Here is a 55,822-nt window from a genome sequence, read left to right on the forward strand (position 1 = left end):
ATGTACACCCACGAAGATCTCGCCGCTCTTCAGGCCCAGTCCCTGAAAATGCAGGGCTTCATCCGACGCCAGACCTTCTCGCCCGAGCATGAAAAGACCCTGCGCCGTTTCTCCTCCTGGGAGGTGTCGGAGCTGATCTTCAAGATCAACCAGTCGACCTTCCGCGGGCGCTTCGCCGCCGATCCTGACCTTCCCGGCGGGGAAGTCGAGGAGGACGGCCGCCAGCGCTGGTTCTCGCTGACCGAGATCAACGAGCTGCGGCGCAAGATGAAGATCAACCGCACCTCGCTCATGCCGAGGCGACCCGCGGGAAAGCGCGCGATCCGTGCGGCGATCTCGAACTTCAAGGGCGGCGCGGGCAAATCCACCGTGGCGCTGCATCTGGCGCATGCGGCGGCGCTGGATGGCTATCGTGTTCTGGTCGTGGATTTCGACCCGCAGGCCACGCTGACCCATTCGATGGGGCTGCATGATGTCAGTGAAGAGCTGACGGTCTGGGGGATCATCGCCCGCGATCTTGTGCATGAGACCGACCGGATGAACGCAGCCCCCCGCGCCGCCGAGAGCGGCACCGCCCTGCCCCAGCGCCGCCTGCCCGCCTCGGTGCGTGACCTGGGTCTGGGCGATCTGCGCGTGACCGACTTCATCAGATCCACCGCCTGGCCCACCATCGATATCGTGCCCAGCTGTGCCAACGCCGCCTTTGTCGAATTCGCCAGCGCGCAGTATCGGCACCTGAACCCGGACTGGTCCTTCTTCGCCGCCGTCTCGCGCTATCTCGATGCGCTGTCGAACGACGCCTATGACATCATCCTGTTCGATTGCCCCCCGGCCATCGGCTATCAGTCGATGAACGCGGTCTTTGCGGCCGATGTGCTCTATATCCCCTCGGGCCCCGGCTATTGGGAATATGACAGCACCACCTCGTTCATCGGCCAGCTGGCCGAGGCGCTCGAGGATCTCTCGCGGGGGTTCGATGGCACCTTCCCCGCGGGGAAGATGCGCCTGCCGAAGGCCTTTCTCGACATGCGCTTCCTGATGACGCGCTATGAACCGGGCAACGAGTTGCACCGCGCGATGTATGAGGCCTTCTGCAAGGTCTTTGGCGATACCGTTTGCAAGGAGCCGATCGAGATGACGCGCGCGGTCGAGCAATCGGGCCGGTTCCTCTCGTCGGTCTATGAGATCGACTATCGCACCATGACCCGTGAAACCTGGCGCCGTGCGCGCGCCTCCTTTGATCGCGCCTATGAGGAATTCAAATCCTGCATGCTGGCGGCCTGGGACAAGATGGAGGATGAGCAATGAAGAAGCGCCGCACCTTCGACATCGATCTGCCCGAGGAGGCAGAGACCTTCCCCGCGGGGAAGGATCAGCCCCCTGCCCCGCGCCGCTCGCCCATGGCGGCCGCCATCTCCGAGAATGCCGAGGCGCTGCGCGACCGGCGCGCGCTTGAAGACCAGATCCGCGCCGAAAACGATGCGCTGGCCGCCGAACATGTGCGGATGAAGCGGCTCGGTCTGATTGTCGACATGGTGGCGCTCGAGGCGATCGACAGCTGGAAGCTGGTGCGCGACCGGGCCCAGGGCGATGATCTCGAACTGGCCGAGCTGGTGGCCTCGATCCGCGATATCGGCCTGTCGAACCCGATCCGCGTCGAGGCGCGCGAGGATGGCCGGTTCGAACTGGTGCAGGGCTTCCGCCGTCTTGCCGCCTACAAGGCGCTTCTGGCCGAGACCGGCGACGCGGAGCGTTGGGGCAGGATTCCGGCGGGCATTCTTCCCCGCGGGGAAGATCTGGAGGGGCTGTATCGGCGCATGGTCGATGAGAACCTTGTGCGCAAGGACATCTCATTCGCCGAAATGGCGATGCTGGCGCTGAACTATGCGCGCGACCCGCAGACCGCCGAGAGCGATGCCGACCGCGCCGTGGCCGAGCTGTTCAAATCCGCGGGCTATCAGAAGCGCAGCTATATCCGGCAGTTCATCCGGGTGATGGACCGGCTGGGCGACGAGCTGCGCTTTGCGCCGCATATTCCGCGCGCGCTTGGGCTGAAACTTGCCGCGGCGATCGAGGAGCGGCCGGAGCTGGTGGCGCAGATCCGCGCGGTGTTGCGCGGTTGGGAGAACCGCTCGGTGGCCGACGAGCTGGAGGTTTTGCGCAAAGCCGTGGGGCATGAGGCCGATGCAGAAGGGCAGGGGGCTTTGCCGCCCGGCACGGGCACCGGCGCCGCCAAGGCCCGGCCCGCGGCGCGCGCCAAGACCACGTTTCAACTGGCCTCGCCGCTCGGGGCCGCCAAATGCACGGCGGCGAACGGGCGGCTTGAAATCAAGCTTGATCGTGATTTCTCGGCGCTCGATCGGCGCAAGCTGGAAGCGGCGCTGATCCGTCTTCTCGGGGACATCGTCTGATCTTCCCCGCGGGGAAGGGCGCAACCGTTTTCGCCCGCGCCGAGGCCGCGTGTCGTGGCCTAAGCGCGGCCGATTTCGTGTCACGGTCCGCTCCGGCCCGGGGAGAGACGCGAGAGACGGGCCGTTCGAGATCCCGGCATAGGGTTCATCTGGCCTTTACCGGCGGTTCATATGGTCTATATTGGGGCCAATGGAGGACACCATGTCCGGCACCGAGAAAACCCTGGATCCCGCACAGATCCCCGCTGTCGCGCTCAAGGCCTATGCCCGCGTGGCCGATGCCTGGGGTCTCAGCCTCAAGGAAGCCGCGGGCCTTGCCGACATGTCGGAGAGCACCTGGAAGCGCGCGAAGAAGCCGGGGTTCGCGGGGGAGCTCACCAAGGATCAGCTGCTGCGGTTGAGCGCCGTCATCGGCATCTACAAATCGCTTGATCTCTATTTCTCTGCGCCGCTCGCGCGCAGCTGGTTCACCCGACCGAATACCGGGCCTTTGTTTGGCGGCGCCCGGCCCGTGGACAGCGCCATCGACGGGGGCTTGCCGCAGATCCTTGCGGTGCGGACCTATCTTGACGCGTTGCGTGGTGGGGCATGAAGCGGACCGAGCTTTGCGATCGTGGTCTCGTGCGTCTCCTGTCCGCCAGCTGCGATGAGCCGCCATCCCTGCGCGGTCTTGTCGATACCGACGACGAAATGGAGATCCTGGCCGAGATCGAGGCGCTGACCTGCGGCCGCCTTCTGGCGGAACGGGGGCGCAATCCGCATCTGGACCCGCGCGAGCTGGCCTGGCAGCGCCGCGGCCGCGATCTGCGCATCTGTGGCGAGAGCCAGGTCAACGCCGCCTTCGCCAATACCCGCGCCGGCGGAAACCGTTTCAACACCGGGGAGCGGGGGGCCTGGTACTGCGCATGGGATGGGAGGGTTGCCGTCCGCGAAGCGGCCTGGCACCGCAGGCGCGAACTTGGGTATACCGGCTGCTTCCATGACCGCGCCCGCTATGTGGAATGCCTTGCCGATGTCATCGGCCTGTTCGACGACATCACCGATGCGCCGGGCCATCCGGCGCTGCATCCCGATCCGGCGGTCGGATATCCCGCAGGGCAAAATCTGGCCCAGGAACTGCGGCAGGCGGGGTCCCCTGGCCTGATCTATCCGTCGGTCCGGGCGCCTGCGCCGGGCGGGACTTGTCTGGTCTGCTTCGACCCGCAGGCCATCCGCAACCTCCGGCCGGGGGCGTGCTGGGACCTGGTTTGGGAGGGGAGGCCGCATTGCGCAGTCATCGCGGTTAGCTGATCCGCCAAGCGCCGCAGCGCGCGGAACGGGGCAGGGCAGGGGGCTTGTGTCCCGGCGCGGAGGCCTGAAGCGAGACCTTTTAACTAATAATTTTGAATCTCTAGAACTTTAACAACTTGTTCAACTATCGCGCGCATCCTCAAACCCTTCATTCAGGAGTGGCAGATGAGGAAATACCCGTCTTTTTCTGGCGACCTGCCCGACCCGTCCGAGGCGAATCCGCTCGCCTTCGCGGTTGCCAGCCGTGATCGGGAAACGCTGGCGATGGTGCGGCGCGCGATCGAGCGGAACGATGTGATGCTTGCGTTCCAGCCGATCATGCAGACCGCCCGACCGGATCATCCGGCCTTTTACGAAGGCCTCATTCGCGTGCTCGACGATTCGGGCAGGCTGATTCCCTCGCATGATTTCATCGCCGCCGCGGAAACCACCGAACTTGGCCGCAAGCTTGATTGCCTGGCGCTGGAGCTGGGGCTGATGGCGCTGGCCGAGAACCCGAAGTTGCGGCTGTCGGTGAACATGTCGGCGCGCTCGATCGGCTGGCCCGAATGGACACGCATCCTGACCCGCGGCCTTGCCCGCGACCACACCGCGGGCGAGCGGCTGATTCTGGAAATCACCGAAGCCTCGGCGATGACGATGCCGGAACTGGTGTCGGTCTTCATGCATGAAATGCACATGAAGGGCATCTGCTTCGCGATCGACGATTTCGGCGCGGGCTACACCTCGTTGCGCTATCTGCGCGAGTTCTATTTCGACATCCTGAAGATTTCCGGTCAGTTCATCTCTGGCATCGCGGACAACCCCGACAGCCAGATTCTCACCAAGGCGCTGTTGTCGATCGCCGGGCATTTCGAGATGTTCACCGTGGCAGAAGGGGTGGAAACCGCCGAAGACGCCGCCTGGCTGGCAGGGCAGGGGGTCGATTGCATGCAGGGGTATTACTTCGGGGCGCCGACCCTGATGCCGCCGTGGAAAGCCGCCGAGATGCAGCGGGCGGCGCGCTGAGCGCCTGCGCGGAGCACAGGCGACGGGGCAGGCGGTCGCCCGCTGACAGCCCGGTGACGGGGGAGGGGAGGGCCGCCCACCTGTCAGCTGCCGGGATCCGTCTTCACGAAATGGGACATGGCACTGCCGATGTCCTCGGACAGGTGCAAGATCGTCTCCAGCCGGGTCTTGATTTCGGCGTGAAACAGATCAAGCTGGTCGATGGTGGAGGCCAGACCCATCCCGTTTTCGCGCAACCGGCCGCATTCGACGCGCCCCATCACGCGGATCGTGTCAAGACCCAGCATCAGCCGCCGGATCTCTGCACTTGATCTGGCCAGCTCCTCGGCATGGCCGACGGCATTCTCCAGCGCGCTGCGGCTGTCGTGCTGGGTGGTGGCGCGCGCCCGGGCCAGCTTCGCGCCTTCGGTCTCCCAATCCAGCCCGGGGACCGGCTCGGCATGGCGGAAGGTGGCGATCATTTCCGCCATCACCCGATTGGCGCCAAGCAGGAACAGCGCCCGGGCAACTTCGCGCGAGACCCGGTCACACAGGTTCTCCCGGCCGCTGACGAAACTGCGCAGCCGGTCCGAGATCACCAGGCTTGACGCGCGATAATTCTCGGAGATCGCCGAGACCGGACCGCCCGCGGGTTCCAGCCGCGAAGCGACAAGGCGCATGTTGTTCGGGATCGATTGCAGCGATTCGAAACTGCGCAGCAGTTTCTTTTGCTCCTGCATCACATGTTCGAGGGCCTCGTTCATCTCGATCAGCCGCCGGGTGCGCGGGTCTTCGGGGCGGCCAAGCCGAAGGTCGCGCGCGGCCAGCTCCTGTCCCAGCGCGCTGGCCATGAAGGTCGTGTAGCTGGTGAAGCCCGCCTCGGTGATGGTCGTCCAGAGCATCCGGGCGCTGTCTTCGGGGTCAAGGCGACCGGTGCGTTCCCGGGCCGCAAGCTCGGCATAGACCGCGCGGATCTGTGCAAAAAGCGGCGTCGAGGGCTTGAGACGGACCGACAGGAATCCGTCTTCGGTCGGCAGGATCACCGCGAAGACCCAGTAATACTCGCCATTGCGGGCGCGATTCTTCACATATCCGCCCATCGGAAGGCCGTTGCCAAGCGCGTCCCAAAGAATGCGGAACACCGCCCGGGGCGTGTCAGGGTGACGGATGATCTTGTGGGGGGCGCCCAGAAGCTCTTCCCAGGCGAAGCCGCAAACCTTCTGGAAAACATCGTTGCCCGCCAGAATCACCCCGCGCGGATCGGTGCGCGAAAAGAACAGCTCGTCGAAACCGAAATTCACCTCGCCTTCGGGCTGGCCGGAAAGATCGCGTTGCTGGGTCATGAAGCTTTCTCGCTGAAATTTCGGAAAGCTTAGCGTTTACCGTCTTAACACCTGATTTACGGCGGCGGAAAAAGGCGCCTTGTCAGAGGGATGATGCGTATTGCGCGGGGCCGGGTCACGCCAGCCCGGCCAGATGTGCCAGAAGCCCAAGCGCCGCTGACCCGGCCAGCACCGCCGCCATGCCCCAGCCGTGTCTGAACAGCGCCCAGATCGCGAGGGCGGCAATCAGCGTCGCGGGCAGATCGAGCGTGGTGATCTGCGGCAGATCAAGGCGGACCGGGCCGAGGCTGACGTGCGTCACCCCGCGCCAAAGCAGATGCAGGGCAAACCACAGCGCAAGATTGGCGATCACCCCCACCACCGCCGCCGTCACCGCCGCAAGCGCCGCGGCCAGCAGGCGATTGGCGCGCAGCCGCTCGAGGAAGGGCGCGCCCAGGAAGATCCAGGCGAAACAGGGGGCAAAGGTCACCCAGCTTGCCAAAAGCCCGCCGAGCGTGCCCGCCAGCAGCGGTGCCTCCCAGCCCGCGGCGCGAAAGGCCGCCATGAAGCCGACGAATTGCAGCACCATGATCAGGGGGCCCGGCGTCGTTTCCGCCATGCCCAGCCCGTCGAGCATCTCGGTCGGGCGCAGCCAGCCGAAATCGGTCACCGCCGCCTGCGCCACCCAGGCCAGAACCGCATAGGCGCCGCCAAAGCTCAGCACCGCCAGTTTCGAAAAGAACAGCGCCATCGCGGTGAAGACGCTTTCGGGCGCGGCCAGCCACAAGGCCGCCACCGGCAGCAGCCAGAGCATCAGCGCCACGGCGCCTGCCCGCAACGCGGCGCGGCGCGCGGATCCGGTCGGGTCGCCGTGCTCTGCGCCCAGAAGCGTTTCGGCATCGGCGATCGCCAGGCCGTCCGCCGCCTCCTGCCGGCCGGGGGAGAAAGCCCCCGGCCGGAAGACCTCGGGGGCGATCAGGCCGCCAAGCGCGCCGATCAGCGCCGCCGCCGCCATGATCAGCGGGAAGGGCAGGGCGAGCGCGAAAAGCCCGAGAAAGGCCGCCCCCGCCAGCCCCCGCTGCGCCGGGGTTTTCAGCATGCGCCCTGCCAGGTGCAGGACCGCCTGCGCGATGATCGCCAGCACCCCGGCTTTCAGCCCGAAGAACAGCCCCGACACCAGCCCGACCTCGCCCCAAAGCGCATAGATCCAGCTGAGCGCCATCAGCGCGGCCACACCGGGCGCGATGAACAGAAGCCCCGCCAGAACCGCGCCGCGCACCCCATGCATCAGCCAGCCGATATAGGTGGCCAGCTGCATCGCCTCGGGGCCGGGCAAGAGCATGCAGAAGTTCAGCGCATGCAGGAAACGGGCGTCGCCCAGCCAGCGCTTTTCCTCGACAAGGATGCGATGCATCACCGCGATCTGCCCCGCCGGTCCGCCAAAGGAAAGCGCCGCGATCCGCGCCCAGACGCGCGCCGCCGCCCAAAGACCCGGCCGCTCGCGACCCGCATTCATGGTTTGGTTCCTTGCCTGATCGTCGAGGGACGGCCCGTGACCCCGACCCGGTTCGGGTCAGACTGTCAGAAGATCGGGCAACGGGTCAAAGCCATAATGCGCTGCCCGGACCCGCAGGCGGCGCGCATCCGGTCGATGCAGACCCGGGGCGCTTTTGCGCATGGGCCGCTTTGGGCCGCTGCCGATCGGGTCCGGCTTTGCCCGGGGCCTCATTGCAGCTTCGCGGATGCACTCAAAAATTGTTGATCGAACGGATCGGTCGCGGCATAGTTTACCAAGGCTTGTGAAAACATCCGAACTTGACATGCGCGTCAGCACGCCGCGCCCGGGCAGGCTCATGCTTGAGCGGACGCGGTGACGGCGAGCAGGTGATCGTGGGGCGGTGGTAGATGCAAAGGTTCTGTCTCCCCGGCGCGGTCGTTCTCCTCACTTTGGCGCTGCCCTCCGTCGTGCAGCCCGCGCTGGCGCAAGAAACGACCCTTTTTGCGCGTGACGGCTTCACCCTGCGCTGGCATCTTCAGGGCGGGCTGAACGCGGTCAGCGAAAGCGCTCTCTTTTGGGATCTGGCGGCGACAACCGCGCCCGCAAGCGGGTTTGATCCCGATACGCAATGGCTCGAAAGCTACCTCAAGCCCGGGCTCAGCTTTGAAGCGCAGCTGGACGGCGGCGCCGTGCTTTATGGCGGGGCCTCGGCGGTTCTGTCCCATACCTTCGGCACCGATGCCTTCGCCGCGCAGGACAGCGGGGCGACGACGCTTGAAGAGGCCTATCTCGCCCTCCGGGGCGGAGAGAGCACGGGCATCTCCTATGATCTGTCGCTGGGGCCGCGCGAGGTGTCTTTCGGAACCGGGATGCTGCTGGCGAATGGCGCGACGAACGGCTTTGAACGCGGCGCGCTCAAGTTCGGGCCGCGCAAGGCCTGGGAGATGGCCGCCCTCGGCAAGCTGTCGCGCGGGCCTGTCACCGGATCGGCTTTCTATCTGGACCCGAACGAATTGCCGGACCAGAATGGCCGGACTGCGCTTGCGGGCCTTGATCTGCGCCGTGACGACCCGAAAGGGGGCTATATCGGTGCGACTTATATCGACGTGATCCGCTCCGGCTCGCCCTATCCCGTCGCCGCGCCGGGGGGCATCGGGGCGCCCTCGATCCTGGCGGGCGGGCGCGCGGCGACAAGGACGCTGAACGTCTACGCGAAAACAAATCCCTTCGACACCGGGCTGGCCAATTGGGTCTTCACCGGCGATCTGGCCTGGCAGTGGAATGACCGCATCGACATGGAAGCCTGGGCCGGTCGCGTGACCATCGGCTACGCGTTTGCGGACAGGCCATGGTCGCCGGTGCTGACGCTCGGCTATCAGACCTTCTCGGGCGATGATCCGGACACCGCGACCCTCGAACGCTTCGATCCGCTTTATTATCAGGGCAGCCCGAGCGCCTGGGCGACGGGGTCGAAATCCGCCGCGACCTTCATCAATTCGAACGTGAACGCCCTGTCCCTTGCGCTGCAGCTCAGCCCCTCGCCCCAGGAGAGCCTGACCCTGCGCTATGCCCATATCCGGGCCAATGAGCTGAGAAGCCCGATCCAGTTCGGACAGGGAACCCGCCTTGATCCCGATTTCGAGGTCGTGGCGGGGGTGACGACGGCCGATCTGGCCGACGATTTTTTCCTTGAATACAGCCGGGTCATCACCCGCAACACGTTTCTGACCGCCGGTGTCTCGGCCTCCTTCCCCGGGGCCGGAATTGACCGAGTCGTCGGCCGGGACGCATCGCTTTGGACAGGAGGATTTGTCAATGTCGTCATCGCCTACTGAGGGGCTCCGTTGGATCGCCGCGCTCGTCCTGATGCTTGCCACCGCGACCTCCGCCAACGCCCAGGCGGCGCCGCTCTCGGCGCGGGAGTCCGACCCGCGGGTGATGGGCTGGATGCAGGGTTTCCCGCCGCCCGCGGACAAGATCATCACCCAGCCGGACAGGGTCTATTTCAGCTTTCCAAAACTGCGCTGGTCGGTCTGCCACCTGCGAGAGTTTCTGCCGACCGAGGCCATCAGCCGCGGATTGGGCGCCCCGGTCCCGCTGAGCTATCCCCCGGCGGCGGATTTCGCCGATCTGCGCGCCCGGATCGATGCGTTGACCTTCCTGCCGATCGGGGCGAGCACACCGATGACCTGGGAAGAATCGCTCGATGCCAATTACACCGACGGCATTCTGATCCTGCACCGGGGGCGGGTCGTCTATGAGCGCTATTTCGGCTGTCTGGACGCGGCCGGGAAACATGCGGCGATGTCGATGACGAAATCGGTGACGGGCCTTCTGGCCGAGATCCTGATCGCGGAGGGGGCGCTCGACGACACGCGCCGGGTCGGCGAGATCATCCCCGAGGTTGCCCAAAGCGCCTTTGGCACCGCGACCGTCCGTCAGGTGATGGATATGACGACGGGGGTCAGATATTCGGAAGATTATGCCGATCCGAAGGCCGATATCTGGGTCTATTCCGCCGCCGCCAGCCCGTTGCCGAAACCTGCCGGTTACAAGGGGCCGGACGGTTATTGGGAGTATCTGGCGCAGGTCCAACCCGAGGGGAACCATGGCGAGGCGTTTCATTACAAGACCATCAATTCCGACATGCTGGGCTGGATTCTCAGCCGCACCACGGGCAAGGCGGTGACGGATCTGGCCTCGGAGCGGCTTTGGCGTCCCATGGGGGCCGAGCAGGACGCCTATCAGACCGTGGACGGCAAGGGCGTACCTTTTGCCGGGGGCGGGATCAGCCTTGGTCTGCGCGATGCGGCACGTCTGGGTTTGCTGATGCTGAACAAGGGCAGGATCAACGGCGAACAGGTGTTTCCGGCGCAAGTCGTCGAAAAGATCGCGAAGGGGGGGGATCGGAGCAGGTTCAGCGGCTATCCGACGCTGCCGGGTGGCAGCTACACCAGCCAGTGGTGGGTCCTTCACAATGCGCATGGCGCCTTTGCCGCGCGCGGGGTGCATGGCCAGACGATCTATGTCGACCCCACCGCCGAGATGGTGCTGGTGCGTTTCGCCTCTCATCCCACCGCGTCCAACAGCCGGATCGACCCGACCTCGCTGCCGGCCTTTCAGGCGGTGGCAGAGTTCCTGATGCGTCAGGACTGACGCGCGGCAAAGGAGCCGCTTCGGGTTTTGGGGAGACCTGACAGGGAATGGCGCAGGGTGGATCGAAAGCTTCGCCCCTGAGGCGATGCGGCGGCAAGAAAGGCGCGCCGCGTCGAACCGTGCGCGTTGGTCGGGTCGCACCTTCGCAGGGGGCGGTTTCCAAACCTGAAACACGTTCTTGGTCAGATCGAGCCCGACCGTGGTAATCTCCGTCATGGGTGGCGCGCTTCATGGGTTCAGTTGACAGCACCCAATGTGGCACATTGCGATGCCGGGAGCGGGAGTCATCCACTCCATCAATGGCGGCACCATGGCTCGATCTTGGTCATCGGGGGCTCCGCAAGGTTCGTGGTTGAAGTCGCCAAACTCCACCTCGATCTTGCACCCCGATGGCCACCCGGGATCACACCGCTGGCGGCGATGAAATTATACCGGCACCGTGGACACTACCCAATGATGCGCGCCCGGGTCTTCTTCGTCAGCGCCGGGGGGGGCGTCAGGCGTCCGCTCGCCAGCAGCACGCCAAAGATCGCCAACGCGACCCCGGCCAGTTGCGAGAGTTCGGGCATCCGGCCGAAAAGCGCGGCGATCGCCAGAGCGGAGACCGGAACCAGGTTGAACAGCACCGAGGTCGCCCCCGGCCCGCGGACCTGAATCCCGACCTGCCAGAACAGATAGGCCAGAACCGAGCCCGCCAGCGCCATCCAGAGCGTCGCGCCCCAGGCGGCCGGCGAGGCCGCCAGCATACTTGCCACCGGCGCCTCAAACGCGAAGGCCGCCCCCAGCAGCACCAGCGCCCCGGCCAGCATCGTCCAGACCGAGGTCTCGAGCGGACTTGCCGCGACCACCCAGCGGCGGCAGCCGACGGTGTAAAGCGCCCAGGCAAGACTGCCAAGCAGGATCAACCCGTCCCCCGGCGCCAGCCGCGCCCCCGAAAACGCGCCCACCGTCAACGCCACGCCCACAAGGCTGATCGCCATCCCGGCAAGCGTCCCCGCCTTTGGCCAGCGGCAGGTCAGCGCCGCCTCGATCAGGGTCGTCGTCAACGGGCTCGTGCCCATGATCAGCGCCGCGGTGACCGGGCTGGAACTGCGCATGCCCAGAAACAGTGCTGCGTTGAACCCCGCCACCCCCACCACGCCAAGCCCGAGGAACACCTTCCAGTTCCGCCGCAGCGCCGGAAGGCCGGATCCCTCGGCGATCCAGAGCCAGCCAAGGATGGCCAGCGCCGCGATCAGGAACCGCCCGGCCGCCGCGGTCCAGGGCGGCATCTCCTGCAACACGACGCGTGTGGCCTCGAAATTCGAGCCCCAGAAGACGGCCGCAAGCGCGCTCAGCGCGAAGGCCACTGTCTCGGCGCGCGGCTGCGGGGCGGAGAAGACATCGGACATGGAACCCTCCTGTTTGACACGAAGGATCTGTCCCACATCCCATCAGTGGAATATATGGCGAAGATAGTGCATCTTCTTTCCAAAAATGGAACGCGCATGGAGCCACAGAACTGGGACGACATCCGGCTGTTTCTGGCGCTGGCGCGCGAGGGCACGCTGCAGGGCGCGGCGCGGCGGCTGGGTCTTGGCGTTGCGACGATCTCGCGGCGCATCGAGCGGATGGAGGCGACGCTCGGCCTGCCGCTGTTCCTGCGCCGCCAGACCGGGCACGAACTGACCGACCAGGGCGCGGCGCTGCTGCCCCGGGCCGAGGCGATGGAACTGGCATTGCAGGAAATGCGGCGCGAGGCCGGGGCGCAGGTCGAGATCCGCGGCCTCGTGCGGCTTGCAAGCATCGAAAGCCTGGTGGCGCCGGTCGTCCTGCCCGCGCTCGGGCCGCTTCTGGCCGCGAATCCCGGGCTGGACGTCGAGGTGCAATGGGGGCCGGCGACGGTGAACCTGCATCGCCATGATGCCGATCTGGCCTTGCGGATGGTGCCACCCGAGCGCGGCAACCTGACGGTGCGGCGGTTGGCGCAGATGGGTTTCGGCCTTTACGGCCCCGCCGAGGGGGGGCCGCCCGCGCGGCATGTGACCTGGCCCGACGCACCGAGCCTTGCGGTGCCGCTTGCCTGGTCGGCCGCCTTTGGCGCGCGCACGGCGCCGCGGCTCACGCTGAACACGCTGACGGCGCAGGTTCAGGCGGTGCGTGATGGGCTGGGCGTCGCGGTGCTGCCGCATTTCCTTGCGCGCGAGGCCGGGCTGCGCCTGCTGGCGGCCCGGCTGCCCGACGGGGCGCCGATGGCGCGGCCGATCCTCCTGGCCACCCACGCCGAACTTGCCGCTTCGCGCCGGGTGCGCGTGGTGGCCGCGGCCCTCGCGGATCGCATCATCGTGCAACGCCACGATCTGGAGGGCGCGTAGCTGCAGATGTTGTGCATTGGACGGGCTCCGTGGGGGGGCAGAGCAAGCGCCCCTGCCGGGCAGGGGGCGATGCAGCACCGGAAACCCCGCGCCATCGCGCAGGATGATCCCCGCCGGGCAGGCGCGGCAGGATCTCGGCGCGGCCGCGCCCGCGCAGCAGCGCCCCGGCGTGAGGATCCTGATTGGCTAGAGAGGGGCGCAGTCCCGACGACATTTCGGCCTCGTTGCTCGTTGCCGTCATCATCACGCGGCGGTGATCATATACCTTGACTTAGGTTAGGCTGGGCCATTTTCGCGCTCCCGCGGCTTTCGCCCGCGCCCCTGGCGTGTCATAACGCCGCCAAGGAGAGTGCCGCCGATGAAACCCGATGCCGACCGGATCGCCCGGAAATCCCTGCTTCTGGGCAATGTGCCAAGACTGGCGCAGGATCTGATCCTGACCACGGCGCGCGAGCGCAGCTTCGATCGCGGCGCGACGATCTTTTTGCAGGGCGAACCGGCCAGCGCCGTCTATGTGGTGATCGAGGGTTGGGTGAAGCTGTATCGCGTTGCGCCGAACGGCTCGGAGGCGGTGGTGGGCGTCTTCACCCGTGGCGATAGTTTCGGCGAGGCGGTGGCCTTCACCGGCGACGCCTATCCGGTTTCGGCAGAGGCCGCGACCGATGTCGTGCTGGTGCGGATCGAGACGGCGGAAATCCTGCGGCTGATCGAACGGCAGCCCGGGCTTGCGGTGTCGCTGCTGGCGGCGACCTTCGCGCATCTGCATCGGCTGGTCGGGCAGATCGAGCAGCTGAAGGCGCGGTCGGGGGCGCAGCGCGTGGCGGAATTCCTGCTGGAACATGTGAGTGAAGAGCGCGGCCCCTGTGCGGTCGTGCTGCCCTATGACAAGGTGCTGATCGCCGGGCGTCTGGGGATGAAGCCTGAAAGCCTTAGCCGCGCCTTTGCCCGGCTGCGCGAAAAGGGCGTGCAGGTGCGCCAGTCGGTGGCGGAAATCGAGGATGTGGCGGTGCTTCGCGACTATGTCGAGGAAGATCCGGGCCAGTCCTGGGCGCGCTAGGCCGCGATCAGCGCCAGGGCAGAGGCCAGAGCCAGGAAGACCGTCAGGCCAAGGCTGAAACCGCGCGCGACCGCGGGCACGCGGACAAGCTGCAGGTAGCGGCGCAGGATCAGCTCGGCCTTGGTCCAGGCCAGCGCCAGCACGGCCAGCGCAAAAGCCCGGCCGGTCAGGCCCGAGGCGGCCAGCGCGGTGGAGGCGAGCGACGCCGCGATCAGCGCGGCCCAGGTGCGGGTCGGGCTCATAGCAGATAGATCACCGAGAAAAGCAGCACCCAGACCAGATCGACCATGTGCCAGAAGGCGACCCCGGTTTCGACCGCGCGGGGGCGGGCGAGGCTGGCCACCAGCGCCAGCACCAGGATGCCCGCCACGACATGGGCGGCGTGAAAGCCCGTGAGCAGCAGATGGAAGGTGAAGAAGGGATGCGTCTCGTCGCCGATGCCCCGGGCGAAAAGATCCCTGTATTCCGAGGCCTTGAGGATCAGGAAAACGACGCCCATGGCCGAGGCCGCGGCAAGGCAGAGCCGCAACCGCAGGACCCGTCCGGCCTCGGCCGCCTGCACCCCAAGCGCCGCCAGCCAGCCCGAGGTGACAAGAACGATCGTGTTCACCCCCGCCCCGGTGCGGTGCAGCTGGTCTTGCGCCAGGCCAAAGCCGGCGGGATCGGTCAGCCGGACCGCCAGAAAGGCCAGCAATCCGGCGCCGAAAACCAGCAGTTCCGAGACGATCAGAACCCAGATCATCAGATCGCCCGGAAGATCGTCGAAAGCGTCGGTATCGCTCATGCGCCCACCAGATGGCGCCAGATTTCCGGCAGGGCGGCGGTCAGATGGTCGGCATGGGGGATCACCGCGAAACCGCCCTGACCGAAGATGCGGGCAAAGGAGGCTTTCGCCTCGCGCTCGACGGTGATGCCGAAGACCGATTGCCCGCTCCTTCGCGCCTCGTGCACGGCCATGCGGCTGTCCTCCAGCCCGTGGCGGCCCTCGTAATGGTCAAGGTCGTTCGGTTTGCCGTCGGTGATCACCAGCAAAAGCCGCCGCTTGCGCCCCTGCGCGGCAAGGCCCGCCGAGGCATGGCGGAGGGCAGCGCCCAGACGGGTGTAGAAACCGGGGCGAAGACCGGCGATCCGGGCCTCGACCGCGGGCCCCATCTTTTCGCCGAAGCCCTTGCAGGACAGCAGAAAAACCCGATCGCGCCGGAGCGAGGAAAAGGCCTGGATCGCAACATCGTCGCCCGTCGCGTCCAGCCCCCAGGCCAGCGCCGCCAGCGCCTCGCGTTCGATGTCGATCACCGCCCGGCCCGAAACCGCGCTTTCGGTCGAGCGCGAAACATCGAGCAGGATCGACACCGCCAGATCGCGACGCTCTGGCCGCGATTGCTTCCACAGCCGGGCGCTGGCCGTGCCGGTCGCACGCAGGTCGGTCGCGGCGCGGACGGTGGCTTCAAGGTCGATCTCCTCGCCGTCGAGATGCCCGGCGGTGAATATCCGCCCGGGCCGCAGCGCCTCGAATTGCGCGCGCACGGCGCGGAGGCGGCGGGCGCTGGCGGGATCGGTGCGGAAGGCGGGCAGACCGGGGCCGGGCGCGGCCTCACTGGCCAGCACGACGCAATGCGCGGGCAGGTAGCGGCCGGACCGCGCCTCCCATTCCGGGTAAAGATGGCGGCCCGACAGCCGTTCCCGGGCGGCATCTTCGGGGGCCAGATCCAGATGCAGCTTCAGCCGGGTGGCGGGGGCTTTCGAGATCTGCCCAAGCCCGAGTTCCTCCTGATCCTCGGCGGCCTTTTTCGCATCGTCATTCTCGTCATCCTCGACGCGGCGGTTGAGGTTGAGAAATTCCGCCCAGGACAGGATCGCTTCGAACTTGTGCAGGATGAAACTGTCGTTCCGTTCCGCCTGATCGGATTTGTGGCGCCGGGCGCGGTGGGTTTTTTCCTCGCCGCTCGTCGCCTCCTCGGCCGGGGCGGCGTCGCGGGTTTCGACGCCCGATCCGTCCGAGAGCATGAGCGGGCGCAGATCGGGCCAAAGCACCACCGGCCGCGCCGGGCGATAGCCGCGCGGGGCCTTCGCAGGCAGATCATCGGCCAAAGCGGGCAGGGGGGAGGTGTCTCCCAATTCCGCCCGGATCAGCGCCTCGAGCGCGGCTTCGACCGGCGGCAGGGCAGGGCGGGGACGGGCGGCAAGGGTGGCGGCGCAGAGATCGGCGTAAAGCGGCGCAAGGCCCGGGGCCTCGGAAAGCGTCGCCGCGACCATCGCCCGGGCGGTCGCAAGCCGCGCCAGATCGGCGGCCAGGGGATCTGTGGGCGGGGCTTGCGGTTCGGGTGCCAGCGCGGCGCAGGCGGCAAGCCAAAGGTAAATGGCGGCGTTCGCCTCCCGCGCCGGAAACAGGGCAAGCGTTGCAGGCAAGCGCAGCGCCTCGCCATCGAAAGAGGCGCGGGGGGTGACTTCGGCTTCGGTCCCCAGACGGCGGCGAAACGAAAGCCGGTGACGGCTGGTTTCCTCGGTCACCGGCTTGATCTCGGTCGCGGAGGGTCCGCCCAGACCGCGATAGAGGATGGCCAGCCGCCCGGAAATCTCGGCCAGATCGACCCGGGCCGCGTTATGCGTCACCGGCGCGTCGAGCCGCGAGGCAAAGCGGTGCCAGAGCTTGCCGACGCTTTCCTCGGGTTCCCAGGGTTCAAACTCGATCTGGCCCATGGCGTTACCCGAAGACCGCGGCGACAAGATCGCGCAAGCCGCGTTTCACATCCGCATCATCCGACAAAGGCTCGATCATCGCCGCCTCGATCGCGCGCGCGACCCCCATGCCCTGAGCGATCAGCGTCGCGGCATAGACGACGAGGCGGGTCGAGACGCCCTCTTCCAGATCCTGCCCCTTGAGGCCGCGCAGCTTGCCTGCCAGCCGCACAAGGCTGGCGCAGCGATCCTCGGGCAGACCGGATTCCCGGGCGACGATCCGGGTTTCCTGCGCGGGGGCGGGAAAGTCGAAATCCAGCGCCACGAACCGTTGCCGCGTCGAGGGTTTCAACGTTTTCAACACGTTCTGATAGCCGGGGTTGTAAGAGGCCACCAGCATGAAACCCGGGGCGGCCTGTAACTCCTCGCCGGTGCGGTCAATGGGCAGGATGCGGCGGTCGTCGGTCAAGGGATGCAGGACCACGGTCACATCCTTGCGGGCCTCGACCACCTCATCCAGATAGCAGATCGCCCCTTCGCGCACCGCCCGCGTCAGCGGGCCATCGACCCAGACGGTCTCGCCGCCCTTGAGGAGATAGCGCCCGATCAGATCGGCCGCCGAGAGGTCATCGTGACAGGCGACGGTGTAAAGCGGACGGCCAAGCCGCGCCGCCATATGGGCGACGAAGCGGGTCTTGCCGACGCCGGTCGGGCCTTTCAGCAGCACCGGCAGATCGGCGGTCGCGGCGGCGGCGAAGACCGTGCATTCATCGCCCTGCGGCAGGTAGAAGGGGGCCGAAGCCGCCCCCTCCAGATCGGTGACAAGAGCGTTCATCGCGCGCCCTCCGCCGAACCCGCCACGATTTCGCGGCGCGGCATCGCCAGCGCGTAGATGAAGAGACCCGCGCCCAGCACCACCGCCACGCCCGAGCCAAAGCGCATGACGTAAAAGAGCCAGAGCTGGTCCTGCACTTCCATGTAGCTCATGCCCATCACGCGCTGCAGATGCGTCTGCACCGTGCCCGCGAAAGTCAGCGTGAAGGTCATGAACACCATGCCGCCCGACATCAGCCAGAACGAGGCCATGTTGAGCACCTGATTATAGGGGTCACGCCCGCGCAGCATCGGGAAAGCATAGGACATGATCGCCAGGTTCAGCGAGACATAGGCGCCGAAGAAGGCCAGATGCCCATGGGCGGCGGTGATCTGCGTGCCGTGGGTGTAGTAGTTCACCCCGTGCAGCGTGTGCAGGAACCCCCAGACCCCGGCGCCGAAAAAGGCGAGCGTGGCGCAGCCAAGGCTCCACAGCAGCGCGGCCTTGTTGGGGTGATCGCGGCGGCCCTTCCAGACCATGACGAAGGCGAAAGCCATCATCGCGAAGAACGGCCCCACTTCCAGCGAGGAGAAGATCGAGCCGATCCACTGCCAATAGCCCGGCGTGCCGATCCAGTAATAATGGTGCCCGGTGCCCAGGATGCCCGAAAACAGCGCAAGGGCGACGATGACATACAGCCATTTCTCCACCACCTCGCGATCGACGCCGGTCAGTTTCAGCATCAGATAGCCCAGGATCGCGGCCATGATCAGTTCCCACACGCCCTCGACCCACAGATGGACGACATACCACCAGTATTGCTTGTCAAGGCTGAGGTTCGACGGGTTGTAAAAGGCGAAGAGGAACAGCAGCGCCAGACCCCAGAGGCCCAGAAGCAGGATGTTGGTGATCGCGGTCTTGCGCCCCTTCAGCACCGTCATCGAGACGTTGAAAAGGAAGATCAGCGCCGCGACCACGATGCCGCCCTTGACCCAAAGCGGCTGTTCCAGGAACTCGCGCCCGTCCTTGCCCAGCAGGATGTTGCCTTCGAACAGGTTGAACGTGTAGGTGATCACCGCGCCCAAAGTGCCGACAACCAGGATGGCGAGCTGCAGATAGGCGAGGAAGGGGGAATGGATTTCCCGTTCCGATTCCTCGGGGATCAGGAAATAGGCGGCGCCGAAGAAGCCAAGGATCAGCCAGACGATCAGCGCATTGGTGTGCAGCATCCGGCCGATGTTGAAGGGCAGAAGCTCCGACAGGAAATTCGGCTGCACATAGATCCAGCCGATGGCGAGCCCCATCAGCACCTGAATGGCGAACAGGCCAAGGGCCGTGCCCATGTAGGCCAGAGCGATCTTTTGTGTTTGATATTTCATGGTCTTTCCTCCTCAGCCCGCGTCATTCGGCGGCCAGCCCTGGGTGTCGACGCTGTCGACCCAAAGCAGGAAATCGGCGAGATTTTGGAATTGTTCGTCGGTCAGCGTAAAATGCGGCATCTGCCGCCGCCCCTCGATGCCCGAGGGCATCGCGCCCATCCAGGCTGCCAGCGCCTCTTTCGCGCCCGCGTGATCGCCCGGTTCGATCCCCCAGCGCGTCATCACATTCGACAGTTCCGGAGCGAAATAGGCGCCTTCTCCCATGATCGTGTGGCAGTTGATGCAGGCCTTGTGTTCCCAGATCCGCTTGCCCGCCGCGACCGAGGGGGTCAGCGTAGCGGCATTCGTCGAGGTGGTGACGATGTAGCGGTGACTCTGGGCCGAGAGGCCCAGAAAGATCGCGATGAAGAACAGTGATCCGCCATAAAATATGTTGCGGGCCATGCTTTTGGTCATGGTTTCGCGCATTGCGCCGTCCCTTCGGAGGTTTCTTGGGTGGCTTCACCAAGCCAGCCGGAGCGCGGGTTCGCCTTAACGAAAGTCAAACACTCAGGAATGCGCGCGCGGACCCAGCAGCAGGGGCGCAAGCGCGATCAGGATCAGCACGAAGGCCAGCGCCCAAAGCGTCGCCGCAAGGATCGTGCCGGGGGTGTAAAGCGCCAGCGGCACGACGGCGGCGGCCCAGCGAAGCAGCGCGGCCAGGGGGATCAGCACATAGGCCAGCACGACGGGGAAGGGGGCGACCAGCGGGCGGCCAGTATGGCCGAGCGTGGCGCGGCTCATCACCGCGCTGACCATCGTGCCGATGCCGCCGATGGCGGAAAAATGCAGCGCGCCGATCTCGGACCCGATGCCGAAGGCGGCCAGCCCCTGCAGCAGCGCGCCCAGCCCCACCAGCGCCATCGCCGCATGCAGGACGGCCAGGATCGGTTCCCCCCGCACCGCCCAGCCCTGCCATCGCGCGATGCGGATCAGCTGGGCCGCGCCAAGGGTCAGTTCCGCGGTGCCGATCACCGGATCCGGCAGGCCCAGGGTGATCGCCAGCGCGGCGGCGATCGCGGCGCCGATTGCCAGCCTGTCGGCCGGCGCGAAGCTGACCGGCAGGCCCGGGGCCCGGGGCTTGCCCAGATCCGGGGCCGCACCCGCCAGCATCGCCCGACGCGCCAGCGCGTTGCGGGTGAAGGCCGGGGTGATCCGCCCGCCGATGATGACGATCAGCGCGATCAGCGTCGCCAGCGCCCCGTGCAGCCCCGCGACGGCATCGCCGAGCGGCCAGCCGAGCAAATCCAGCAGCACCCGCAGCTGCGCCCCCCAGATCAGCGCCACGGCGCCCAGCACCAGCAGATTGGCCGGTTTCGGCGCCGCCCGCAGCATCAGCCAGATCCGCCCGGCAAGCACCGGCAGGAAGGCCAGCGCGAGCCCGGCGGCCAGCGGCGCGGGCAGCGCTCCCCAAAACCACATCCCGACCCGTCCGGCTAGCCACAGCCCCCCGGCCAGGATCAGGAACCGCGGCCCGGCCGGGGCGGCGCCGGTCCAGTTCGGCACCGCCGTCAGCAGGAACCCCGCCGTCGCCGCCGCGCCGAAGCCGAAGATCATCTCGTGACCATGCCACCATTGCGGCACCAGATCGGCGGGCAGCTCCATCATGCCGCCAAGCGCATGCACCGCAAGCCACAGCCCCCAGACCAGCATCGCCACCGTGCCCCAGACGGCGGAGAGCAGGAAAAACAGACGGAAGCCTTCGGAGAAAAGGCGTTTGAGGGCGGTCATGACAGGTCCTTTCGCGATCTGTGCGCAGCTTGGCGCAAAGCGCGTCGGTCCCCTTGATGAAAGTCAAGGAAGGCCCGCGGGCGTCGGGGGATCACGGAAACGGGAAAGGCAATGGAGGCCTTGATGACGACATCTTCCCGCACCACCCCCCCGGCCGCGATCCCCGGGCGCCTGCCGCGCCTGTCCCGCCTCGGGCTGCTGCTTTATCCCTTCGTCACCGCGGCGGTGGCGATCAATCTGTTCATGCTGGGTCTGATGGGGCAGGCGCTCGGCTTTACCGCGCTGTCGCCGACGGCGGCGCTGCTTTGGGCGCTGCCGCTTGGCCTGCATGCCAGCGTGCTGGCCGCGCGCTGGGTCCGAAGCCTGCTTGTCGAGGCCGGCGGGATCTGACGCCGCCCCGGATAACCGGGGCGGCAAGGGGGCTCAGGACAGGGCCCGTTTCAGCGCCGGAACGTGGCGCAGCAGCAGCGCATCGAGCGCCAGTACCGCAAGGATCGCCGCGCCACCCAGCGGAAAGGCCAACCCGACCAGCGCCGCGACGACAAGCCCGCCGATCCAGAGCCGCGCCTGCGGCCCGCGCGGCGGCGCGGCCAGACGCCCGGCCGCAACCGGACGACGCTTCCACCACAGTACCACGCCCGCCACGCAGGATAGCACCAGACCGGCGCAGATCAGCAGGTTCAACGCGACGCTCCACCAGCCCAGCTGCCCCTCGTGCAAGGCGATTCCCACCGCCATCATCTTGCCCATCAGCGGGTAATCGGCAAAGCGCACATCGGCCAGCACCTTGCCGGTATACTGGTCAAGATGCACGGTGCGGTCGCTGGTCGGGTTCGGGCTGTCATAGCTTTGCGAATCGCGCGACAGCGTCCAGACCCCGGTCGCATCGGCGGGCGCCGAAACCTGCACCCGCGCGTCAAAGCCCAGGGCCCGGGCGCCCGCCATCACCGTCTCGAAGGTGACCGGCGTGCCCGGCGGCAGGAGTTGCACCCCCGCCTGCGAGCCCGAAGCGGGCAGCGGCACCAGTTCCAGCACCCAGGGCACCTCTTCCTGCGCGCTGTGGTTCATCGCGGCATGGGTGGCGTCCGAAAGCGGCACCGCATCCCATTTCGCGGCCGGAAAGCTGGACCAGGGCTGCACGATCCTGCCGCCCCAGACGCCGGTCCAGCTCATGCCGGTGAGCAGGAAAAACGCCAAAAACAGCGCGACCCAGACCCCGGTCGTCACATGCAGCGACTTCCAGAAGCTGCGCCCCCGCGCGGCCAGATCGGGCACCAGCACCGCGCGCCAGCCTTGGCCCTGCCGCGGCCAGGCCAGATAGAGCCCGCTGGCCAGCATCATCACCGCAAGGCTGGCGGCGATTTCCACCAGCGCATCCCCCGGCCCGCCGTTGCCGCCCCAGAGCAGCTCGCCATGCAGGTTGGTCAGCCAGTCGTTCCAGGTGCCCGCCTCGGGACGATCCGACAGCACCGCGCCCGAATAGGGATCGACGGCCAGCATCCGCGCCGTCTCGCCGTCCTGCACCCGCACGATCGCCGGGGTCCGGTCGTCGCGCGGGGCGATGTATTTGTCGGCCCGGCTGCCCGGATGCGCGGCCTCGGCGGCGGAGATCTGCGCGCCGACGCCCAAGGCCTGCGCTGCGGGGGCAATGGCGATGCGGTCGCCATATTCCGAATCGATGGCGGTGAACCACACCATCAGCGCCCCGGTGACGGCAAGCATCAGCAGGAAGGGAACGACGTAAAGCCCGGCGTAGAAATGCCAGCGCCAGGCGGTGAAGTAAAAGCTGTTCAGGCGCGGTTGCGCCTCGGGGGGCGTGGCCCCCGGCGGTAGATCGGTCATGATGTCTCCTGTGAAAGTCGTGCGGTCCGGTCAGGTCACGACAGTCACGGGGGGGCCGGTGGCGGGCGGCAGGCCGGTCACATGGCCGTCGCGCAGGATTGTCGGGGGCGGCTCGATCCGGATGGCCCGCGCCGTCCGCACAGGCAGCGGCAAGCCCGAGGGCAGCGCGGCACCCGGCGCCGCCAGATGGCAGCAGGCCCAGTTGCAATGCCGGTCATCGGGCGCGGGCAGCGGCGGAAGCGGCTTTCCGGTGCCAAGATCAAGGATCACCGACACCGGGCCATGGCCCGAGCACAGCACGATCTCGAGCGTGCCCGCGGCCGAGCGCAGCGGCAGCACCGAGGGCGGCAGCAGCGCAGCCAGAACAAGCCCGAGAACGAGCGTCCAGACGGCGAGCCGGTCAAGCCCTTTCGATGCCAGTGCTTTCATATCCTTCGCAGTAGTCATGCCACCGTCATGCGTCAATATGGCGCAGACCGGATCAGGCCAGATGTTCTACACGCGCCCCCGGAAACCGGGTCACGGCCTGCAGGATCGTCTCGGCCTGCGGCATCAGACAGGCCGCGGTCGACAGCGCATCGGCCAGACCGGCCTCGGGCGCGGTGATCGTGACCAGCTTCCAGCCCGCGGCGGCCGGGCGGCCGGTGCCCGGATGCAGGATGTGACCGACCCGCCCGGCACTGTCGAAGGTCGTTCCAAGCGCCGAGGAACTGGCCAGCGCGCGATCCTGCAAGGCGACCTGTCCGCCTGCGGCCAGCGTGACCGGCCAGGGCGTGCCGTCGAGCTGCGGGCCAAGCGCGCGCATCTCGCCGGTGTCGATCAGGATGCGCTCCAGCCCGCGGCCGCGCAAAAGCGCCGCCACCTTGTCGGCGATGAAGCCCTGCGCGATGCCGTTCAGCGTCAGCGCCTGTCCGGGGGCCAGCCGGATCCCGCCGCTGTCGAACCGCACCGAACCCCAGTCAACCCGTTGCAAGGCCGCGGCGATTTCCGCCTCATCCGGGGCAAGACCGGCGCCGAACCGGGTCGCATACAGCGTCCAGAGCGGCTGCACCGTCGGATCGAACAGCCCCGCCGTCGCGGCATGGACCGTTCCCGCCAGCGCCAGACATTCGAGCAGCTCGAAGGGCGGATCCGCCAGCCGGCCGGCCGCATTCAGCCGGCGCAGCGCGCTGTCGGCCCGGGTCAGCGAAAACACCGCCTCCAGCCGGGCGATCTCGGCGGCGGCGGCGGCGGTGATCGCCGCGGCCTCGGGGTGGTCGATCACGATCCGGGCGCGGGCGCCAAGGGCGATCCCCTCCCAGACCCGGCTGGCGGCGGCGAGCGGGCTGGCGGCAAGGGCGGCGATCCCGGCGGAAATGCTCAGAAACCGGCGACGGCTGAAATCGGTCATCACATCCCCCCCTGCATCTTCGCATGGTCGTGTTTCTGCATCCGCGCCCGGTAATCGGCCTCTTCTGCCGCCTGCACCTCGGGCGGGACGGGGGCCAGAACGGTCTCGGGGATCTCGGCCAGCCGCATCAGCTGCCCGCCATATTGGGCGATGAAGGCCCGGGCATCCTCGGTCCGGGCAAAGGGCACGGTTTCGGGCTGATCCATCCCGCCCAGCCGCGTGCTGCCCACCACATAGACGGCCGTGTCGGCAGCGATCCAGGGCAGGCTACCGGGCTTGGCCCAATCGCCCGCGCCCATGTCGGTGACATAGCTGGCCTGCACCACGCCGTCCTTCTCGGGCATCCGCAGATAGGTGACGACATCGCGCACCTGACTGAAGAACAAGGGTTTTCCGGGGTGGGCATCCAGATGCACCTGCGCCTTCGGGCCGCCGTGATCGAGAATGTTCATCTGGCAGAAATAGCCCACCGCCTCGGGTGTCAGCGACACCGGCTGCGGGATCGCGGCCTCCTCGCGGCAGGCGGCCAGCAGGCAGAAGGCAAGGAGGAAGCGTTTCATGGCACGACCTTTTTGAACGAGAGAAGGGCAAGCCCGCCCGAGACGAGGGGCCACAGAAGGACGGAGGCCGCCGATTGCCAGACCGGCACCGCCTGCGCGGCGGCAGCGACCCCGGCGGCGACCGCCGTCGCCTGCGAGGCGGCCAGGTTGTAAAGCCGGAACGCATCGGCCGGATTGGCCAGCAGCGTCAGCGGAAAGACCTGTTTCGTGAAGGTGCCGCCATTGTCGGCCACCACCGCGGCCAGAAGCGCCAGATCATAAAGCACGACAGCCAGCAGCCAGAGCCCGATCGCCAGCCCCGCCGCCCCCGAGGGCCGCCTGGCCCGGGCCGAGATCGCATAGCCAAAGCCAAGGAAGGTGGCCCCCAGCGCGACCGAGGTCCAGATCAGCCGCCAAAGCGCCCCAAGCCCCGCGACCGAGGCCGGATCGAGCAGCACGGCCGCCGCCCCCGCCGCGCCATAGCCCGCCAGCAGCGCCAGCGTCAGGATCGCCAGATGCGCCGCCGCCTTGCCCGCCAGAATCCGCCCGCGCCCGACCGGATAGGTCAGGATGAGCGAGAGCGTGCCGCGTTCGGCCTCGCCCGCCACCGCGTCAAAGGACAGCAACAGCGCGATCAGCGGCACCAGATAGACCGACAGGCTGGTCAGGCTGGCCACCGTCACCGACAGCCGGTCGACGCCCAGACTGCCTGTTGGGCCAGAGCCCGCCGCGGTCAGGATCAGCGCGAAGACCACCATCAGCACGGCGGCGATCGCCAGCCAGCGGTTGCGCGCGGCGATGCGGAATTCGGCTTTCGCAAGCGCAAGAATTGCCGTCATTGCCCGTCCCTCCGGCTGAAATGGCTGTAGATGTCTTCAAGCGAGGGCGGGATCAGGTCGAGATCGGTCACCGCCGCGCCCAGAGCCGCAATACGGCCCAGCCAGGCCAGCTTCTGCCCCTGCGCCACGTTCAGATGGAACTGCGCGCCGACAAGCACCGCCTCGGGCAGGGCAAGGGCGACGGTTTCGCTCTGTCCGAACGCCGGGGTGACCTGCAGCGTCACCGGCAGATCGGCCGCGGTACGCAGACCGGCCAGCGTGCCCGTCGCCACCAGATGCCCGCCCGAGAGGATCACGATCCGGTCGGTCCGCGCCTCCACCTCGGTCAGCGCATGCGACGAGAGCAGGATCGCCGCGCCCTCGGCTGCCAATTCGTCCAGCAGCGCGTAGAAATCCCGCCGTGACACCGGATCAAGCCCGGAGGTCGGCTCATCAAGGATCAGCAGTTTCGGATGCCCGACCAGCGCCTGCGCCAGCCCGACGCGCTGCCGCATGCCCTTGGAATAGGTGCCGATCCGCCGCCGCGCCGCGCCGTGCAGCCCGACCCGGTCCAGCAGATCGCGGGCCTGCCCGGGGTCTTCGCCGCGCAGCGACAGGAACAGCCGGATCTGTTCCTCGCCGGTCAGCGCGGGGTGAAAGGCGACGTTTTCCGGTAGATAGGCCACGCCCGCCCGCGCGATGGCCGATCCCGGCGCGGCGCCCAGCACCGAGACCTGTCCGCCGTCAAAGGGGATCAGGCCCAGGACGATCTTCATCAGCGTGGATTTGCCCGCGCCGTTATGGCCCAAAAGCGCCACCCTTTCGCCGGGTGCGACATCGAAGCTGACGGCACTCAGCGCCGCAACCTCCTGATAGTGCTTAGTGAGCGAGGTCAGTTTCAGCATCTTCTTCGGTGTCTTTCGTCCAGCGGTCGCCCACTTCGGCAGCTGCCGCGGCCAGGTCGGGGGCAAGGGGGATCTCGAGCGGGGCCATCAGGGGATGACTGTCCACGATGCCGCCGGGCAGCGTCGCGGGGAAACTTTGCTGGCTCCAGCGGATCAGCTGCACCGCGGGCGCGCCGATCAGCAGCCCGGCCGCGGGTTGCGACCACAGGATATGGTCCATCAGGTCATTCGGCCGGAACGCCTGATCGGCAAAGCCGTCGCCGTTCAGATCGAAGGCGGCAAGATCGGACCAGAAATTGCCGCGCCCGTCCAAGCTCCATTCCAGATCGCGGGTGCCGACATATTTCACCTGATTGCGGTTGCCCACAAAGGCATTGCCGGTCACCGCATTCCGTGCCGATCCGGCGGTGTAGTGGATGCCGATGTCGCAGCCCTGAAAGCGGTTCTCCGCGATCAGGTTCTTGTTCGCGTCGTAAAGAAAGGTGCATTTCGCCGCGCCGATGACCAGATTGCCAATCACGTCGGCATCGTTCGTCGAATTCAGCATCACCCCGTGGTCGCGATCCATCAGCGAGATATTGCCCGTCACCTGCACCCGGCGCGAATACATCATCGCAAAGCCAAGGTGGTTGCCGATCGAGATATTGTCCTCGACCACGCTGTCATTCGTATACATGTAGTGGATGGCAAAGCGCAGATCGCGAAAGGTGTTGCGCCGGTAGATGTCCTTCTTCGAGGCATTGGAAAAGATGCCGTCGCGGCCCCAGCGGACCTCGTTGTCCTCGATCAGCACGCCGGGCGCGTTCCAGACGTAAAAGCCGTTGCCGCGGGCGATCATGTGAGCATCTTGCCGCCCAAGGACGGTGTTGCGCCGCGCCGTGCCGTCGATGGCGCCGTGAAAGTCGATCCCGTGCAGGTTGTCGCGCAAGAGGTTGTCCTCGATCAGCGTGCGGGCCACGCCCTTGACCACCTTGATGCCGGCGTCGATCTCCTCGTTGCGGAGGCCCGAGTTCTGCACGGTCAGCTCGCGCAGGGTGACGTCATCGGCGGTCACCGTCAGCACCGTGCCGCGGCCGCCGCCGTCGATCACCGCCAAGCCCTGCCCGTCAAGCGTCAGGGATTTGTCGATGACGGCGGGGCCATAGGACCCCGCCGCCAGTTGCAGCTCGTCGCCCGGGCGGGCCGTGGCGATCGCGCCTTGCAGGGCAGCCTTGCCCGGGAACACCATGACCGTCTCGGCCTGCAAGGGGCAGGCGAGCAGGGTCAGGAGGAGAGCGAGACAGGGCAGCCGCATCGCTTACGCCTTCGGACGCACGAACATCCGGCCGCGCATTTCCATGTGCAGCGCGTGGCAGAACCACTGGCAGTAATACCAGTAGACGCCCGGATTGGCGGCGACGAAGGTGACCGAAGAGGTCGCCTGCGGCCCGACCTCCATCGCGACGCCATGGCCGCCCATGGTGAACCCATGTGTCAGGTCGTCGATGTCATCGAGGTTGGTGATGACCATGGTCACCTCGTCGCCCTCGTTCACCTCGAAGCTTTCCATCGCATAGTTCGGCGCCACGGCCGACATGTAGACGCGGACCTTGGTCGGATCGGCCTTGTCGCGGATGACAAAGGCCTGTTCGTCATCGAGATCGACGCCATCGGCCTCGGCCTGTTTGCGGGTCTCGGCCCAGAACGGGTCGTTGCGGTCCCAGATCGATTTGATGTTCGTCATCTTCGAGGCATGCACGGCAATCGCGTCATGCGGTTCGGCGAAGTTCGGCCCGTCGTGCACGACCTTCATCTTGTCGCCCGAAATGTCGATCAGCTGATCGTTTTCCGGCTTCAGCGGCCCGACGTTCAGGAACCGGTCCTTGGAGAATTTGCACAGGCAGACCAGCCACTTGCCATCGGCCTCGAGGGTTTCGCCCATCGAGGTCTTGAGGTGGCCCGGCTGATATTGCACGTCGCATTTGTCGAGGATCGGATCGACCTTTTCGCCCGCGTAAAGCTGCTTGGCCAGATCGATGTTCCATTTCACCACCTGGCTGTCGAGGAAGAGCGAGGTATAGACGTTGCCCTTGCCGTCAAAGGCGTTGTGCAGCGGCCCAAGCCCCAGTTCCGGTTCCGCCACGACAACCGAGCGCGGATCGACATCCGAGGCAAACAGCGTGTCCAGCTTCGTGACGTCGATCACCGTGACGGTGGGCGAGAGCTTGCCGCCGATGCACAGGTGCACCTTGTCGGGGGCCATGTTGCAGCCATGCGGGTTGTTCGCCACCGGGATGTAGCGGGTGTAGTTCTTGTTCGAGCCCTTGCGGCCGTCGATCACCTTGACGCCGTTCAGTTCCTGATAGTCGCCCGCCGCGATGCCCTTTTCGATCTCGGCGATGTTGAAGACAACGACATGGTCCATGTCCGAGGCGGTCATCTCGGCGGTGTTCATGCCCATTTCGCTGTTGTAGCTGGTCGAGAACGCCCATTTGCCTTCGTAATCGGCGTCGCAATTGTCGAGGTTGCCGGAAACGATCACCTGCCAGGCGACATCCCATTTGTCGGCATCGACCGCGGTGAAGATGTTCACGTAAGTGCCCACGTCGTCCATCGTTACGCCATCATTGGCGAGCGGCGTTTCATCCTCGCCGTTGCAGAAGACGTAATTCGAGCGCGGCCATTTTTGCGGCCGCAGCCCGTGGATCGCATGGGCGTTCGGGATTTCGAGGATCGCGTCGCATTTCATCACGTCGCAGCGCACCCGAGCGACGCGGGTATTCGCCTTGTCGTTCATGAAGAGGAAGCGGCCGTCATATTTGCCCTCGGTGAAGGACATGTGGACGTGGTGCAGATCGCCCTGATCGTGGATCTTCTTGCCGTTGGCAGCCAGGAATTTCTTCGTGTCTTCGGTCATCGACCGCTGATGCACACGCAGCGATTCGTTCGTCTGGCCCCAGCCGGTGGCCGAGCAGCGGTTGAACACCGGAACCCGCATCAGCTCGCGCATCGAGGGCACGCCGAGAATGCGCATCTCGCCCGACTGGCCCGAGGACCAGAAGCCGTAATATTCGTCCAGCTGGCCCGGATGCACTTCGAAGCCGCCACTGGCGCCTTCGGCCTGCGCCGTGGTGGCCAGCGTCGCCGCGCCGATCCCGGTGCCAAGCGCCAGACGGCCGGCAAGCCCGCCCGCCAGCGCCGCGCCGCCCGCGGTCGCGCCCAGAAGCATCCTGCGGCTGATGCCGGCTCTGGTTTCCTCGGTCATGGTCGAACTCCTTTTTCGTTCAGTGAGGGGTATGGGGATGGTTGCGCAGATCGCGCGGCGCGGCGCTCGGGGCCACGGCGGCGCGGCGTTTGTCTTGCCGGATCACGACGGGGCAGCGCGCGTGGCTTTGATAGAGAACCTGGCAATGCAGGCAGGTGACGCATTCGTTCGGGTTGATCTCGCCGGTGGGGTGGATCGCCTGCACCGGGCAGTCATGGGCGCAGACCTGACAGGGGTTGCCGCAGTCGTGATAGCGCTTGAGCCAGTCGAACATCCGCAGCCGGGCCGGAATGGCGAGCGCAGCGCCGAGCGGGCAGAGATAGCGGCAATAGAACCGCTCGACAAAAAGCCCCGCCATCAGCAGCGCCGCGGCATAGGCGACAAAGGGCCAGGCGCGGACGAATTTGAGGATGATCGCGGTCTTGAAGGGCTCGATTTCCGCAAGGTGTTCGGCCTGTTCGATCGAGCCCAGAGAGACCCCGAAAAGCCCAAGGAAGATCATGTATTTGATCGGCCAAAGCCGTTCGTTGAGGCCCCAGGGCAGGGTCCATTGCGGAATGTGCAGGGCGCGGGCGATGCGATTGGTGATTTCCTGCAGAGCGCCAAAGGGGCAAAGCCAGCCGCAATAGGCCCCCCGGCCCCAGAACAGCAGCGCGGCGGCGACGGCAAACCACAAGATGAAGGTCAGCGGATCGAGCAGGAAGGCCTGCCAGCTGAAAGAGGTGGTCAGCGCGCCAAAGAGCGCCATCAGATTGACCACCGAGAGCTGCGCATTGGCGTAAAAGCCAAGGAACATCAGCGTGACCGACAGGAACCCCATGCGGAACCAGAAGAAGGCCCGGGCGTTGCGCGTCACCGCGGTCTGGAAGAAGAACACCAGCGTCAGCACCGTGAGCATCGCCCCGGTGACGGCGATCTCGAGCTTCTTGCCCGCCCAGATCGAGCGCCACAGATCGGCTTGCGCCGCGGTTTCCTCGACCGGGGCGGGTGCCGCCACGGCCACGGGTTTGAGGTAGCCCGCGGGCAGCTGGTAGCCCAGATCAAAGGTGGTGAAGACCTTTTCCGTCGCCGCCACCGGCCGTTGCACCAGAAGCTGCAGCCGGAACGGTTTCGCCGGGTCAAAGCCCAGATCGGCGGGGATCCGGAACAGGTCGGTTTCGGTGAAGCTGGGAGCGCCCTTGGCCTCGAGCGAGACCAGACGGCGGTGATCGCGGTCATGGAACCGCACCGTCACATCGTCTTGCACCAGCACGATGCGGTCGAAGATGCCGCCGCGGACATAGCCCGAGCCTTTGAAGGAATAAAGCCCGTTCGCCGCCACGGCCACGGCGGCTTCGCCGGGCTTGAGCCAGGCCTGCAGGTTCGCCGTCTCGGCCGGGCCCAGCACCGCCTTGCCGATGCCCGGCACCGAGACCAGCGCCAGGTTCAGGTCGATGAAGCTTGTCTGCGGCGGCTCGCTCAGCGCCCGGGCGGCGGCGCGCGGATCGGGCAGCGCCGCGAAAGCCTCGTTCACCTGACCGACATCCAGCGACAGCCGCCGCACGGTGCCGTCGCCCAGCATCGAAAGCCAGCCCTCGGGCGCGGCGGCGTCCGGGTTGATCTTGGCTTTCGGGCCGGTGGCGATTTCGGCACTCATGCCACCAAGGCCAAGCGCCCGGGCGACCTTGATCCCCGATCGCAGCATCGAATCGTCGATCACCATCACAGTGACCGTGGCGCCCGAAATGATCTGCAGATCATGCGCGGCGGCCTTGTCGGCGGCGGCTTTCGGCAGATCGACGCCGATATAGGAGCCGACCAGCGCCTTGACCTTGGCCTCGGGGATGCCGACCAGAACGATCGGCTCGGAATGCTTGACCAGCTGCGCGCCGATCACCTTGCCCGCGGGATCGAGCGCCATCATCACATGGATGGGCTTGCCCGAATAGCCGGTGGTGCCGACGAAATCGGAGGTGACATAGACCCAGCCGAGTTGGGTCTGTCCCTGCAGCACCGGGGCAACCGCCAGATCCTCGCGCAGGGGGCCGAACCCATCGGCGCGCGGGACAAGATCTGCGGCCGCGATCTGCGGCAGGTATTTTTCAAGCACGGTTTCCGCAGCCAGAGCGGGCCCCGAAAGCACCGCCACCAGCCCGAACACCAGCCCGCAGAAAAGCGAAAGGAAAAAGGTCGGTCTGCGCATCAAGAGATCATCCGGACAGGGGCCGCGCACGGGGGGCCGCGGGCAGCGGGAACAGGATCGGGCCGCGCGGGCATCTCGGCGCGGGCGGTCATCCAGAGGGGGTCGAAACGGGTGTCTGCCGCATCGGCCAGCGGGGCCGGACGCGGCACCACCGCCCCGGCGGCGGCGGCAAGACAATCGGGGCAGGCGTCGCAATCGACCGCGCCGGGCGCCGGGGCGGCATGGCCCTCGGCATCAAGCCAGATCACATCGCGCGCGCCCGCATCCGAGCAGATTTCCATCGGCTGCAGCCCCGCCTGCGCCGCGCAGGCCGCCGCCCCCCAGGCGCCCGCCAGCACCAGAGCCAGACAGAGGCTCAGGCGAAGGGCCAGGGCGGCCAGCGGCGTCAGACGCCGCGCAAGGGGCGCGGTGAAGGTCATGATCTCTCCCTAAGGACCGATCCTGCCATCGGCCTTGATTTAAGTCATGTGGAATATCCTTTTTATCGGATCTCGACCCTGCCGCGATTTCGCGTCAAGATATGTGCATCCGTTCAGAGGTGGCCCTTGCGCCTGACGACCTTCACCGATTACGCCCTGCGCCTGCTGATCTATACCGCCGGCAAGCCCGAGTGCCGGGTGACCATCGACGAGGTGGCAGACTGGTTCGCAATCTCGCGGGCGCATGTGAAGAAGGTGGTTCTGACCCTGTCGCGCGGCGGATTTCTGGTGTCGAGAAAGGGGCGGAACGGCGGTTTCACGCTGGCGCGGCCCCCCGGAGAGATCAACCTTGCGGCGGTGATTCTGGAGACGGAGCCGGATTTCGGCGTGTTCGAATGCTATCTGACCGGCAATGAATGCCGGATCTCGCGCCCCTGTCGGCTGCCCAATATCGCCAACGAGGCGCTTGATGCGTTCTTTGCCGTCCTCAGCAAATACACGTTGGCCGATGCCATGGTGCGGCCGACATATTTCCTGCTGTCTGTCGAAGGCCCACAACCCCTGCGCGGGCCGAAGCTGCATGCGCTTCAGGCCAAGGAGGGCGCGGTCGAGTAGGCTCTTTCCGCATTTGAGCCTTCGACACGGATTTGACACGGAAGACGACTTCCGGGGGCAATGAGAGGTCTTCCGCGCTCGATCTGGTTCAGTAATCAACCTGCTCGAACCCGTAACCGCCCTCGTGATCGTGCCATTCGATGAAGTCGGATCGCTTGTATATCCCCGGGCAGTGGCTGCCGTCCGGAGTGCTGTAGTCTGCCCAGCCTTCCAGGCCTTCGAATGCCGCAGGGAGCGCAGCGACGGAGGATCCGCTCCAGCTGAAATTGCCTTGGATGCCGTATGAGCCGACACGGACGCGCTGGCTTTGATTGCAGGTGTCGTTGTCCCCTCCAATCCAGTGCTGCCGGGCGATTTCGACACTGAACACCCGGACTGAGCGCACGAAGTCGAACTCGGGGCCATCGCGCCTGCGGTGGCCATCCGCGCCAGTGACAGCCGGTTCACCTGCGGGTCTTTCGACCGCCAGCCGCCCCAAGACTTTTCGGATTTCATCTGTCCGGGCAGGCCCGCGGGCAAGAACGCCACGACCGCGATCAGGATCGCCGCCAGCAGCGCCGCCATGCCCCAGATCGCCGGTTTGAAGCCGACAAGCGCCAGCAAAGCCGCACCAAGGAAGAATCCAAGCCCCTTCACCGCGTTCTTTGAGCCGGTCAGCGCCGCCACCCAGCGAAAAAGCCCGCCGTCTCCGTTGGGTGCGAGCAGTTTCACGCGGATTTCGACGACATCTTCGCCAGATCCTTGGCCACGCCCGAGACACCTTGCACCGCCATCACGAAAGCGACCGAGGCGGGGCTCAGCTGGGCCAGCGCCACGAGGGCGGCGACCTGCAGCGCGAGCCCGGCGTAGAGCGTTGCTGCAAGGCCGAAGCGCGTAACCGGCGCAATGCCTCGTATGTCGAGCGCGAGAGAGAGTTTAGCGCAGATCCTTCCGCGTAGCTGGTGTGGTTACCTGTTTCGCAGTCTCACAAGAGCCGTTTCGACGGTCGGCCCCAAAACCAGCAGCGCGATGATGGTGATGAAGGGCGAGAAAACTATCGTCAGAAAGACCCATCCCACCGACGATCTGCCACGGCCGACGGCCATCGACGCTGGAAGCCAGATGTAGAGCCAAAACACGAAGGCGAGCATCAAGAGGACGCCGATGCCGCCTGCCATACCGTCCATCCCAGCCAATCTCAATTTCGCCAATGCTGAGGAGATTAAAGCGTCCCCGGCCATGTGTAAGCCCCTTGATCCAGTGAGACGACCAACGCCCGAAAAGAAGTGATGAATTCGGGCCATGGCGCAGGGAGGCGGGCAATCGAGGTTCTGCCCGCTCAACCCAATTCCCAATCCCCCCTGTGCATCCTCTCCTTGGCGCGTTCTGCCTCGCGCAATGTCAGGCCCATGCCCGGATGGGTCCGCGCCGCGACGGCGACCGCCAGCGCCACCGCTTGCCTCTCGCGCTGTTCCGGAAAGTCTTGCATCAGCGCCTCGATCCGTCCCGCCGCCAGATCCGACGCAATACCGTTCCCATATCTCCGGCGAAGGTCTGCGGCGAAGCGTTGCGCCTCTTCATCAGACCCGAAGCACACTGCGCCAGTCGCTGCGATTGTTCGGGCCATCGCGCGCATCGTCCCGAGGAGCCGCGCGGACTGCACATCGTGGTCGCGCTGATGACCTGCCTCGATCAACGCTTCGGATTGTTCATAGAACTGCCCGAGCGCCGAGCCCGCCAGGTTCCTCTGCTTCCGGTCCATGAGATTGAGGTTCCGATGCGCCGCAACGGCGCGCAGATCGTCCCGAACCCACAGCTGCTCCTCAAAGGCATTTGCTGCGGCCCGGTCGATACGCTCTCTCAACATCCGGGGCTCGAGGCCTATCTGGACCCCGAGCGCCGATATCTTTTCGCTGATGTCCAAACCCGGGGCGCGCATGTCGGGCAAGTTCTGCCGCGCCGCGTCCGCACACCGCACAATCATCCTTCGGCCATAGATTTCCGACTGCGCCGGCATCTCCAGCAACTGCGCGCCGCGCCGATCCCCAAGCCCGTCGAGAACATCGCGGGCATGGCCGAACAATTCCTTGCGCAGCGCAAGCTGCTCCTGTTCAGGCCGCGCCCCGATCCGCTCCAGCGCCTGCCCCATCCAGCCTTCGAAATGCCGTTCGAGATCGGCACGGGTATCACGGTGCTCGGCGGCTGGGAAAGCATTCACGATACCGCCACGGACCAAGGCAGCCTCCGCCGCACGGATCCGCGTGGCGATCTCATCAAGCCCGGTCAGGGCGGCCAGATGCGCAAGCCCGCGCAGGGTTTCGGCGGAGCGGGTCATGCTTGACAGGGCCTCATCGAGCGCCCGACCCTCGCGCATCCTCTCCTTGGGCGCCCGGCCCTGCGCCTGCGCCCACTCGATCTCGGCCCGGCTCGGGCCATAGCTCAGAATCCCCCGCTCGGCCCGCGAGCTGGCGTCGAGAAACACCCCTTCTTCCGCCGCGATCTCGACCATCCGGGTTTTCATCATGTCGAGATTGAACGCATGCTCGCGGGCCATGTAGAACCACCTCCCGTCGATCAGACCGCGGTTGTTCACCACGACATGCACATGCGGATGCGCGCGGTCGGTGTGCAGCGCCGCGACATAGGCCCATTCCTCCGCCTGATGCGCCCCGGACTGGAACATCTCGAAGGCCCAGGCCTCGGCGATCAACTTCGCCTTGCCGGGGGCAACATGTGAGGGAAAGCTGAGCAAGAGATGGCTCGTATGTCCGTTCTTCGGCGCCCCGCGCCAGTCATCGCCCCAGGTCTCCGCGATCTCGCGGCGCTCCTCGGCTGCAAGTCCGCGGGCGTTCGGATCATGGGCGACGGCATTGCCAAAGATCGCCTCGGACTTCGAGAACAGGTAATCGAACTGCGCCCGCAGATCCTTGGCGGTATGCGTCCCGCCCCGATTGATCTTCTTGATCACCGCCGCATTCGATCCAAGCGCAAAGCGCCAAAGCTGCGCCGCCCGTGGCGAAAAGCGCACAAATCCTGCCCCGCTCGTTCCCCGCGCACGCCCCCGCTGCGGTCGCAACACATCAAGATCGCCAAGCAGGGCGCGGGCGACGCCTCGGCCGGGCCGTGTCGCAAGCTTAGCCACCTTGGTGCCCCTGATGCTCTGCCACAAACTTCCGGTAGAGGGTCACGCCCCTCCGGCGCCGCTCGCTGATCACCTGCGACAGGGTCGCGCGCAAGAGCGGCAGCCTCTGGCGCAACTCGTCGAGTCCGGCCCACTGCTCCTTGACCATCGACACCCGACCCACACCCGCGCGCCATCCGTGAGCGGGCTCCGCCGCCATCCGATCCGGCACGATTTCAGGGCAGGTGGGTGCCGTAGACGCATTATCTCTTGGCGTTTTTCTCACCACCGTCGCACTCATTATTTTTTGTAGACATCACGCATTTCCTGCCACCACTCTTACTCTTATCTTTATAGCCTTTGCAACTGCAGCCTTGGGGCGAAAAAACGTGCTTGCGGAAGACGTTTACGCAAGGTAAGCCACCGATCACCAAACGCCTTTCACGGCTCCCTCATCCCTACAAGCTGTTCGCGCAAACGCCCCCCTTTCATCGGGAGAGGGAAATCAATGTAATAAAAATACACTTCATAACATGTTGTTGTGGCGTCATCCCGCCCCGCCATTTCTCGACCGGGGCTCACGAAAGAACGAGTGAGATGCGTGCCAGGCATCAGCGATGTGCTCTCTGTAGCCTGCAGAAGGTCAACCGCAAGGCGATATCAGACAAACGCGAAACGCGACAAGCCAATAGTTTTTCGCTTTCCGCTATATGTTCCGCGCAATTCGCTTTCCGCGGGATGAATTTAGATATTAGCGCGACGAATAATTAAAACGGTTTTCGGCGATCAGAAAAAAGACTTCGGCACACCGCTGTAAGCATCCGGAAAGCCGCAAGATGAGGGAAGTTTCATGAGTAACGGGATACGCGTCGTTCTGGTGATGAACCGAAAAGGAGGATCGGGCAAAAGCACGGTCTGCCGCGCGCTGGCCTCGGCCGCTGCCGTGAGGGGCGGAAACCGTGACGATTTTCGACACCGGCTCCTCACGTTCCTGCTTTCACTGGATGGCCGCCGGACGCACAGCGGGGAGCATACGTCAAACCGAGGCCTTGCCACCCACGTGCTCAATGCCTTGAAGGAGGCAACAGAGCTGCTCGACGAAATCGACCGGATGATCACCGTTCCGATGGAGGTCGCGTGATGGCCCCGCGCAAGGACATGATGCGGGTCATCCGCCGCGATGCAGGATTTTCGGCGACACTCGGATTTGGCGAGGGCGCGGGCGATCCGAAAGATGACCGCTCGCCAACCTCAAACGCCCGCGAAACGCTGACACCTGCGCTCGCGATCAAGGGGGAAGCCGGGAGGGGGCAGGCTCGATCTTGGAGGCGTCAGCGACGATCGAAGACCAAATGGCCGCCACTGGATGTGACGTGATCACCGAGGCAGAGACATCCGAACAAGCGCCGAGCGAAGAGTTTCAAGTTGGTGCGGGAATTCGGCTGCACCGATGGCACCACAGAAACGCCGCCCGAAACACCAAAAATATAGCTATAACCCCATGATAATGCTATATTTGTTGTGCCGTTTGCCAGAAATCTGCGGTTCGGGACAACAAACACATGCTTTTCAATGACTTGGACCAAAGAATCGCACGTGAGCGGATCAACCTTACTCAGGTCTGGACCGCATGGATCGAGGCCGAAGACCTGCGCCGTCACAGCTTCTTGGGAACGATGGGGTTCGAGACACGCGATGGCAAGGACTATCTCTATCGCCGGATCGGCAGTTCCGGCAAAAGCCTTGGTCCGCGGTCCGCATGGACCGAGACCCAACTGGAACGGTTCCAGGTCTCTCGCGAAGAAAACCGCCGGAGGCTTGAAAGCCTCTCGGATGGCATGTCGAAGCAGGCTGCCATCCTGCGCGGCTTGCGCGATGGACGCATGCCGACTGTTGCCGCGCGGATCTTGCGACAGTTGCGGATCCACGGCCGCGACACCGGGATCCGGGTTGTCGGCACGAATGCCCTCTACACCTACGAGGCGCTTGCGGGCGTCGTCTTCGACGCGGGTGTTACTGCAACCGGCGACATCGATCTGCTTCAGGATGATCGTCGCCGCCTGCGGTTGATGACCGAGGACCGCAACCTGACAGGTCTCGCTCAACTCATCTGCGATCGGGTCGATCGCAGTTTTCGTACGCGCAACAAGCGAGACTATCGGCTGACGAACGACGACGGTTACATGGTCGAATTGATCCGCCCGGAGCCACGCCCAGCCTGGAAACGCATGCCCGGAGCCGAACCCGAGGAGGAAGGAGATCTGGTTGGAGCACCAGTGATCGGACTTCAATGGCTGGTCAATGCCCCGGCAATCGAAACGATTGTCGTCGACGAAAGTGGCTTCCCCGCACCAGTTCGCAGCCCCGATCCGCGTTATTGGGCGGCCCACAAACTCTGGCTGTCCAAGCGGGAGGATCGCGATCCGATCAAAAAGAGCCGCGATGCCGCACAGGGTGCGGCCGTGCTTCAACTGGTTCAGGGTCGCCTTCCGCAGATGCCGCTAGACGAACAGTTCCTTGGACATCTGCCGAAAACCCTTGCAGCCGAAATCACGTCCCATCTATCGGCGGCACCCAAAAGCACGCGTCCCAACTGGTGAGGCCTGAGGCAGGTTGCGCTTTCGGCGCGCCTGTCACCTCAAAGCGCTGGCCCGCCCGCGCCGCAGCACTTCTTGGATTTCTGATGCTGTCCCATGGAGGTGTGTAGCTGGCGCTGATCGTCACCGTGATGTGCGGCGCAGGGCTGTTTGATAAGGATGCCACGGCGGGCAGGCTGATGACGGCATTCTCGCTCATCGGCGCTATGGTTTCCAGAGTCATGTAGCGGGCGCGCGGGACCGCCCATTCATCGTTCTGTTCCAACAGCAGTGCGCCGACGAGGCGGACGATGGCGTCGTCTTTGGGGAAGATGCCGGCAACCTCGGTTCGGCGCTTGATTTCACCGTTTAGGCGCTCGATGGGGTTGCACCTCCTCGATGGTTTCAAAGATGAAGAGGTCCAGCCATTCGTGCCGGACCGTCCGGTTGTAGCGCTCGACATAAGTGTTCTGCTGTGGCTTGCCGGACTGGATGTAGGTCAGGGCGATACTTCGCCCGCCATTTGTAGAACGTCGCGCTGCTGATCCCGTGCTCGCGGCACAGTTCGCGCACGGCCAACCCGCCCTCGGCTTGACGCAACACGCCCATGATCTGGGCTTCGGTGAAACGGACCTTCTTCATCGGAATCTCCTCGTCCATCTTGCCGAGAAAATTCTACTTTCGCATCCCCTTAACCACGGGGAGGATTACCATGATCCATCCGATATGCGTCCTCCAACGCGCCGAACTGACCCCTGAGGAGGGTGACACCTTAACTTTGCTCAGGTGCGACATTTCTACTTTGCGCCGGCATGAACACTGCCGGTAATAGATGTTATGTAATCCTCGGCGGCGTTCGGCGCTGGACCAGCGCCTCGTTCTGCTTGCGCAGCTGTCCCGCCAAACAGGTCGTTATGAGGGCGTCGGAAACGCGGTATGGATCTCGCGTCCAGCTTGATCGACGTGCCCGGCCCATTGCCGCCGGTCGGTGCCTCGCCATGCCGCGGCGCGGATTCCATGAAGCGGACGGCCAGCACCTGGCGCAGCAAAGTCTTGGCCCATGTCGCTGATGCGGGCGTACCGGACCTTCGTTGCTGATGCGTGAAGGTCAGCTTTCCCCTGCTGGCCAGACAATGGCGAGCATGCCAGTATTCCGAAATGACCCGAGAAATCCCTGAACTTTGGGGCGCCCGCGTCCGCCTGCGCCCCTTCCGAAGTTCCGATATTGACGGACGGCTCGCTCTTGGGCAGTCGCCGGAGATCGTACATTGCTTCGGAGGCGACCCGAGGGGCCTTTCTCCGTATGAGGAAGGCGATGCCCGGTCATGGGTGGAGCGGAACCTTGCGCATCCCCTTTGTTGGGCGGTCGAGGTCGATGGCCGCCTATTGGGGGAGGCTCGTTTGGACGGGCTTGATTATCACGACGGCCGGGCGCGCCTGGCAATCGGGCTCTACGACCTCTCACAGCTCGGGAAAGGGCTGGGTCGTGAGGTGATCAAGCTGATCTTATCGCATGCCTTCGAAACGCTGCAGCTGCACCGGGTCGACTTGCGGGTGCTCGCATACAATGAGCGAGCGATCCGTTGCTATCGCGCCTGCGGCTTCATCGAAGAGGGGCGCGAACGCGAGAGCGCTCGTGTCGGCGATGTTTGGCACGACGACATCATCATGGGGGTTTTGGCGCAAGAATACCAAGGTCAGACCTGAAAGGGCCGTCGTTTCGGAAGGCCGACCTTTCTACGACTCGCAGCGATGGCCAAAGTCAGGCTTGCGCGATGAGCATTACGGCGAGGAGGAGGAAGAGCCCCCCGGCAAAACGCCTGATCGTGATTTGGTGCCGCGCAAGCGCCTCGCTGATGTGCCGTGTCGCGCCTGCCGTGGCAAGCGCGCCGTAGCCAAGAGCGGAAATCGCCGTCGTCAGGGCAACGACAGCGGCTTCCGCCCCTGGCGCGCCCGCCATCAGGCTGGCGAGGAACAAAACGGTCTTGGGATTTGACAGGTTCGCCCCGAGGCCGAGGCAGAAGCAACAGCGGATCGGGTCGTGCAAAGGTCCGCGCGCATCCTGGCTGCCACGTGATCGAAGCAGATTCAGCCCGAGCATTGCAAGATAGGCCGCACCGATCCAGCGCAGTGCCATAAAGGCCCAGGGGGCGGTCGCGAAAATCACTGTGAGGCCGAAGAGGCAGGCCAGGCCCCAGAGCGCCGTGCCGCAGGTGATACCGACCACAGCAAGAAACGCGCAACGCCGCCCCCCGCTCAGGGAAAGCGACAAGGCGAGAAGATCAGGGCCGGGGATTGCCAAGGCCGCGCTCCAGACGAGGACAATTCCTCCAAGCCCTGCGGCGGTCGCGCTCATCTCAGATCGCTTGGCGCGATTCCCAGCCGGGCACGAAACTGCGCGCTCATATGGGCATGAGAAGCAAAGCCGCAGGCCGCGGCAACTTCGACCAGCGGGCGGCGCGTGCTGCGCACCATTTCGGTGGCGCGGTTCAGGCGATGCGCAAGGATGTGCGCGCGCGGTGTGCGCCCGGTCGCCTCCCGAAAGGCGCGGGTGAAGAAGCCGGGCGACAGATCCAGCGCCGCAGCCAGATCTGAGACAAGCAAAGGCTCTCCAAGCCGGGCCTCGATCAGGGCATCGATCCGGCGCAGCCGCTGTGGCGTGATCCATGCGTGTAGGCGAGGCCGTGTGTCGGCGTGAATTGCGGCCAGCCGCTCGGAAAGGGTCAGGATCGGCGCTTCGGTCTGCAGAGGATCGGCCCCGGTCAGAAGGGCACGGCGCAGCGCCTGCGCTGCGGCCTCGGCGCCCCGATCCGACACGTCGCGCAAGGGCCGATCGGGGCCGCAGAGCCCCTCGATCCGCAGGTAGGCACCGCCACGCTCTGAGGCGGAATACACATCGCAACCTGCCGGCACCCAGGCAAGGCCCCCCGCCCGTGCCACGAAGACCTGTCGGCGATCAGTCCCGAACGCATGCTCGCCCATTTGCGGATCGAAGGCGAAGCCGAGCCCCCCGGCCGCCGGGGTGTAATGCACCGAATAGGGCGCCGCAGACCAAAGCTCTATCCGCCAGCGCCCGATTTGCGCCCGAAGAACCCCTGCACCCGGGGCGATCTGTTGCGATGCCACCTTCATGGGGAAAGCCTATCGCAACCCGCCCTGCCGTGCAGCCCTGCGTGCGGGGTTGGCGTGATTTCATGTGCGATCCATGAAAGCTCGCCCTCCTCTTGGCTGCTAAAGCGGCAAAAACAGGAGGTTGCGATGCAGTTTACCCAAGATGAGATAGCCGATGCCGTGGCGATCTTGCGCCCTCGCGTGCCGCCCACGCCCGCTTACGCCTGGCCGCTTCTAACGGCGCGACTGGGGCTTGAAGTAATCGTCAAACACGAAAATCACACCCCCACCGGCGCGTTCAAGGCGCGGGGCGGGTTGGTTTACATGGAGCGGTTGCGCCGGGCCGGACTGCCGCCGGGGGTGGTGACGGCGACGCGGGGCAATCATGGCCAGTCGATCGCGATGGGCGCGCAGGCTGCGGGCATTCCGGCGCTGATCGTGGTGCCGAAGGGCAATTCCCCCGAGAAGAACGCCGCGATGCGGGCTTTTGGCGGAGAGGTGTTGATCGCGGGCGAAGATTTCGACGCCGCCCGGGTCCGTGCCGCCGCCGAGGCCGAGGCGCGGGGCTATCGGATGGTGCCGTCGTTCCACCGCGATCTGGTGCAGGGTGTCGCGACCTATGCGGTGGAACTTTTTTCCGATTGGCAGCGGATCGACGTGGTCTTCGCGCCGGTGGGCATGGGCTCGGGGCTCTGCGGGCTGATCGCGATGCGCGACCTGCTGGGGCTTTCGACCGAGATCGTGGGCGTGGTGGCAAAGCGTGCGCCTGCCTTTGCGCGGTCGTTCCGGGCCGGTCACCCGCTGCCCGGCTTTGGCGCGCAGACCTTCGCCGATGGCATCGCCTGCCGCGAACCATTGCCCGAGGCGCTGGAAGTGATCCTGCGCGGTGCCGCCGATCTGATCGAGGTGGAGGAGGCGGAGATCGCCGAGGCGATACGGGTGCTGTTGACCGACACCCACAACCTTGCCGAGGGCGCAGGTGCTGCGGCCCTGGCGGGGCTGATGCAGTGTCGGGCCCGCCATGCGGGGAAGCGCGCGGCCGTGATCCTGAGCGGCGGCAACATCGACCGGGAGGCCTTGCTTGCGGTGCTCTCTGGTCAAACGCCCGGCGAGGCAAGTGCGCGACAGCCATGAAAATTGTACGGGGGAAAAGGCGCGTGAGTGATCACATCCCTCGCCCACCTCTCGTGGCGAGTGATCATTGCGCTTGAAGATCGCCATCGACCTACCCGGCCCTGAGCCGCCGGTCGACACTCCCGGCGCAGGCATCAGATACTGCGCGCGGGAATGTGGGGCGATACCAAGGCGATCAAGCGGCCTGGTCATCGCGCCGAGCATCCGATCGGTCCTCGCAGGCCGCCTCGCCCGCGAAAGCGGGAGGGGACGGAAAACGGCCCCGAAGCCGGAGCGGGCGAATACCTGACTGTTTTTATAAATTACAATCTTGAAACCCGGCCCCGGCTCTGACATGGTCCCGCCAGGCAGCAAGTCCCGCAGGGGCATGCTTCTGTCAGGCCCGCCACGGGCAACCGACAGAAGGAGCGACCTTTCCCGTACATCCCGCTCCGCATCGCCTTGGGCGATCGGCGTTTTTCGCGGCGCGAGATCACAGCCCCAGCGCGAGCGACGCCCTCGCGCGCAATGCCGAGTTCGCTGCATGACCACGCTCTCCCCCGCTTTGAACGCCGATGCCGGCGCCCCCGTCGGGTTCGACCAGCCCTTTGCCTTTCGCAACGCCGCCGGGCGGGTCTGTGCCGCGGGTCCGGGCCGGGCGCTCGCGCGGGGCACGCGCGAAAGCCTGGCCGAGCGCCTGGCGCCCTTCTTTGCCGGCCCGGCCGATGGCGCGGTGATCGGCGGGGCCCTGCCCTTCGACACCACCCGCCCCGACTGCCTGTGGCAGGCCGCGGGCGGCGACGGGATCTGGCCCGGCGATGACGTTATGGCCACCGGCCCCGCCCGCCCCGCAGCCCCTCCCGCCCCCCTGCCGCGCCCGCAACCACCCGCCCGCGGCTATATCGACAGCGTCGCCCGCGCGCTCGAGATCATGCGCCGCGAAGACGGCCTGCCCGAGGCGCTGCAAAAGATCGTCCTGGCCCGCACCCTGCTGGTCGAGGAGGCGCAGGCCTTCCCGATGCGCGACGTGCTGGCCCGGCTGAGCGAGGACCCGTCGGTGACCGCCTTCCAGGTCTCGCTGCCGCCGCGCGCCGATCAGGCGGCGCCGCGCCATCTGGTCGGCGCGACGCCGGAGCTGCTGTTGCAAAAGCGCGGCGCGGCGATCCTGTCGCATCCGCTGGCGGGCTCGGCGCGGCGGAGCGAGGCGGGCGAGGCAGATACACGGGCGGCGCAGGCGCTGGCCCGGTCGGAAAAGGATCAGCGCGAGCACCGGCTGGTGGTCGAATACATCCTTGACCTGCTCGCCCCCGACTGCGCCGAGCTTGCGACGCCCGAGGGCCCCGCGCTGACCAAAACCCGCTCGATGTGGCATATCGGCACCCGGATCACCGGGCGACTGAAGGACCCCGACACCCCCGCAGTGGTGCTGGCCGCGCGGCTGCATCCGACGCCTGCGGTCTGCGGCCTGCCCTGCGCGCGGGCCGCCGGGCTGATCCGCCGCCTCGAGCCGGTCGAGCGCGATTTCTATGCCGGGGCGGTCGGCTGGTGCGACCGGCGCGGCGATGGCGACTGGCATGTGGCGATCCGCTGCGCGGAACTTTGCGGCGCCCAGGCGCGGCTTTATGCGGGCGCGGGCATCGTGCTCGGCTCGGAGCCGCGCGCCGAGGCGGCCGAGACCGGCGCCAAATTCGGCGCCCTTCTGGCCGCGCTTGGCCTGCCGCGCGATGCGGCGCTGCACGATCTCGACTCCCGTCACGACTGAGCACAGGACACCCCAGATGGCCCTTCCCGGCATTCTCTCCTATCCCCTGCCCCGCCCCGAGGCGCTGCCCGCAGCCCGCGCCCCCTGGCATATTGTGCCCGCCCGTGCGGCGCTGCTGATCCATGACATGCAGCGCTATTTCTGCGCGCCCTTCCCGCAGGAGGCGGCGCCCCTGCCCGCGGTGATCGACAATATCGCCAGCCTCGCCCGGGCCGCCCGGGCCTGTGGCATGCCGGTTTTCTACACCGCGCAGGAGGGCGCCCAGCTGCGCGCCGACCGTGGCCTGCAGGCCGATCTCTGGGGGGCCGGGATGTCGCGCCGCGCGGAGCATCAGGACATCCTGCCCGATCTTGCCCCGGCGCCGGGGGATCTGGTGCTGACCAAGCACCGCTACAGCGCCTTTCAGCGCTCGAACCTGGAAACCCTGCTGCGCGCACGTGGCCGCGATCAGCTGCTGATCACCGGGGTTTATGCCCATATCGGCTGTCTTGCCACCGCCGCCGAGGCGTTCCAGCGCGATATCGAGCCCTTTGCCATCGCCGATGCCCAGGCCGATTTCGACGCCGAACGCCACGAGATGGCGTTGCGATGGGTGGCGGGCACCTGCGGCGGGGTGATCGCGACGCGCGACGCAATGGCCACGCTGACCGGGGTGGCCCGATGCGCCTGAGCGGATTTTCCGGGCGCTGCGCGCTTGTCACCGGCGCGGCGGGCGGCATCGGCCGCGAAACCGTCCGCCTGCTGCACGACGCGGGGGCGCGCGTCATTGCCACCGATACCGCCGAAGCGCTGGCCAGCCTGCCCGACGACATCCGCGCCAGCGCCGGGGTCTGGCTGCCCTGCGATCTGCGCGATCCCGCCGCGATCGAGGCGATGCTGGCCAAGGCCGAGGCGCAGGCGGGACCGATCGGCCTTGCCGCCCATACCGCCGGGGTGCTGACGCTTGGCCCGCTGCTTGAGATGACGGCCGAGGACTGGCGCCGGGTGATGGCGATCAACCTTGATGGCAGTTTTTATCTGCTGCAGGCGCTTGGGCGGCGGCTGGTGCAACAGCCGGGGGCGGCGCTGGTGGTGGTCAGCTCGAATGCCGCGGGGATTCCGCGGCTGGGGATGGGCGCCTATTGCGCCTCGAAGGCGGCGCTGACCATGCTGACCCGCTGCCTCGGGCTGGAACTGGCGCAGCAGGGCCTGCGCTGCAACGTGCTGGCGCCCGGCTCGACGCTGACGCCGATGCAGACGGCGATGTGGACCGACGATCAGGGCCCGGCGCGGGTGATCGCGGGCGATGGCGCCAGGTTCCGCACCGGGATTCCGCTGGGCAAGCTGGCGACGCCCGCCGATATCGCGCAGGCGGCGGTGTTCCTGCTCTCGGAGCAGGCGGGCCACATCACCATGGCCGATCTTTACATCGACGGTGGCGCCACGCTGCGCGGCTGAGTCCCGGCCCTGCCGTCCCCGCGCGGCAGGGCAACGGCCGTCATCACCCCCGCCGGTCCGGCCAAAAGCACCGCCCCGATCCGCCGCCCCGTCCACCAGCCCGGCGCCAGATCGCGCGTCAGCCGCAGCGCGGGCGGCTCTGCTTCTGTCGCGGCGCAAAGCTCGGCCGCGCCGAAATCGAAGCTTTGCCCGATCTGCGGGCTCAAAGCCTTGAAAAGACTTTCCTTCACCGAAAAGATCAGCCCGACCCAGCGCGGATCAGCGCCGAAGGCCTCCTGTTCCGCCACGGTCAGGGCCACCGGGGCGATCTGCTGCGCAAGCGGCGGGGTCAGATGCTGCTCGATGTCGATGCCAAGCCCGCCCCATACGGCGGTGTCGCCCAGCAGGGCGATCGCCTGCCCGTCGCAATGGCTGATCGCCCCGCACAGACCCGCGGGCCAGACCGGCGCGCCCCTGGCGCTGCGCCCGGCCAGACAGGGCATGCCGCAAAGCGCGTGCGCGGCGGCAGCGGCGGCCAGCCGCCCGGCGCGATACTCTGCCCGACGGCGCAGGCGCGGCAGGCCGGGCGGGACCGGCGCAGCCGGGCACATCTCGGCTCGACAGCCGGGCAGCGCCGCCCGCAGCTGCGCCAGCGGCCGTTCCCAGCCCGCCAGACCCGGGTGCGGCTCAGCCACCGCGCCGCGCCGCGATCAGCGCCTCCCAGGCCTGCAGCGTCGGCGCGCTGGCCAGCTCCTCGAAGCTGACGGCGATGCCGCGCGCCTTCAGCTCGGCCGCCAGGGTCATCACCCGCAGCGAATCCAGCCCGTAATAAATCAGGCTCTCGACCGGGTCGATCGGCCCCTCGTCCTCCAAAAGCGCAGCGAGGCGCGCGAGAAGCCAGTCACGATCGGCAGTGTCGGGATGGGCAGTCAGGGTCATTCGGCTCTCCTTGGGGATCAGCGGGTCGGTTGGGGGGCATCCGCGGCGGCCAGGATCGCGGCGCGCAGGGCCCGCTTGTCGATCTTGCCGACCGGGGTCAGCGGCATCGCGTCAAGAAAGGCGAACCGGTCGGGCAGCTTGTAATCGGCCACGCCCGCGGCGATCAGATGGCGGCGCAGCGTGACCGGCCGCAGCGGCTGGCGCAGCACAAGACAGGCGCAGCTGCGCTCGCCCAGCCGCGGGTCGGGTTCAGAGACGAGCGCGGCCTGCATCACCTCGGGATGGCGCAGCAACAGCGCCTCGATCTCCTCGGCCGCGATCTTCTCGCCGCCGCGGTTGATCTGGTCCTTGACCCGGCCAACGACGCGCAGATAGCCCGCGGCGTCGCGTTGCACCAGATCGCCGCTGTGATAGAAGCCCTCGGCGTCGAAGGCGGCGGCATTCTGCGCCGGGCTGCGGAAATAGCCGCGGAACGTATAGGGCCCGCGCACCCACAGCTGTCCGGTCTCGCCCGGCGCGCAGTCGCGGCCCGTGGCGTCGCGCACCCGGATCTCGTCATCGGGGCTGATCGGCCGTCCCTGGGTGGTGAAGATGCGCTCGGGCGGATCGTCCAGACGGGTGTAGTTCACCAGCCCCTCGGCCATGCCGAAGACCTGCTGCAAGGCGCAGCCAAGCAGCTCCGGCACCTGCCGGGCGAGCGCCTCGGCGAAACTCGCGCCGCCGACCTGCAGCAGCGCCAGGCTTTCGGGCACCGCAAGCCCGCCGCGCACCGCCTCGAGCCAAAGCCCGACCGCCGAGGGCACCAGCGCCACCATCGTCACCCGATGCCGGGCGATCAGCTCGAAGCAGAGCTGCGGCTCGGGGTTGGGCGCCATCACCACGGTGCCGCCGGCATGAAACACCCCAAGCGCGCCCGGCGAGCTGAGCACGTAGTTATGCGGCGCGGGCAGCGCACAAAGAAACACCGTATCCGGCGTCAGCGCGCAGATTTCGGCGCTGGCCCGGATCGAATAATCGTAATCGTTATGGGTGCGCGGGATCAGCTTGGGCGTGCCGGTGCTGCCGCCCGAAAGCTGGAAAAACGCGACCGCGCCGGGATCGATCCGGGGCAGCGGCACCGTCTCTTCGGCCCCACCGTCCCCGGACCCCCCATCCTCAACCCCGTCGGGCGCGGCCCAGGCGGCAAGATCCCGCGCCGGGTCGGGATCGTCGAGATAAAGGCACAGCGCCAGCCGATCCGAGCGCGCGCGCAGCTCGGTCGCGAATCGGTCGTCGTGAAACAGCGGATGGCAGCGCGCGGCGATCAGCAGCCTGGGGCGCAGCTGTTCGGCATAAGACCGCAGCTCCAGCGCGCGATGGCTGAAAAGCGCATTGACCGGGGTGATCCCGGCCTTCAGCAGCGCAAGGAAGGTGACGAAGAACTCGGCCCGGTTCGGCAGCTGCACCAGCGCCGCGTCGCCCGGGCGCAGCCCCCGTGCCAGAAGCCGCCGCGCCAGCGCCGTGGCCATCCGGTCCAGCGTGCCATAGCTGATCGCGCGCGCGCCGCAACGGATCGCGCAGGCCTCGGGCCGTTGCCGCGCCTGGGTTTCCAGCCCGCGCGTCAGCGGCGCATCCAGCCAGTAGCCCTTTTGCCGGTAGCGCTGCGCGAGGTCGTCCGGCCAGGGGGTGAAATCGGTCATTGCAAATCGGTCCGTTCGGGGCGGCGCCCGCAGGCCACAGGTTGACGGGCGGCTATAGTTGAGTATTTATATCAACAAATGTCAACTGGGTGAGATCCGATGCCTGACCTGACGCCGATGCAGACCGCCTGCTGGATCAACGGACATGCCGCCGGGCGCGATCCGCAGGCCCCTTCGGCGCATCTTTATGTCGAACTTGAACCCCGCAGCGCGGCGCAGCCGCTTCAGCCCGCGCGGCTGGCGCAGGCCTTTGCAGCGCTGATCGCGCGGCATCCGGCGCTTCGGCTCTCGGTCTCGGCCGAGGGGTGGGCGGCGATCGTGCCCCCCGGCCCCGGCCATGCGCTGCGCCAGCACGACCTGCGCGGGCGTGACGCGCAGGCGGTCGAAGCGGCGCTGGCGCGGCTGCGCGAGGACAAGACCCACCAGCGCCTGCCGCTGGCGGCGGGTCAACCCCTTGAGGCAACGCTCAGCCTGCTGCCCGGGGGCGGGCACCGGCTGCATCTTGATCTTGACATGGTGGCGGCCGATCCCTCCTGCCTGCCCGCGCTGCTGGAGGATCTGGCACAGCTTTACGAGGACGGCCCGGGGAACGCCCCGGACCCGGACCCCGCCGACCGGCCCGGGCGGCCGACCGATGCGCAGGCCGTGGCGCGGGCGCGGGACTGGTGGCGGGATCGTTTGGCCACCCTGCCCGAGCCCCCGCGCCTGCCCGCCCCGGACCCCGCGCCAGCTGACCGCCGCCCGCGCAGCACGCGGCTGGCGGCGACGCTTGATCCGGCGCAGGCGCGCGGATTTCTTGCCCAGGCCCGGGCGCTGCGGGTGACGCCCTCGGCGCTGGCGCTGGCGGTTTTCGCGCAGGAACTTGGCCGGGCCTGCGGTCAGACGGCGCTGCGCCTGACCGTGCCGATCTTTCACCGCGACGCGGCGGAGCCGGAGATCGGCGAGGCCTCGAACTTCACCCTTCTGGGCCTTGCGGGGCTCGGGGACGATCTGCCCGTTCTGGCGCGTCGGGTGCAGGCGGGGCTGGTGCAGGGCATCGCGCAGGCCGCCTGCCCCGGTCCGCAGCTGCTGCGCGACCTTGCCCGGCAGCTTGGCCGGATGCCCGCGGCGCCGGTCGTCTTCACCGCCGGGCTGGACCATCCGCGCGGCTCGATCCTGGGCGAGCGGGCGCGGCGCGTGCTGGGCGATCTGGTCTGGAGCGTGTCGCAGGGGCCGGGCGTGGCGCTGGATGCGCAGATCGCCCGGCTTGGCGAGGGGATCTTGCTGAACTGGGACCTCCGGCTTGACCTGCTGGACCGCGACTGGACCGAGGCGCTTTTTGCCCGGGTGCTCGGGCGGTTGCGGGCGCTGGCGCAGGCGCCGGTACCGCCGCGCAGCTGGCCATTGGCGCCGCTGCAACGGGCCTATCTGATGGGGCGCGAGACGGTGCTGCCGCTGGGCGGCGTGGCGATGCAGGAAGCGCGGCTGTTTCGCGGCACGCTTGACCCGGCGGCGCTGCGCGAACGGCTGTCGCAGCTTGTCGCGGCCCATCCCGCGCTGCGGCTGCGCGTCGAGGCCGCCACCGGCCGCCAGCACTGCCTGCCGCGGATCGATCTGCCCTGGACCGCGCTGGATCTGACGCAGGCGCCCGATGCCGCGGCGCGGCTTGACGCTTTCTGGGAGGACTTCGCCACTGCGCCCTGCCCGCTGGACGGCACCCTTTGGCAGGTCGTCGCCGTGCAGATGCCCGCGGGACAGCCGGATGCGCTGGCGGTGAAATTCGACGCGCTGGCGCTGGACGGTCCGGCCATCGCGCAGATCTGCGCTCAGATGCTCGCCCCCACCGCGCCCGGGATCGCGGAGACCGCCGAGCCGCCCCGCAGCGCGCCGATGGAGGCGGCGCCGCGGCCCGCCGATACCGCCTATTGGACCGCGGCGCTGGCGCAGATCGAGGAGCCGCCGCGGCTGCCCTGGCGCCTGCCGCTGGACCAGCTTGGCCCGGCGCGGCGGCGGCGCAGCACAAGACGGATCGACGCGCCGCAGGTCGCGGCGCTGCGCCGCATCGCCGCGCGGGAAAAGCTGTTCCTGAACACGCTCCTAAGCTTCACCGTGCTGGAGGTGCTGGCGCGGTTCACCCCCGATCTGCGGCTTTGTGTCGGCCTGCCCACCGCCCCGGCGCTGGAGCGCACGGGGCTTGGCAACCGCTCTTCCTTCCTCGTGATCGACCATGCCGTCGGCCCGGGTCCGGCCGCCGCGCGGGCCGCGGCGCTGCAGGCGGAAACGATGCGGGCGCTGGCCCATTCCAGCCTGTCGGGCGTCGATCTGGCCCGTCTGCTGCTGGCCCGCACCGGCGCGGCGCTGGCCCTGCCCGTCGTGCTGACGAACGGGCTGAGCTGGCCGCTGCCCGACCCCTCTGCCCCGCTGCGCGAGGTGGCCGGGCTGACCCAGACGCCGCAGGTCGCGCTGGATCTGCGGCTGCTGCGCGCGGCCGGGGGCGGGATCGAGATTGCCGCCGATTACGCCGAAACCGCGCTGGCGCCCGAAACCGTCACCGCGATGCTGGACGCGATCGCGGCGGCTTTGGCGGCGATTTGCGCGGCAGGCGCGCTGGTGCTGCCCGATCCGCTGGTGCCGGTCGCGCTGCCCGCGCAGCGCGCCGAAATCCCCGACCCAGTGCCACATCTGCCGCGCCTTGCCGCGCAGCTGCGCGCGGGCCGGGGCACGGCGCTGATCTGCGGCGAAAGGCGGCTGAGCTATGCCGAGCTGCGCCGCGATGTCGAAGCGTTTCTGGCCGGTCTTGCCGCGCAGGGCATCGGTCCCGGCGACGTGGTGGCGATCGAGCTGCCGCGCGGCCCCGATCATGTCGCGCTGCAGCTTGCCACCGCGATGGCCGGGGTGATCCGGGTGCCGATCGACGCCGCCGCCCCGCCCGCCCGGCGCGATCAGCTGCTCTCCCGCGCGGCCCCGGCGCTGGTGGTGTCGCAGCGCGCCATCGCCGGTTTCGCCGCGATCCCGCCCGAGGCGCTGCGCAGGCCCGGCGGCGCCCTGCCCGACGATGCGACGCTCGCCGCGCGCAGCCTGAGCCGCGATCCGGCCTATTACCTCTTCACCTCGGGCAGCACCGGCACGCCGAAATGCGTGGTACTGAACAACCGCGCCACCGCCAACGTGCTGGCGCAATCGCTGCAGGCCTGGCAGGTGAGCGACGCGGATGTGCTGCTTTCGGTCACGCCGCTGCATCATGACATGTCGGTTTTCGATGTCTTCGGAACGCTTTGCGCCGGGGCGACACTGGTCCTGCCGACGCAGGAAAAGGATGCGATGGACTGGGCGCGGCTGGTCGCGACGCAGGGGGTGACGCTTTGGGTTTCGGTGCCCGCGATCCTCGAGATGCTGCTCGCCTGTGCCCGGCCCGACCAGCTGGCGACGCTGCGGCTGGTGGCGCAGGGCGGCGATTACATCAAGCCCGCGGTCATCGCCCGGCTGCGCGCGGAGCTGCCCGGGGCGCGGCTTGTCTCCCTGGGCGGGCCGACCGAGACGACGATCTGGAGCATCTGGCACGAAATCGGCACCGCGCCCGAAAACGAGCGGGACGAGATCCCCTATGGCCGGGCGCTGGCGGGCGCCGAATATCGGATCTGCAACCCTTTGGGCGAGCCCTGCCCGCCCGGCGTGCCCGGCCGCATCCACACGCTCGGTGATTGTCTTGCGCTTGGCTATCTGGAGGACGGCCGCCTGGTGCAGACCGATTTCATCGCTCTGGCCGGGGATGCGGGCCCACCGCGGCGGGCCTTCCGCACCGGCGATCTGGGCAGATGGCGGGCGGACGGGGTGATCCTGTTTTCCGGCCGCCTCGGCAGCCATGTCAAGGTGCGGGGCGTGCGCGTCAGCCTGGCCGAGATCGAGGCGGCGCTCGCCGCGCATCCGGGGCTGCGCGCGGCGATGGTGGTCGATCTGGTCGCGGGAGACGGGCGCGAGACGACGCTGGCGGCACTCTATGCCTGCCGCGCGGGGGCCGAGATCCCCCCCGGCGCGCTGCGCGCCTTTCTGCGCCAGACCCTGCCGCCGTCGCATCTGCCCGACCGCTTCGTGCCGGTGCCGGACCTGCCGCTTTCCGCCAATGGCAAACCGGACCGCGCCGCCGGGCGGCGGCTGGCCAGCGCCCCGCCAAAGCCGCCCGTCCCCGCCGCAACCGCCGAAACGCAGGCCGATCCGGCGCTGGTGGCGCAGGTTCTGACGCTTTACCTTGAGCAGCTCGGGCCGCGAAACGGGACGGCGGCGATGGCGGGGGCGACGGCGGACAGCCCGCTGCTCGATCTCGGGCTTTTGCCCGACGATCTTGCCCCGATCGCCGCGGCGCTGAACGCGCGTTTCGGCACGACCCTGACGCCCGCGCAGCTTCTGGCGCCGCGCAACGCCCGTGCGGTGGCGGCGCTGATCGCCGCCGCGCCCGCCCTGCCCCCAGCCTGAAATCCCGACCTGAAATCCCCGCCTGTTTCCTCAAGGAAGGCCCCTGATGCCCGATCCGACACCGACCGCGCGCCCCTGGCACGCCCTGACGCTGGCGCAACTCGATTTCTGGGAGGAATTCCGCTTTCACCCCGACCGGCCCCTGTCGACCGTGGCGCATTGCACGGTGATCGAGGGCGATCTGGACGAGACGGCGCTGATCGCGGCGCTGCGCCAGCTGGCGCAGGAGGCCGAGGTGCTGGCGCTGCGCTTTCGCGACGGACCCGAGGGGCCGCGCCAGCAGATCGACCCCGCGCGCATTCCGGTGCTGCGCTATCACGACCTGCGCTACGAATCCGATGCCGAATCCGAGCCCGAGGCCACGGCGCGCAAGATGATGGAACGCGACATCGCCGCGCCGATCGATCTGCGGCAGGAACCGCTCGCCGCGCTGTGGCTGCTGCGGGTCGGGGACCGGCGCTGGCTGTGGTATCTGCGCGGCCATCATATCGGGCTTGACGGCTATGGCGTGGCGCTGATCGAGCGGCGGGCGGCGGCGCTTTATGCGCAGGCCCGCGGGCAGGTGGCCGAACCCGGGCCGCTGCGCCCCTTCGCACAGTATCTGGAGGAGGAAGAGCGCTATCGCGCCAGCCCGCAACATGCCCGCGACGGCGCCTGGTGGGCGCAGCATCTGGCGGGCGGACCAAAGCTTGCGGTGCTGCGCAAGGGCGCCGAGGACTATGGCTGCAGCGCGCTTGCGGCCGAACCCGCGCTGCCTGCGGAACTGCCCGCCGCGCTGGCGCGGGCGGCCGCGGCGGCGGATCTGGGCTGGCCCGACCTGCTGACGCTGCTCTGCGCCGCCTGGCTGGTGCGCGATCTGCCCGAAGACGGGACCGGGCGGGCGATCTGGCTGCCCTACATGAGCCGCCTTGGCAGTGTCGCCGCGACGATCCCGGCGCTGGTCGTCAACATCCTGCCGCTTGTGGTCACGCGCCAGCCGGAGGAGACGCTTGCCGCCTGGCTGGGCCGCAGCGCCGCAAGCCTGCGCCAGCTGCGGCGGCACGGGCGCTACCGGGTCGAGCAGCTGGCCGCCGATCACGGCCTTGGCGCGGGCGAACGCTTCTTCTTCTCGCCGCTCGTGAATCTGCTGCCGTTCGACCCGCCGCGTTTCGCGGGCTGCCGGGCCCGGCGCGAGGTTCTGGCCGCAGGCCCGGGCGACGGGTTCAACCTGACCTGCGCCGCCGCGGCCGATGGCTCCGGGCTCGCGCTCTGGATCGATGCCGACCCGGCCTCGGCCGAGAGCTTCGACGCGGCCTGCACCGGGCTTGTGCCCTTCCTGGCGCGGTCCTGCGCCGAGGGCGCGGCCGAAACCCCGCTTGCGGCGCTGCTGACAGGCCCCGCCGCCCCCGGCCATCCGCGCCTGCCGCCGCGCGTCCCTTCCGTCCGGCCGATCGCCGGGCGGCTGGAAGACGCATGAGCCGCCCCGAGATTTCCCCCCGCCCCCAGCCAGCCCCGGCCCCGGCCGCGCAAGCCCTGCCCTTTCTCCCCCCACCGCAGGAGCGATGATGACCGAACCCGGACCGCCCCCCGACAGTCTTTCCCACAGCCGCCCCGCCCGGACCGACGAGGCGCGGATCTGGCTTGCCGCGCAGCAAGGCGCCCCGGATCTTGCCCCCGCGATCTGCACCGCGACCCTGCCCCTGCCCGGCTGCGAGCCCGGCGCCGTCATCGCCGCGCTGGTCGAGGGCGTGCTGGCCCGCCCCGAGTTGACGCGGCGCTATCATTTCGACGCCAGCGGCGCGCTGCGGGTCGAACTTGCGCCGCGCGGGCCGGACCTCTGGCTGCGGGCGCTGCGCGCCCCGCCCGAGGCCGCAGCGGCGATCGAAGCGGTCGCCGCCGAACCCTGGGATCTGGCCCGGGACGCGCCGCTGCGCTTCGTGCTGGCGCTGGCGCCCGAGGCCGCGGCGCTCGCGCTGATCCGCCATCCGATCGCCGCCGACCTGCCGGAAAGCGCGGCTTTGCTGGCGGCGCTCGCCCCGCAGGCGCGGACCGAGCCCGCAACCGATCTGGCCCGGATCGAGGCGATCATCCTCGATACCTTCCGCGCCGCGCTCGAGGCGCCGCAGATGACCGCCTCTTGCGATTTCTTCGATCTGGGCGGGCATTCGCTGGTGGCGACCCGGGTGATCGGCCAGCTTGCCGCCGAACACGGGCTTGAGCTGCGCTTTGCCGACATCTTCACCCATCCGACCGCCGCCGCGCTGGCGCCGCTGGCCCGGCCCGCAGCGGTCGCGCCGCCGCCTGCCCCGGTCGAGATCCGGCGCAGCGCGCCCGACCCCGTCGAACGCGCGCCGCTTTCGCTTGCGCAGCAATCGCTGTGGAAGATCCATGCCGCGCTTGGCTATGGACCGGCCTTCAACATTCCCTTCGTGCTGCGCTTTCTAGACCCGGTCGACGAGACGGTCTTCGCCGCCGCCTTCCGCGACCTGCTGGAACGGCATCCGGCGCTGCGCAGCCGGTTCCGGTCCGAGGGCGACACGGTGCTGCAAGAGACCGTGCCGATGGCCGAGCTCGACCGGCTGGACTGGTTCCGCGCCTCGGGTCCGGTCATCGACGCCGCGCCGGTTCTGGCCGCCGAAGCCGGGCATGTCTTTGATCTTGAACGGGAGCTGCCGCTGCGGCTGCGCTTCTTGCGCACCATCGAGGGGCAGATCCTGTCCTTCCTGTTCCATCATGTCGTGCTCGACGAATGGTCGGTCAACCTGATGATGGCCGAGCTGGCCCGGGCCTATGCCGCCCGGGCAGCGGGACAGGCCCCGGACTGGGCCGCCCCGGTCGCGCCGTTTCACGCCTTCGCCCGCGCCCAGGCCCGCGCCGGCATCGACGCCCGGTCACTGGAACATTGGGTCACCGCGCTGCGCGACGCACCGCCGCCGCAGCCGATCCGCGCCCCGGGCGCCGCGCCGCGGCCCGCGCCCCTCGGGGATGCAACCCCGGAAGATGCCACCGCAGGCGGCTGGTGCGAAATCG

The 55,822-nt window shown here is 67.4% G+C and carries 50 protein-coding genes and 4 pseudogenes (1 of these 54 cut by a window edge); 22 read left to right on the top strand and 32 right to left on the bottom strand.

Annotated features, from left to right (window positions below):
- The 5 genes from AC4PTB_RS19285 to AC4PTB_RS19305 all read left to right on the top strand — a co-directional run bounded on the left by AC4PTB_RS19285 (position 1) and on the right by AC4PTB_RS19305 (position 4,709).
- Complete coding sequence (locus AC4PTB_RS19285; RefSeq protein ID WP_492192900.1) at positions 1-1,308, top strand: AAA family ATPase; 1,308 nt, start codon at positions 1-3, stop codon at positions 1,306-1,308.
- Positions 1,305-2,411, top strand: coding sequence for a ParB/RepB/Spo0J family partition protein (locus AC4PTB_RS19290; protein ID WP_492192901.1), 1,107 nt, complete (start codon positions 1,305-1,307; stop codon positions 2,409-2,411). Before AC4PTB_RS19285 ends, AC4PTB_RS19290 begins: the two co-directional genes overlap by 4 nt.
- Before the next feature lie 190 nt (positions 2,412-2,601).
- Positions 2,602-3,003: an antitoxin Xre-like helix-turn-helix domain-containing protein gene (locus tag AC4PTB_RS19295; RefSeq protein WP_492192902.1), complete on the top strand. Its 402-nt coding sequence runs from the start codon at positions 2,602-2,604 to the stop codon at positions 3,001-3,003.
- The gene (locus AC4PTB_RS19300; protein ID WP_492192903.1) at positions 3,000-3,701 is read left to right on the top strand and encodes an RES family NAD+ phosphorylase; all 702 of its coding nucleotides are present in this window, start codon (positions 3,000-3,002) and stop codon (positions 3,699-3,701) included. Before AC4PTB_RS19295 ends, AC4PTB_RS19300 begins: the two co-directional genes overlap by 4 nt.
- 165 nt (positions 3,702-3,866) lie before the next feature.
- Entirely contained in the window at positions 3,867-4,709 is an 843-nt protein-coding gene (locus AC4PTB_RS19305) for an EAL domain-containing protein (protein WP_492192904.1), read from the top strand.
- Between the two features lie 83 nt (positions 4,710-4,792).
- Here the strand turns inward: AC4PTB_RS19305 and AC4PTB_RS19310 are convergent, their stop codons facing one another.
- Together AC4PTB_RS19310 and chrA are read right to left on the bottom strand one after the other, a co-directional pair.
- Complete coding sequence (locus AC4PTB_RS19310; protein ID WP_492192905.1) at positions 4,793-6,031, bottom strand: PAS domain-containing protein; 1,239 nt, start codon at positions 6,029-6,031, stop codon at positions 4,793-4,795.
- Positions 6,032-6,146: 115 nt separating this feature from the next.
- A complete protein-coding gene (gene chrA, locus AC4PTB_RS19315; protein ID WP_492192906.1) occupies positions 6,147-7,526 on the bottom strand; it encodes a chromate efflux transporter in 1,380 nt (459 codons plus the stop codon).
- 389 nt (positions 7,527-7,915) lie between these two features.
- On the opposite strand from chrA, the gene AC4PTB_RS19320 reads away from it, so the two are divergent.
- Positions 7,916-9,343, top strand: a complete 1,428-nt coding sequence (locus AC4PTB_RS19320; protein ID WP_492192907.1) for an alginate export family protein — start codon at positions 7,916-7,918, stop codon at positions 9,341-9,343.
- A gap of 31 nt (positions 9,344-9,374) precedes the next feature.
- Complete coding sequence (locus AC4PTB_RS19325; protein ID WP_492192908.1) at positions 9,375-10,664, top strand: serine hydrolase domain-containing protein; 1,290 nt, start codon at positions 9,375-9,377, stop codon at positions 10,662-10,664.
- A gap of 446 nt (positions 10,665-11,110) precedes the next feature.
- On the opposite strand, the gene AC4PTB_RS19330 is transcribed toward AC4PTB_RS19325, so the two are convergent.
- Entirely contained in the window at positions 11,111-12,055 is a 945-nt protein-coding gene (locus AC4PTB_RS19330) for a DMT family transporter (protein WP_492192909.1), read from the bottom strand.
- Between the two features lie 96 nt (positions 12,056-12,151).
- Here AC4PTB_RS19330 and AC4PTB_RS19335 point away from each other — a divergent pair, with 96 nt between their 5' ends.
- Entirely contained in the window at positions 12,152-13,018 is an 867-nt protein-coding gene (locus AC4PTB_RS19335) for a LysR family transcriptional regulator (protein WP_492192910.1), read from the top strand.
- A 358-nt stretch (positions 13,019-13,376) separates the two neighbouring features.
- A complete protein-coding gene (locus AC4PTB_RS19340; RefSeq protein ID WP_492192911.1) occupies positions 13,377-14,075 on the top strand; it encodes a Crp/Fnr family transcriptional regulator in 699 nt (232 codons plus the stop codon).
- On the opposite strand, the gene AC4PTB_RS19345 is transcribed toward AC4PTB_RS19340, so the two are convergent.
- The 7 genes from AC4PTB_RS19345 to AC4PTB_RS19375 all read right to left on the bottom strand — a co-directional run bounded on the left by AC4PTB_RS19345 (position 14,072) and on the right by AC4PTB_RS19375 (position 20,714).
- On the bottom strand, positions 14,072-14,317 hold the full coding sequence (locus AC4PTB_RS19345; protein ID WP_492192912.1) for a hypothetical protein: 246 nt from the start codon (positions 14,315-14,317) through the stop codon (positions 14,072-14,074). The genes AC4PTB_RS19340 and AC4PTB_RS19345 overlap by 4 nt on opposite strands.
- The gene (locus AC4PTB_RS19350; protein ID WP_492192913.1) at positions 14,314-14,859 is read right to left on the bottom strand and encodes a cytochrome c oxidase subunit 3; all 546 of its coding nucleotides are present in this window, start codon (positions 14,857-14,859) and stop codon (positions 14,314-14,316) included. The genes AC4PTB_RS19345 and AC4PTB_RS19350 overlap by 4 nt, the downstream gene beginning before the upstream one ends.
- Entirely contained in the window at positions 14,856-16,772 is a 1,917-nt protein-coding gene (locus AC4PTB_RS19355; protein ID WP_492192914.1) for a nitric oxide reductase activation protein NorD, read from the bottom strand. The genes AC4PTB_RS19350 and AC4PTB_RS19355 overlap by 4 nt, the downstream gene beginning before the upstream one ends.
- 4 nt (positions 16,773-16,776) lie before the next feature.
- Positions 16,777-17,586: a CbbQ/NirQ/NorQ/GpvN family protein gene (locus AC4PTB_RS19360; RefSeq protein WP_492192915.1), complete on the bottom strand. Its 810-nt coding sequence runs from the start codon at positions 17,584-17,586 to the stop codon at positions 16,777-16,779.
- Positions 17,583-18,944 (bottom strand): cbb3-type cytochrome c oxidase subunit I, encoded by a 1,362-nt coding sequence (locus AC4PTB_RS19365; protein WP_492192916.1) that lies wholly within the window; start codon positions 18,942-18,944, stop codon positions 17,583-17,585. The genes AC4PTB_RS19360 and AC4PTB_RS19365 overlap by 4 nt, the downstream gene beginning before the upstream one ends.
- Positions 18,945-18,956: 12 nt before the next feature.
- Positions 18,957-19,412, bottom strand: coding sequence for a c-type cytochrome (locus AC4PTB_RS19370; RefSeq protein ID WP_492192917.1), 456 nt, complete (start codon positions 19,410-19,412; stop codon positions 18,957-18,959).
- Positions 19,413-19,493: 81 nt separating this feature from the next.
- On the bottom strand, positions 19,494-20,714 hold the full coding sequence (locus AC4PTB_RS19375) for an NnrS family protein (protein WP_492192918.1): 1,221 nt from the start codon (positions 20,712-20,714) through the stop codon (positions 19,494-19,496).
- Between the two features lie 123 nt (positions 20,715-20,837).
- Between AC4PTB_RS19375 and AC4PTB_RS19380 the strand changes: the two genes are divergently transcribed.
- Positions 20,838-21,104: a hypothetical protein gene (locus AC4PTB_RS19380; protein WP_492192919.1), complete on the top strand. Its 267-nt coding sequence runs from the start codon at positions 20,838-20,840 to the stop codon at positions 21,102-21,104.
- A gap of 33 nt (positions 21,105-21,137) precedes the next feature.
- On the opposite strand, the gene AC4PTB_RS19385 is transcribed toward AC4PTB_RS19380, so the two are convergent.
- From AC4PTB_RS19385 to AC4PTB_RS19430, 10 genes are read right to left on the bottom strand one after another with little or no spacing between them, the layout of a single operon-like run.
- On the bottom strand, positions 21,138-22,556 hold the full coding sequence (locus AC4PTB_RS19385) for a PepSY-associated TM helix domain-containing protein (protein ID WP_492192920.1): 1,419 nt from the start codon (positions 22,554-22,556) through the stop codon (positions 21,138-21,140).
- A gap of 30 nt (positions 22,557-22,586) precedes the next feature.
- The gene (locus AC4PTB_RS19390) at positions 22,587-22,985 is read right to left on the bottom strand and encodes a hypothetical protein (protein WP_492192921.1); all 399 of its coding nucleotides are present in this window, start codon (positions 22,983-22,985) and stop codon (positions 22,587-22,589) included.
- A 52-nt stretch (positions 22,986-23,037) separates the two neighbouring features.
- Positions 23,038-23,946: an FAD:protein FMN transferase gene (locus tag AC4PTB_RS19395; RefSeq protein ID WP_492192922.1), complete on the bottom strand. Its 909-nt coding sequence runs from the start codon at positions 23,944-23,946 to the stop codon at positions 23,038-23,040.
- Positions 23,946-24,506, bottom strand: a complete 561-nt coding sequence (locus tag AC4PTB_RS19400; RefSeq protein WP_492192923.1) for a nitrous oxide reductase accessory protein NosL — start codon at positions 24,504-24,506, stop codon at positions 23,946-23,948. Before AC4PTB_RS19400 ends, AC4PTB_RS19395 begins: the two co-directional genes overlap by 1 nt.
- Positions 24,503-25,324, bottom strand: coding sequence for an ABC transporter permease (locus tag AC4PTB_RS19405; protein WP_023924827.1), 822 nt, complete (start codon positions 25,322-25,324; stop codon positions 24,503-24,505). Before AC4PTB_RS19405 ends, AC4PTB_RS19400 begins: the two co-directional genes overlap by 4 nt.
- On the bottom strand, positions 25,321-26,208 hold the full coding sequence (locus AC4PTB_RS19410; RefSeq protein WP_492192924.1) for an ABC transporter ATP-binding protein: 888 nt from the start codon (positions 26,206-26,208) through the stop codon (positions 25,321-25,323). Before AC4PTB_RS19410 ends, AC4PTB_RS19405 begins: the two co-directional genes overlap by 4 nt.
- Positions 26,183-27,502, bottom strand: a complete 1,320-nt coding sequence (locus AC4PTB_RS19415) for a nitrous oxide reductase family maturation protein NosD (RefSeq protein ID WP_492192925.1) — start codon at positions 27,500-27,502, stop codon at positions 26,183-26,185. Before AC4PTB_RS19415 ends, AC4PTB_RS19410 begins: the two co-directional genes overlap by 26 nt.
- 3 nt (positions 27,503-27,505) lie before the next feature.
- On the bottom strand, positions 27,506-29,452 hold the full coding sequence (gene nosZ / locus AC4PTB_RS19420) for a TAT-dependent nitrous-oxide reductase (protein ID WP_492192926.1): 1,947 nt from the start codon (positions 29,450-29,452) through the stop codon (positions 27,506-27,508).
- Positions 29,453-29,471: 19 nt separating this feature from the next.
- Positions 29,472-31,634, bottom strand: a complete 2,163-nt coding sequence (locus tag AC4PTB_RS19425) for a 4Fe-4S binding protein (protein WP_492192927.1) — start codon at positions 31,632-31,634, stop codon at positions 29,472-29,474.
- Entirely contained in the window at positions 31,634-32,053 is a 420-nt protein-coding gene (locus tag AC4PTB_RS19430; RefSeq protein WP_136906043.1) for a hypothetical protein, read from the bottom strand. Before AC4PTB_RS19430 ends, AC4PTB_RS19425 begins: the two co-directional genes overlap by 1 nt.
- A gap of 126 nt (positions 32,054-32,179) precedes the next feature.
- Here AC4PTB_RS19430 and AC4PTB_RS19435 point away from each other — a divergent pair, with 126 nt between their 5' ends.
- On the top strand, positions 32,180-32,668 hold the full coding sequence (locus AC4PTB_RS19435) for an RrF2 family transcriptional regulator (protein ID WP_492192928.1): 489 nt from the start codon (positions 32,180-32,182) through the stop codon (positions 32,666-32,668).
- 88 nt (positions 32,669-32,756) lie between these two features.
- Here the strand turns inward: AC4PTB_RS19435 and AC4PTB_RS19440 are convergent, their stop codons facing one another.
- The 4 genes and pseudogenes from AC4PTB_RS19440 to AC4PTB_RS19455 form a co-directional block, all read right to left on the bottom strand.
- Positions 32,757-33,038, bottom strand: coding sequence for a hypothetical protein (locus AC4PTB_RS19440; protein ID WP_492192929.1), 282 nt, complete (start codon positions 33,036-33,038; stop codon positions 32,757-32,759).
- A gap of 35 nt (positions 33,039-33,073) precedes the next feature.
- Positions 33,074-33,540: pseudogene (locus AC4PTB_RS19445) on the bottom strand (MFS transporter); the annotation flags it as partial.
- Positions 33,541-33,615: 75 nt separating this feature from the next.
- Positions 33,616-33,888, bottom strand: a complete 273-nt coding sequence (locus tag AC4PTB_RS19450) for a hypothetical protein (RefSeq protein WP_492192930.1) — start codon at positions 33,886-33,888, stop codon at positions 33,616-33,618.
- Positions 33,889-33,986: 98 nt separating this feature from the next.
- On the bottom strand, positions 33,987-35,675 hold the full coding sequence (locus AC4PTB_RS19455; protein WP_492192931.1) for a relaxase/mobilization nuclease domain-containing protein: 1,689 nt from the start codon (positions 35,673-35,675) through the stop codon (positions 33,987-33,989).
- Positions 35,676-36,618: 943 nt separating this feature from the next.
- On the opposite strand from AC4PTB_RS19455, the gene AC4PTB_RS19460 reads away from it, so the two are divergent.
- From AC4PTB_RS19460 to AC4PTB_RS19470, 3 genes are all read left to right on the top strand, one after another.
- On the top strand, positions 36,619-36,909 hold the full coding sequence (locus AC4PTB_RS19460; protein WP_492192874.1) for a hypothetical protein: 291 nt from the start codon (positions 36,619-36,621) through the stop codon (positions 36,907-36,909).
- Entirely contained in the window at positions 36,909-37,145 is a 237-nt protein-coding gene (locus AC4PTB_RS19465) for a hypothetical protein (RefSeq protein WP_492192875.1), read from the top strand. Before AC4PTB_RS19460 ends, AC4PTB_RS19465 begins: the two co-directional genes overlap by 1 nt.
- A gap of 185 nt (positions 37,146-37,330) precedes the next feature.
- Complete coding sequence (locus AC4PTB_RS19470) at positions 37,331-38,368, top strand: GSU2403 family nucleotidyltransferase fold protein (protein WP_492192876.1); 1,038 nt, start codon at positions 37,331-37,333, stop codon at positions 38,366-38,368.
- On the opposite strand, the pseudogene AC4PTB_RS19475 reads toward AC4PTB_RS19470, so the two are convergent.
- From AC4PTB_RS19475 to AC4PTB_RS19485, 3 pseudogenes are all read right to left on the bottom strand, one after another.
- Positions 38,319-38,732 (bottom strand): annotated as a pseudogene (locus AC4PTB_RS19475) (transposase); the annotation flags it as partial. The gene AC4PTB_RS19470 and the pseudogene AC4PTB_RS19475 overlap by 50 nt on opposite strands.
- Positions 38,731-38,859 (bottom strand): annotated as a pseudogene (locus tag AC4PTB_RS19480) (integrase core domain-containing protein); the annotation flags it as partial. The pseudogenes AC4PTB_RS19480 and AC4PTB_RS19475, both read right to left, overlap by 2 nt.
- Positions 38,852-38,986: pseudogene (locus AC4PTB_RS19485) on the bottom strand (transposase); the annotation flags it as partial. The pseudogenes AC4PTB_RS19480 and AC4PTB_RS19485, both read right to left, overlap by 8 nt.
- Before the next feature lie 516 nt (positions 38,987-39,502).
- Between AC4PTB_RS19485 and AC4PTB_RS19490 the strand changes: the two are divergent.
- Positions 39,503-40,051: a GNAT family N-acetyltransferase gene (locus tag AC4PTB_RS19490; RefSeq protein ID WP_492192877.1), complete on the top strand. Its 549-nt coding sequence runs from the start codon at positions 39,503-39,505 to the stop codon at positions 40,049-40,051.
- Positions 40,052-40,106: 55 nt separating this feature from the next.
- Here AC4PTB_RS19490 and AC4PTB_RS19495 read toward each other — a convergent pair whose 3' ends face one another.
- Together AC4PTB_RS19495 and AC4PTB_RS19500 are read right to left on the bottom strand one after the other, a co-directional pair.
- Complete coding sequence (locus AC4PTB_RS19495) at positions 40,107-40,700, bottom strand: LysE family transporter (RefSeq protein ID WP_492192878.1); 594 nt, start codon at positions 40,698-40,700, stop codon at positions 40,107-40,109.
- The gene (locus AC4PTB_RS19500) at positions 40,697-41,476 is read right to left on the bottom strand and encodes a helix-turn-helix domain-containing protein (protein ID WP_492192879.1); all 780 of its coding nucleotides are present in this window, start codon (positions 41,474-41,476) and stop codon (positions 40,697-40,699) included. The genes AC4PTB_RS19495 and AC4PTB_RS19500 overlap by 4 nt, the downstream gene beginning before the upstream one ends.
- Positions 41,477-41,602: 126 nt before the next feature.
- Between AC4PTB_RS19500 and AC4PTB_RS19505 the strand changes: the two genes are divergently transcribed.
- From AC4PTB_RS19505 to AC4PTB_RS19520, 4 genes are all read left to right on the top strand, one after another.
- On the top strand, positions 41,603-42,589 hold the full coding sequence (locus AC4PTB_RS19505) for a threonine dehydratase (protein ID WP_492192880.1): 987 nt from the start codon (positions 41,603-41,605) through the stop codon (positions 42,587-42,589).
- Positions 42,590-43,112: 523 nt separating this feature from the next.
- On the top strand, positions 43,113-44,330 hold the full coding sequence (locus AC4PTB_RS19510) for an isochorismate synthase (protein ID WP_492192881.1): 1,218 nt from the start codon (positions 43,113-43,115) through the stop codon (positions 44,328-44,330).
- Between the two features lie 16 nt (positions 44,331-44,346).
- A complete protein-coding gene (locus AC4PTB_RS19515; RefSeq protein WP_492192882.1) occupies positions 44,347-45,000 on the top strand; it encodes an isochorismatase family protein in 654 nt (217 codons plus the stop codon).
- Positions 44,991-45,767: an SDR family oxidoreductase gene (locus AC4PTB_RS19520; protein WP_492192883.1), complete on the top strand. Its 777-nt coding sequence runs from the start codon at positions 44,991-44,993 to the stop codon at positions 45,765-45,767. Before AC4PTB_RS19515 ends, AC4PTB_RS19520 begins: the two co-directional genes overlap by 10 nt.
- Here the strand turns inward: AC4PTB_RS19520 and AC4PTB_RS19525 are convergent.
- The 3 genes from AC4PTB_RS19525 to AC4PTB_RS19535 are packed head-to-tail and all read right to left on the bottom strand — an operon-like array spanning position 45,734 to position 48,364.
- Complete coding sequence (locus AC4PTB_RS19525) at positions 45,734-46,441, bottom strand: 4'-phosphopantetheinyl transferase family protein (protein ID WP_492192884.1); 708 nt, start codon at positions 46,439-46,441, stop codon at positions 45,734-45,736. The genes AC4PTB_RS19520 and AC4PTB_RS19525 overlap by 34 nt on opposite strands.
- Complete coding sequence (locus AC4PTB_RS19530) at positions 46,434-46,685, bottom strand: phosphopantetheine-binding protein (protein ID WP_492192885.1); 252 nt, start codon at positions 46,683-46,685, stop codon at positions 46,434-46,436. Before AC4PTB_RS19530 ends, AC4PTB_RS19525 begins: the two co-directional genes overlap by 8 nt.
- Before the next feature lie 17 nt (positions 46,686-46,702).
- Positions 46,703-48,364 (bottom strand): (2,3-dihydroxybenzoyl)adenylate synthase, encoded by a 1,662-nt coding sequence (locus tag AC4PTB_RS19535; RefSeq protein ID WP_492192886.1) that lies wholly within the window; start codon positions 48,362-48,364, stop codon positions 46,703-46,705.
- 99 nt (positions 48,365-48,463) lie between these two features.
- Between AC4PTB_RS19535 and AC4PTB_RS19540 the strand changes: the two genes are divergently transcribed.
- The 3 genes from AC4PTB_RS19540 to AC4PTB_RS19550 all read left to right on the top strand — a co-directional run.
- A complete protein-coding gene (locus AC4PTB_RS19540; RefSeq protein ID WP_492192887.1) occupies positions 48,464-52,813 on the top strand; it encodes an amino acid adenylation domain-containing protein in 4,350 nt (1,449 codons plus the stop codon).
- A gap of 46 nt (positions 52,814-52,859) precedes the next feature.
- Positions 52,860-54,269: a condensation domain-containing protein gene (locus tag AC4PTB_RS19545; protein WP_492192888.1), complete on the top strand. Its 1,410-nt coding sequence runs from the start codon at positions 52,860-52,862 to the stop codon at positions 54,267-54,269.
- 88 nt (positions 54,270-54,357) lie between these two features.
- Positions 54,358-55,822 carry the 5' portion of a condensation domain-containing protein gene (locus AC4PTB_RS19550; RefSeq protein ID WP_492192889.1) on the top strand. Its footprint extends 659 nt past the window's final position, so 1,465 of the gene's 2,124 nt are visible here — the first part of the coding sequence; it begins with the start codon at positions 54,358-54,360; its stop codon lies beyond the right edge, outside the window.

Source organism: Rhodobacter sp. 4.3.4, from assembly GCF_058724655.1.

Coding starts and splice junctions, on each gene's coding strand:
- AC4PTB_RS19285 (WP_492192900.1), top strand. CDS start 1: ATGTACACCCACGAAGATCTCGCCGCTCTTCAGGCCCAGTCCCTGAAA.
- AC4PTB_RS19290 (WP_492192901.1), top strand. CDS start 1,305: ATGAAGAAGCGCCGCACCTTCGACATCGATCTGCCCGAGGAGGCAGAG.
- AC4PTB_RS19295 (WP_492192902.1), top strand. CDS start 2,602: ATGGAGGACACCATGTCCGGCACCGAGAAAACCCTGGATCCCGCACAG.
- AC4PTB_RS19300 (WP_492192903.1), top strand. CDS start 3,000: ATGAAGCGGACCGAGCTTTGCGATCGTGGTCTCGTGCGTCTCCTGTCC.
- AC4PTB_RS19305 (WP_492192904.1), top strand. CDS start 3,867: ATGAGGAAATACCCGTCTTTTTCTGGCGACCTGCCCGACCCGTCCGAG.
- AC4PTB_RS19310 (WP_492192905.1), bottom strand. CDS start 6,031: ATGACCCAGCAACGCGATCTTTCCGGCCAGCCCGAAGGCGAGGTGAAT.
- chrA (WP_492192906.1), bottom strand. CDS start 7,526: ATGAATGCGGGTCGCGAGCGGCCGGGTCTTTGGGCGGCGGCGCGCGTC.
- AC4PTB_RS19320 (WP_492192907.1), top strand. CDS start 7,916: ATGCAAAGGTTCTGTCTCCCCGGCGCGGTCGTTCTCCTCACTTTGGCG.
- AC4PTB_RS19325 (WP_492192908.1), top strand. CDS start 9,375: ATGCTTGCCACCGCGACCTCCGCCAACGCCCAGGCGGCGCCGCTCTCG.
- AC4PTB_RS19330 (WP_492192909.1), bottom strand. CDS start 12,055: ATGTCCGATGTCTTCTCCGCCCCGCAGCCGCGCGCCGAGACAGTGGCC.
- AC4PTB_RS19335 (WP_492192910.1), top strand. CDS start 12,152: ATGGAGCCACAGAACTGGGACGACATCCGGCTGTTTCTGGCGCTGGCG.
- AC4PTB_RS19340 (WP_492192911.1), top strand. CDS start 13,377: ATGAAACCCGATGCCGACCGGATCGCCCGGAAATCCCTGCTTCTGGGC.
- AC4PTB_RS19345 (WP_492192912.1), bottom strand. CDS start 14,317: ATGAGCCCGACCCGCACCTGGGCCGCGCTGATCGCGGCGTCGCTCGCC.
- AC4PTB_RS19350 (WP_492192913.1), bottom strand. CDS start 14,859: ATGAGCGATACCGACGCTTTCGACGATCTTCCGGGCGATCTGATGATC.
- AC4PTB_RS19355 (WP_492192914.1), bottom strand. CDS start 16,772: ATGGGCCAGATCGAGTTTGAACCCTGGGAACCCGAGGAAAGCGTCGGC.
- AC4PTB_RS19360 (WP_492192915.1), bottom strand. CDS start 17,586: ATGAACGCTCTTGTCACCGATCTGGAGGGGGCGGCTTCGGCCCCCTTC.
- AC4PTB_RS19365 (WP_492192916.1), bottom strand. CDS start 18,944: ATGAAATATCAAACACAAAAGATCGCTCTGGCCTACATGGGCACGGCC.
- AC4PTB_RS19370 (WP_492192917.1), bottom strand. CDS start 19,412: ATGCGCGAAACCATGACCAAAAGCATGGCCCGCAACATATTTTATGGC.
- AC4PTB_RS19375 (WP_492192918.1), bottom strand. CDS start 20,714: ATGACCGCCCTCAAACGCCTTTTCTCCGAAGGCTTCCGTCTGTTTTTC.
- AC4PTB_RS19380 (WP_492192919.1), top strand. CDS start 20,838: ATGACGACATCTTCCCGCACCACCCCCCCGGCCGCGATCCCCGGGCGC.
- AC4PTB_RS19385 (WP_492192920.1), bottom strand. CDS start 22,556: ATGACCGATCTACCGCCGGGGGCCACGCCCCCCGAGGCGCAACCGCGC.
- AC4PTB_RS19390 (WP_492192921.1), bottom strand. CDS start 22,985: ATGAAAGCACTGGCATCGAAAGGGCTTGACCGGCTCGCCGTCTGGACG.
- AC4PTB_RS19395 (WP_492192922.1), bottom strand. CDS start 23,946: ATGACCGATTTCAGCCGTCGCCGGTTTCTGAGCATTTCCGCCGGGATC.
- AC4PTB_RS19400 (WP_492192923.1), bottom strand. CDS start 24,506: ATGAAACGCTTCCTCCTTGCCTTCTGCCTGCTGGCCGCCTGCCGCGAG.
- AC4PTB_RS19405 (WP_023924827.1), bottom strand. CDS start 25,324: ATGACGGCAATTCTTGCGCTTGCGAAAGCCGAATTCCGCATCGCCGCG.
- AC4PTB_RS19410 (WP_492192924.1), bottom strand. CDS start 26,208: ATGCTGAAACTGACCTCGCTCACTAAGCACTATCAGGAGGTTGCGGCG.
- AC4PTB_RS19415 (WP_492192925.1), bottom strand. CDS start 27,502: ATGCGGCTGCCCTGTCTCGCTCTCCTCCTGACCCTGCTCGCCTGCCCC.
- nosZ (WP_492192926.1), bottom strand. CDS start 29,452: ATGACCGAGGAAACCAGAGCCGGCATCAGCCGCAGGATGCTTCTGGGC.
- AC4PTB_RS19425 (WP_492192927.1), bottom strand. CDS start 31,634: ATGCGCAGACCGACCTTTTTCCTTTCGCTTTTCTGCGGGCTGGTGTTC.
- AC4PTB_RS19430 (WP_136906043.1), bottom strand. CDS start 32,053: ATGACCTTCACCGCGCCCCTTGCGCGGCGTCTGACGCCGCTGGCCGCC.
- AC4PTB_RS19450 (WP_492192930.1), bottom strand. CDS start 33,888: ATGGCCGGGGACGCTTTAATCTCCTCAGCATTGGCGAAATTGAGATTG.
- AC4PTB_RS19460 (WP_492192874.1), top strand. CDS start 36,619: ATGAGTAACGGGATACGCGTCGTTCTGGTGATGAACCGAAAAGGAGGA.
- AC4PTB_RS19465 (WP_492192875.1), top strand. CDS start 36,909: ATGGCCCCGCGCAAGGACATGATGCGGGTCATCCGCCGCGATGCAGGA.
- AC4PTB_RS19470 (WP_492192876.1), top strand. CDS start 37,331: ATGCTTTTCAATGACTTGGACCAAAGAATCGCACGTGAGCGGATCAAC.
- AC4PTB_RS19490 (WP_492192877.1), top strand. CDS start 39,503: ATGACCCGAGAAATCCCTGAACTTTGGGGCGCCCGCGTCCGCCTGCGC.
- AC4PTB_RS19495 (WP_492192878.1), bottom strand. CDS start 40,700: ATGAGCGCGACCGCCGCAGGGCTTGGAGGAATTGTCCTCGTCTGGAGC.
- AC4PTB_RS19500 (WP_492192879.1), bottom strand. CDS start 41,476: ATGAAGGTGGCATCGCAACAGATCGCCCCGGGTGCAGGGGTTCTTCGG.
- AC4PTB_RS19505 (WP_492192880.1), top strand. CDS start 41,603: ATGCAGTTTACCCAAGATGAGATAGCCGATGCCGTGGCGATCTTGCGC.
- AC4PTB_RS19510 (WP_492192881.1), top strand. CDS start 43,113: ATGACCACGCTCTCCCCCGCTTTGAACGCCGATGCCGGCGCCCCCGTC.
- AC4PTB_RS19515 (WP_492192882.1), top strand. CDS start 44,347: ATGGCCCTTCCCGGCATTCTCTCCTATCCCCTGCCCCGCCCCGAGGCG.
- AC4PTB_RS19520 (WP_492192883.1), top strand. CDS start 44,991: ATGCGCCTGAGCGGATTTTCCGGGCGCTGCGCGCTTGTCACCGGCGCG.
- AC4PTB_RS19530 (WP_492192885.1), bottom strand. CDS start 46,685: ATGACCCTGACTGCCCATCCCGACACTGCCGATCGTGACTGGCTTCTC.
- AC4PTB_RS19535 (WP_492192886.1), bottom strand. CDS start 48,364: ATGACCGATTTCACCCCCTGGCCGGACGACCTCGCGCAGCGCTACCGG.
- AC4PTB_RS19540 (WP_492192887.1), top strand. CDS start 48,464: ATGCCTGACCTGACGCCGATGCAGACCGCCTGCTGGATCAACGGACAT.
- AC4PTB_RS19545 (WP_492192888.1), top strand. CDS start 52,860: ATGCCCGATCCGACACCGACCGCGCGCCCCTGGCACGCCCTGACGCTG.